The following is a 57,671-nucleotide window of genomic DNA, read 5'->3' on the forward strand; positions in this document are numbered from 1 at the left end:
CCTCCAGATATTCCTTCAATTCACCTGAGTATGGTTCCAGTGCTTCTGCATTCTCTGTGAATTCCGCGCCCGGGAACTTTTTTACCATTTGCTCATAGTCTTCCTCTGGCGATCCGACATAGCATAGACCTTTAGACGTTGCTGCAATATAAATTTTTCCTTGATCATATTCAAGGATTGCCCAATGAATCGTTTGTTCCATAAAGCCTCACTCCTCTTTTTCTTCATTATATCTAAAAATCTTGCAAACTAAATAGATTGAATTTTCTTTACACTAGCAAAATTTCCCTTTACGATGAAGATGGAGTGCTTAGTACACTCCCATCAAATCAAAGGAGGTCATAAACATGGACAATGCAAAAAAGCAGCTTATTTTATCTAAAAAGGAAGATGGCCCGTAGTTAAGAGAGGAGAATGGACGTGACACAATTGAACAAGGTGATTCAAATTGAGAAATACCACGATGGATTGGCGGCAAGGGTCGCTAAGATGTGGAACCTGAGCCGTGATGGCTGGGGCGGTGATACGCGCGTCATGACGGAGGAGCAGGTCAAGAAAAAGGAAGCGAACTCGGACAATATCGAGCTGTACCTCGCGCTGGACGGTGAAGAAGTCGTCGGATACTGCGGTCTGTCGGAGTATAAGGAGGATACAGGTTCACTGTATATTCCCCTGCTCAATGTACGCCCGGATTATCAAGGACACAAAATCGGCAAGAAGCTCGTGCTTCATGCGCTGGTAAAAACCGTGGAACTTGGCTGGCCACGGCTTGATCTTTACACATGGGCCGGGAACACGAAGGCGGTACCACTGTATAAAAAATGCGGCTTTTTCTGGGAAGACCGGGATGATTCAACCCATTTGATGAATTTCATTCCGCAAGTGCTGAACACGCCACTGTTGCAGCCAGTGTTCGAAAAGCTGGATTGGTATGAGGACAGTACGAGAATGATAGAAGTGAAGCCGGACGGAATCAGGGAAAATGGCTTTACCTTCTATGAATATAGCTGGCAGAACGGAAACGTTAATGCCAGGGTTCAATTCGAGAGAACAAGCAGAGGCATGTCGCTCGTTGAAACAGATGACTTCCTTCTCGAAATGAAGATGGCCGACCATGAAGTCATCCAGGAGGAAGAACGAAAATTCGAAATCAGGATTGTCAACAAAAGCAGTGAGCCACTCAGTTTTAAAGCAAGCGGCGCCTCCGAAGGTCGTGTCTCTTACCAATTCGACTCTGATGTAGTAGTACTTGATGAATCTACTATTTCGGAAGTTTTTACCGTTAGAAAAGGTGAGGAACCAAGCAACTGGCGGACCCACCCAAGCGTCAATACTACGGTCTTGGTGAACGGGCTTGCATGTGAGCTGAAACTGGGAATCTTCCCGATCGACCCGGCAAAAATTGAAGCCAGTTACAACGGCAATCTCAGTTTTCTAAACAAAGAAACTACGATTCAAGTAGAAGTGAAAAACAATCTGCGGGATGACGCGGAGTTCCTTTTACAATTCCCTGAAACAAGACAGGTAGTTTTAGAGAATGATACTTACCGTGTAAATGTCCCTGCGAACGGACGAAAAACTATCACAGTTCCTTTAACAGTAAAAGAGTATGGTTTTTACAACCCTGAATTGAAGATTACCGCCACAAAAGAAAACGGTGCTCAGCTAACCTTTGAACAGGAGATTTCTGTTGCGTTCAAAGGGATGGGCGAGAAATTCGGCGGGGAATCGAAGGATTTCTGGCATATCTTCAATGGTCTTGGCCAAATCAATGTCCGCAAGCGGGACCTGTTGACGACTGCTGCTAAAAATCCCAAAAGACAGCAGCCTTTTGCATTCATGACACCGAAGCTCGGGAAGCCTTATTCTCTCGAGTTCACGAAAAAAAGCCCGGAATCAGTCACGTGGGAAGCAAATGATGATTCCATCGATCTGAAAATAAAGCTGGCTTCAGGCGAAATGGAAGGTCTCCTTTTAACTCAGACCTACCGTTTGTTTGGGGACGGCATCATCCATACGTGGGCCGAAATTGAAAATCAGGGAACATTGGCCCACGAGAACGTTGCTTTCAGCCAGCCTGTCTATCAGGAGATCGAGCAGGCCTATTTCCCGCTGGACAATCAGGTTGTCCATTTTTCCGGCAATCGCATCATCGAGTTCGGGGATCTGGATTCCAAGATGATCACAGGAAACTGGTATTTTTCCGAGGGTTCTTCAGGTCCAATCGGGCTGAGCTGGTCTGAAAAAAGTAACGCAGCTCCTGAGGGCTGGCAGTTTGTGATTGAGGACCAATTCGGCAAAATGGAACCCGGTGCGAAGGCTGTTACAGAAAAAATCACGCTGTCACTTGGGGCGTTCCAGAATTTCGAGGAATTCATGGCCTATGCAAACCAGACTTCAATTTTTAAAAAGCCGGAGACGACAGGCGAATTCGGATTCCAGGCGGAGCAGTTGGTCGTCCGTCCTGATGCCGAGCCAACTTTTACGTTAAAAACATACAGGAACAGCTACCTGGATGGCAAGCTTACCATAGAAAATGAAAATCATGCCATCAACTCTGATTTGGAGAGGACGGCTTATTCCGTTACCTCCGATCTGCAATGGAGGCCAATTTCTATCGTTGACGCTTTTTATGAAGGAAACGGGACGGAGGCCGGATTCTCGGAATTGCTGCTGTCTCCTGCTGGCACGGTTTCTTCTGGCATTGAAGGCGGAGGTTTCACTGTTGATAATGGTGTCATTAAGCTGAAGGCAGATCCTGATTTTTATCCAGGGGTTTACTCACTCCAGGTGAACGGCCAGGAATGGCTCGCCCATTCTTATCCTGAACCGACGGCGAAGAGCTGGTGGAATCCATGGGCTGGCGGCATGAAGACAGCGCCGTACGGAATCAACACCTTCTCATTGTTAAAAGAAAACAGCACCGCTTCCGTGGTCGAACGGAAGGACAATGACGGCAACAAGTGGATGGGTCTAGGGATCACCACCGAATTCAAGGAGCATAAAGATTGGAAAGGCGTTCAGTATGTTCAATATTACTTACTGCTTCCAGGCGTGCCGGTATTCGCTTCTTTTGCCGAGGTCGTGAATGATGCCGGCAAAAATATCGCCAAGGAAGAGTGGATGACAGATATCTTTGCCGGAGCTGATAATCTGGCAGACTTCAGGATTTCCGTGGACGATGACAAAACCATGCGCACCTACCACCCTGGCAGTGAGGAGATTCCGCTGCTGCTTGATGGCGACTCCTATATCGGAACGGTTCATTCACAAGAAAAGCTTTATCTTGTTCCTAACAACGATGCGGGAGTTACCGAGGCATATACGAATAAAGAAGTGCTCCAGCTCACTTCCAAACATCAGGGCAATTTTGAAAAAAGCGCTCCGCTGTTCCTGTTGTTTGATGACCGCAAATTGTCAGCAAATCTGTTGAAAAAGCTGAGAAGAGTCCAATTTTAAAAGGAGAAAACATGAAAATCATCGATGCCCATATCCATCTATCAAATATAAAATCCTTTTATGAAACGGCCGAGAAGCTGTCGTTCGTCGACTATTCCGCAGCCGGCATCCTGCAAGAGTTCAAGGATGCCAATGTGGTTCTCGGAATTGGCATGGGTTTGACCGAAACCGACAAGATGGGGTTCCCGGATTATGAAGCCCGGACGCCGATGGGATTGGATTTGGAAGCTGAGATTCCAGCTAATATCTTCTGGTGTGCCGGGGTGAATCCGTACGACCTTGATGAGGCAGCGCTCACCCGACTTGAGACAGAACTGCAAAATCCGAAGACAGTCGGAATTAAGATTTATCTCGGATACTATCCGTTTTATGCTTATGACGCTGTGTATGAACCCGTCTATCAGCTAGCGGCAAAATACCAGCTTCCGGTCGTGTTCCATACTGGCGATACGTATTCGGAACGCGGATATCTGAAATATTCCCATCCGATGGCCATTGACGAGGTCGCGGTCAATCATCGAGATGTCAATTTCATGATGGCCCATTTTGGGGATCCATGGACACTGACCGGTGCGGAAATCATTTATAAGAACCCGAATGTTTTTGCTGATCTGTCAGGATTGATCGTCGGGACGAAAGCGGAATTGGATAAGCGCAGTCAAGGGCGTTTCCTCGACCACCTGCGCCATGCATTGGAATTTGCCGATTCATACGATAAGCTGCTGTTCGGCACAGACTGGCCGCTGATCCCGATCGGACCTTACATCGATTTTATCAAGGACCTGATCCCTCCGGAGCACCATGAGGATGTATTTTATAATACGGCACTTAAAGTGTTTCCAAAAATAAGGCTGTTTGTTGGGTAGTGTATTTCCTATAAAAAAAAAGAGAAGTCCCGTTACCACTATGGTAATGGGACTTCTATCGTTAAAGAATATCTCTGCAGCCAGGAAGGCAGATGACAGCCTCTGGAAGATCGGTTTTTCGACTTCAAATAATCTTTCTTCTAGGTTGATGGAGTCATGGGTGTAAGCAGTTCCGAACCCATGGTCCATGTTTTCGACAATATGGATTTCATGTTCACCCCGGTTCTTATAAAAAGAAAATCAAAACCTGTGAGGCAATCGCGACTGAGATCAGCGCGAATGGATAGGCGGCGGCATAGGCGATGGCTGGGTCTTCTGAGTCCATCAGCTGGTTGGTCGCACCGAGTCCAGGGGTGCTTGTCATTCCGCCGCATAAGGCGCCTAATGAGTGAATGATGCTGAGCCGGAAGAGCTTTCTGGCGATGAAAAAGCCGGCGACCACGGGCAGAATCGTGATGATCGCTCCGCCGATGACGAGATTGAAGCCTTCCTGCTGGATGACCTGGACGATGCCTTTTCCGGCGGTCGTACCGGCACCGGCAAGGAACAGGACTAGTCCGATATCACGGATGACCTGGTTCGACGGCTGGTAATAGCGCGCGCGGATCGGTCCAAGTCTTCCAAAGTGGCCGATAATCAGCGCAATGAACAACGGTCCGCCGGCGACACCGAATGTGATTGTCCCCAGTTTTGGAAAATGAATTGGCACCATCCCAGCTAGGACGCCAAGAAGCATTACAAGGCTCAGCGATAAAATGTGGATATTGGTCACTGTCAGTTTTTTTCTGCTGAACAGCTTTTCGACATCATCCAAGCGGTCTTTGCTGCTGACCAGCGCCAGGACATCGCCGCGCTCCAAACGCCATTTTGGATTCTGATTGAATTCGAAGCCGCCACGTTCGATCCTGGTAACTGTTACACCATATGTGCGTCTTAGTTCAAGTTCCTTGATGGTCTTCCCAATCAATTCTAGTGCGTCCACCGTAACTTTGCGGAGTTCTACGTTGTCATGGTTTACGGTGTTCGTCTCCACTTCACGGCCGATCTCCCCGCAAAGCTTTTTCAAATCGTTTGGCAATCCGACAGCGACTAGCCTGTCCCCTACCAGAATAACGGTATCATTGAGGGCGATGATATTCCGGTCGCCGCGGATGACCCGGCTGATGACGACCGAGTTGTTTCGATTGAATTTGAGCTCTTTTAGCGTTCTTTTATTAATAGAAGGACTGGTCACCTCAATCGTGATGACTTCAGGCGACTCATCGTTGCGGACAGGGCCTGATTTCTTTTTCAAATCCTCCGCAAGATCGACCTTCAGTACGCGCGGCAATAGCTGCACGAACAGCACCACTGCGAGGACGCCGAATGGGTAGGCAATCCCGTAGCCGACTGAGGCAAGCGGATCGCCAGTGGCCTGAAGGGCGGCGGCAAGACCTGGTGTACTAGTCAGCGCGCCCGTCATGATGCCGATGCTCAATGCCGGCGACAGATGGAACAGCTTGGACACGATAATCGTTGTTATGGAAGCAACCAGAACGATCAGCAAGCTAATGATGCCAAACACAATCCCGCTCGTTTTCATCATGCGGAAAAAGCGCGGTCCTGCTGACAAGCCCACGGCCACGATGAATAAGCCGAGTCCCAGCTGCTGGATAACCGGTGACACCTGGTAGCCGAAATGCCCGAACACCATGGCCGCCAGCAATACACCGGACGTTCCGAGACTTAGTCCGCGTATTTTGATTTCACCCAGCGCAGAGCCTAAAAATAAGATCACAAATAATAAAATTAACGGTTCCTCAAGCAAACCCTTTATGCCGTCCACAGATGATTCCTCCAAATAAATCCGTTTGTGAAAATCTACACAACATAGAATAGCACGACAAATAGCCATTTCCTAACCAAGAATTGACGAATTTATTACAAAAACAACATCCCTCTGGTGAAAACGTTTTTTTATGGATTTTCCTCAAAGAAAGGTTCAGTAAACGATAATTATGGCGTTTCGTGTTAAAAATCGTCCGGTTACCTATTGATCGTCTTCTTTTTACAAGCCAGCTAGTCGTAAAATCAGGCGCCCGATAGCGGAATGTTCATTTATATAGCGACTTTTTCATTTATATAGCGAGTTTTCTTTTTATATAGCGACTTTTCGTTTTTTATAGCGACATTCTCTTTTATATAGCGATTTTTTCATTTATATAGCGAATTGGAAAAAAACGCGGATCTTTTCCAATTAAAAAAGAGACTCTGAATCGAGTCTCCTACATTACATCATAAACATCCTGGGAGGATTCGATGATATAGTCTAGCTTTGGCTGGCCGATTTTGGCTTTGTGTCCGGCGATATGGTCGGGGTGCTTCTCCCAATTCTTCCAATCCTGTTCTGTTTGCCACCTGATCATCACCAGGACTTCTTCCTCGCCTCGACGGCTCTTTTTTACGAGAACCTGTTTATCAAGGAAGCCGGGCTGACTTTCAATCAGCATGCCTTTTTTCGAGAAGCGTTCAACCACTTGGCTTGAATGTCCCTCTTTCACAAGCAATCTCTTCATTTGATAGAACATTACAATGCCAACCTCACTTCTTCAATCATCGATTTCAGTGACTGCAAGCCGCCGCCGCTTAAGTACCAGTTGGTTCCGTCCAGGTAAATGACTTTTCCATTTTTGAAGGCGTCTGTCTTTTTCACGAGTTCGTTTTCGATTGTTTCCTTCGCACCGACTTCGCCTCCTACAGCGGCAGTACGGTCAATGACGAACAGGATTCCTGGATTTTTCTCAAGAATGTATTCGAAAGTAATGCTCTGGCCATGGGTGGATGCTTCAATATTTTCATCTGCTGCCTTGAAGCCGAATTCATCGTGGATGAATCCATAACGTGACCCGGAGCCATATGCGCTGACTTTGCCTTCATTCGCGAGCACGAGCAATGCTTTTTCATCTGCAGCGGATGCTTCTTTATTGATCTCATCGACGCTTGCATTGATGTCGGCCAGTTTTTCAGCAACAACATCTTCTTTTTCAAAAATTTCACCAATCAGCTTCATGTTCTTTTCAAATGATGCCATGTAATCGGTGTAGTCCATGCCGACAAATACGGTTGGTGCGATTTCTGCGAACTGATCATACAGTTCTGCCTGTCTTGGGGAAATGAAGATGATGTCAGGCTTCATCGCATGGATGGCTTCAAAGTCTGGCTCCTTCAGGCTGCCGACATTCGTATAGTCTTTTCCGGCATATTTTTTCAGGTACTCAGGAACGATGGCCTGTGGTACTCCGGTCACCTTCACATCCAGCTCATCCAGTGTATCCAGCACACCGAAATCGAAAACGACTACTTTTTCTGGATTCTTTTTGACTGTAGCTTCACCGTACTCATGTTTGATGGTCATTTCCTTTGCTTCATCCTTGCCAGAAGCTGCTGTTTTTTCTGTTGTTTCCTCAGAACCACATGCTGCCAATGCGAATAACATCGATAAAACTAAAGCAACTAAATAAAATTTTTTCATGGTATTTCTCCCCTTTTACTAAGAATTAAAATAAACGCAAATCCGGCAATTGTTCATTTCCTGGATTGGGATGTCCATATCGTAGATTTCTTTTAACGCGGCCGACTGGATGACCTCTCTCGTTAGGCCATCTTTGATGACTTTGCCATCCTTCAGGGCGACAATCCGGTCTGAATACACGGAAGCAAAATTGATATCATGCAGGACGATGACGACCGTTTTACCGAGGTCATCGACCAGCTGGCGAAGGATTTTCATGATCTGGACGGAATGCTTCATGTCCAGATTGTTCAGCGGTTCATCAAGCAGGATATACTCGGTATCCTGGGCGATGACCATCGCGATGAACGCCCGCTGCCTTTGCCCGCCTGAAAGCTCGTCGAGGTAACGGTCCTCCATATCTCTAAGGTGCAAATAGTCGATTGCCTGGTCAACAAACCGCTCATCTTCCTTAGTCAGCCTTCCCTTTGAGTAAGGGAACCTTCCGAAGGAAACAAGCTCACGGATCGTCAGTCGGACATTCATGTAATTGGACTGTTTCAGGATCGAGACAACCTTCGAGAATTCATTCGACTTCATTTTTCGTACATCGGTCTGGTCGATCAGCACCTCTCCGGAATCGGCATCGAGCAGCCGGCTGACCATCGAGAGCAGCGTCGATTTCCCGGCGCCATTTGGACCGATGAACGAAGTGATCTGGCCTCTTTGGATAGTGACTGTTACATCCTCCACGACACTTTTCCTTCCGTAAAACTTGGACAGTGAACGAATTGAAATCATTTTGATCGACTCTCCTTCAGCAGTATGTAAATGAAATACACGCCACCGATAAAATTGATGATGACACTCAGCGTCGTGGAGAAAGTGAACACTCTTTCCACAATCCATTGGCCGCCAACCAGGGCAATCACGCTGATTAAAATCGCTCCGCTAATGAGGACACTATGTTTGTAAGTTTTGAAAGCTTGATAGGAAAGATTTGCAACAATCAAGCCCAAAAAGGTCAGCGGTCCGACAAGAGCGGTGGATACTGAAATGAATACGGCAACGAGCACCAGCATTTTTTTTACGATAGAGTCATAGGGAACTCCAAGGTTAATCGCGTTCTCCCTGCCGAGTGACAGCACATCGAGATAGGGCGTGAATCTCCATGCATAAAGAATCAGCAGGATGATTAGGGCAACCGCCAGCCACACGAGATCCGTGTTGATATTATTGAAACTAGCAAACATTCGGTCTTGCACAATCTGAAACTCATTCGGGTCGATCAGCACCTGCAGGAAGGTCGTAATACTTGAGAAAAACGTTCCGACAATGATTCCGACCAGCAGCAAAAAGTAGATAGGCTGATTCCCTTTTTTAAAAAGAACCCGGTAAAGCAGCAGGGCAAACACAACCATGATGGCTACTGTTAACATGAAGTTCACCTGTTTATTGACGACTGTGACATGCCCGGAACCAAGGAAGAAAATCAGCACGGTCTGCAGCAGCATATAAAGCGAATCGAGGCCTATGATGCTTGGTGTCAGGATGCGGTTGTGGCTGATCGTCTGGAATACGACTGTCGAGTAGGCAATCGCAACTCCGGTGATCACCATCGCAGCGACTTTGTATGCCCTCCTTGGCAATGCATAATCAAAGCTGCCATTAAGGTCATGGAATAAGTACAAGGCACTCGCACCAATTGCGATTAAAGCAAGGAGGATTAATTTGACTGAGTTACGCATATGCCTTCCTCCTAAACAACAGGTACAAGAAAATTCCGCTTCCGATGACGCCGACCATCAAGGAGATGGAAATCTCATAAGGATAAATCAGCACACGGCCGAGGATATCAGTAACAAGGAGAAAATTCGCTCCCAGCAGTGCTGTGTGCGGCAATGTTTTTTGCAAATGGTCGCCTTTGAAAATCGAGATGATATTGGGGATGATTAGGCCGAGGAATGGAATCATTCCGACCGTCAGCACGACGGTGGCTGTAATCAATGCGACCAGGATTAATCCAGTATTGACGACCCGTTTGTAGGCGAGCCCGAGATTCTTGGAAAAATCCTCGCCCATGCCCGCCACTGTGAATCGATTGGCGAACAAGTAGGCAATCACCAGAATCGGAATGCTTATGTACAACAGCTCGTAACGGCCCTTCATGATCATCGAGAAATCTCCCTGCAGCCATGCGGACATGTTCTGGATGACATCAGCTTTGTAAGCAAAAAACGTTGAGATCGATGAAAGGATATTCCCGAGCATCATCCCGACGAGCGGAATGAAAATCGCATCCTTGAACTTGATCCGGTCAAGGATTTGCATGAACAAAAACGTTCCGGCAAGCGCGAACACAAACGCAACCAGCATTTTTTCAAAAGTGGATGCATTCGCAAAAAACAGCATCGAAACGAGGATTCCCAGTCTCGTCGCATCGAGCGTGCCTGCAGTTGTTGGGGACACAAACTTATTCCGGCTTAGCTGCTGCATAATCAATCCGGCGATGCTCATCCCTGCACCGGCAAGCAGAATTGCAATCAGCCGCGGAACCCTGCTGATCAGGAAGATTTCTGTCTCCTCTGATTTGAAATCAATCAGTTCGAGCGGTGTGATCCTGCTGACTCCAACAAAGAGAGAAAGCAATGAAAGAACTATCAAAGATGCTATCAAATAACGCTTTTTCATGGCCATGCTCCTAATCTATCGATAGATAATGATAATCATTATCAGTTAACCTCTTTAAATATTAAATGGTCTGGATAATAAAAGTCAATAACTAAATGAGAATTTTTTTCAATTAGATTGGATAATGTTGGTTTAACGTATAGATGACAAAAAAAAGCTCCTCTCAATCCAAGAGGAGCTTCAAAACTATTCAAGTGTACCGACGTATTCAGCAATCTTAACGATTTCACCTTTAGTTAAATCAGTTACTTCTTTTGTACTATGACGAGAAATCGCCTCTTCTAAAGTTTTTGCACTTCCATCATGGAAATAAGGCGCAGTAGCCCATACTCCTCTTAATGTCGGTGTATCGAAACGCTTGTGATCACGAGCATTTTTCATTGCCGCTCTTGCATCTCCGGCAGATTCCTTATCGAGAGTGCTAGCTGAGCCGATGTCATAAAGGAAATCTTGATTGTCTGTTGTCAGGTCTCCATTCCCATCCACAGCTTTTACACTATCCGTAAAATTCTCACCGCCATGGCAGGAAATGCAGCCGGCTTTGCCTTCGAACAGCTCCTTCCCTTCAAGGGCCGCTTTAGAAAGCTCTCCGTTTTTTGAGCGATATGGACTCTTTGGAGGCGGGAATGACTCCGGATTGTCCAAAAAGGCAAACATCGCATCGTACATATGAGCAACATCCTTAGGAAGCGGCTGGCCAGGATCATACTTCATCATGCCGCCCATTTCGCCCTGGACTGTCAAAAGATAATCCTCAAAGTCATCGCGGGTGCCATCCCACATGAAAAGTCCCGTTTTTGTTGTCAGCACATTGCTCGGAACATTCCGCGGCCCTTTAGGCGTCGTCAGCGTCAGTCCATTCATGTCGCCGTCGGCATGACAGGAAGCGCAGCTCATCCAGTTGTTCCCGGTAATATCCGCTGCGTATTCATCACTGTTCGCACTGTAAAAAATCGTCTTTCCTTCCCGTTCAAGCGGGTCCATTGGATCGTTCGAAACTAAAGCGATACTTTCCCCAGCTGCCTTAACGCGGGAATAGGATCCTCCGCCAGCTTTTAAAACGGACAAGTCATGGCTCATCGCATTATGGACGAATAGGCTTTCCCCATCCGGCGAAACCACGGCACCTCTTGGATTGTTCCCATTGATCCGTCTCACGATTTGTGTAGCATTCCCACCGCGCTTTAGATCAAACACTACTAAATCCTCACTGCCTGACATGACCGCATATGCTTTGCTGCCATCAGGCTTAAAGGCGATGTCATACGGATTCGAGACAATGATGGTCTGATTCTGGCTGTCAGACACATTGATTTCATCAAAGAGCTCTTTCCGTTCATCAAGGATCTCCACATCCCGTTCAAGATCAATGACGGATATGGCCGGAAAAATGGTTTCCTCAAAGTGGATCGGTGTATCGACATTTGTCAGCATGTGAGGAACCCAAGCTGTTTTACCATCGGGGCTGATCACAAATTGTTCAAGGGAATTGGGAATCCCCTGGCTCTTTTTTTGATCGCTTTTATTAGGGGATTCAGCCAGCTCGATTTCCTTGATTACTTTATTTTGGGCTGTGTCGATTACCGTGATGCTTCCGTTTAAATACTGTGGTACATAAATTTTGCCGCCATCTGCAGTGATAGCCAGTGAACGGGGGCGGTCTCCCACTTCAATCTCCTTGATTTGCTTCTTTTTCTGCAAATCAAAAACAGAAACGGTACCAGAACGGTAATTTGCCACATACAGGGTTTTTCCGTCCTGGCTTGTTAGGACGCCAAACGGTTCAATCCCTGTTTCAAGCGACTCGATTACTTTCTTGTCCTTAATCGACACTATATCGATCTTGTTGTCATACATATTGGCTACATACAGATATTTTTCATCCGGGCTGAGTGTCATCTGCCTCGGTTCTTTCCCTACCTTGACCTCAGCCACTACCTTCTGCTTTTTTGCGTCAATGAAGGAGACGGTATTAATATCGATGTTAGCCGTATAAATCATCGATCCTTCTTTATTCATCACGATATTATTGCTATTCACCGCATATTCACGAGTCGTGTCAAACCGCATCGTACCGCTCGCTTTATTCGTACAGCCGGCGATGGCAGCAGCAATCAGGCCAGCTAACAGGAAAAGAATCAGCTTTTTCATAGGAAACGCCTCTTTTTTTAGTAATCTACTTCTTGATCTCAACTGGCAGCAGAACAGGAGAAATACCGTATTTGCCGTGGCCTGCTTGAATTTGCGGGACATTGTCCTTATCTGTGTTTCCTAACTTTCCTTTTTTCAGATAAAAATCGCCAGTATCCCAGAACTCGCTTGCCTGCATGCCTTCTTCAAGACTTGGGCCGTCAATGACAGAATCAAAAAATTCAGTGTATCTGGAAGTAATCGTATCGATCTCCAGAGCTTCAGGCTGCTCCTTGTCGCTTTCATTATTGCTTAAATTGTTGATGGCAACCCTGAATACCGCAGCTACTCCGCCGGCAGTATACGCATCATACTTCATTTCTTCCTTGCCAGTTTTATAAGCTTTCACATCTTGATCCCAAAGTTTTTCATCCATTGCAGCATAAATATTACGTGCCGCTTCACGGTATTTTTCGTCTTTCGTAGCAAGATAGGCTCCAGTCAGACCGCGGAGTGCACCAAGCTGTGCCTGCAACGACTCCTCGTTGTCGGCACCCTGCCCAATTGTATAGCCTTTTGCGGCCAAGCCATTTTCCATGATCAGTTCATTCATGATAAAATCAGCCTGGGATTTGATCAGCTCGATTGCGCGCTTGCCTTCCTCAGTGCCTAGTCCTTCTGCACTCTCCCCGCTGGCGTAGCCAACCGGCAATCCGTCAATTGCTCTTTGGAAAATCCTCAAAGATTCAATTGTGTATCCCGCCTGGAATGTATCAACATAGTTCCCCTGCTTGCTGCCGTCATGTTCAGTGACAAAGGTTCCCTCATCATTATTGAAATGCATCGCGTCCATGTTTTTAAATACGTGAAGCAGGACATCCTTATTGACAGAATAAGGGTCAGTAGATTCTACATCATTCTGATTCTCTTTATCTAAGTTATCTTTTGGAGCTGAAGGATATGGGTTTCCGTCCAATAGAGCCCTGAAGGAAGGGGCGACATTCGGGTTCTCTGCCCGCTGGTCCGTCATTCCATAGAATTCAGCTGCCGGCCATAGCATCAGCCACTGATCATTCAACAGGCTTCGGCTGTCTGTAAGTTTCATAGACTTTGCGTTCGGCATCATATCATTGCCATCTTCCTCAACCTCAATTTTGTGAGGCAGGTAAACAAACCCCTGCGAAGGATCGTACTGGCTGCCGATACCTGCTGAAGTCAGCTCTTTTCCATTGTAAAAAAGACCTTGTTTAATATAATTGAGCTTATTCCAAATGCCTTCTACAAGGAACATTCCCTGCATGCCGTCAGGTGAACTTACACCCAGGGCCACATTTTCATCTTTGTCGTCATTTGGTGTTTCGCCTTCAAGCTCCTCATCCTTATCGATTGTATGGAAGCCGCCCAGGAAATCGCCTGCCCAGAGAGCCTGCTTTAAAAAGGTTCCGCCATAGGCTGCCGGGTTCAGCACCTTATCCATTTTCTCACGATCCCAGCGAAGAGATTTGAAGTTTACTTGATAGTTAGGTACATATGTATCTCCATCACCTGAAGCATACTCTTCCGTATCCACTTTCCCAACATAGTGGGGGTCTCCTTTCGAATACTCGATTAGAGTTGGGAACATATTCGAAAAGATCTCTTCACGAGGATATCCGACTGCATCCGCAAGTTCATAATATCTCTCCGCAAGTGCTTCATGATTTTCTTGGTTTTTTGTTTTTGCCAAAAGACTGACGATCGGACCATTAATCAAATGCAGCCCAAGCCCTGATTTTTCCGTTACTTCATACATTGCTTCCTCAGAATATTCATAGGCTTCGATGCCTGCTGTGTAATCAAATTTGGCAGGCTGATCGACTTCCTTGGGGTCGAGAATATCCAAGTCCACTCCAAGTCCTTCCAGCAATGGTTCACCTGATAATTCAAATTCTGCATAGGCAAACATGTTTGCTGCTGTATCAAAATTATAGTCGGTTACTTTTACGGAATAATCTTTTTTATTTTCAGCGGCTTTCGGAGAAATGCTTTCTTCCTTTACGCTTTCCTTTGTACAGCCAGCAGCAAAAAGTAAACTTCCTGCCATTGAAACAGATACAATCTTCTTCCATGTATTCTTATCCATTGAAATAATACCTCACAGTTATTGATAATGATTTTCATTTACATTGATAACAATTCTCATTTTACAGGAGGTTTCCACGCTAAACAACATTAAATTGATATTATCCATAAAATTGTAACAAAATGTTAGCTGCATTATTGCTATACTTTACTGACCCTCTGCAGTCAGTTACGTAAAACAAAGAAAAAAGCCCCTCATATTATCAATAAAAGGAGCTTCAGCTTATATCCAATGATTTTTCCAACAGCTTTTGATGCCTGATTTCGAATTTGTGGATGTGGTTCAATTCTTCGAGCAGGTCATGGATCGATACCAGTTCATAGTAGATGATCGTTTCTTCCGAGAACCGGTGGGCGTCCGCCTCACGCTCATCTACTTCATGTCTCAATAAGCCAAGCAATTCATTGACGACAGCATCATGCTCCTCGTCCAACAAAAAGTCAGGATGATGGAGTGCGGTCTTGATCGATTTAACCATCGCTTCTACTACACTCGCTTTTGTCTCAGATAAATGAATCGAAGGCAGCGAAAAAAGGTTTCCAACGTGATAATGGATTTGTCTCAAAATCGTCAGCTTTTTGAATTCGTAATGGATATTCCGCATATTCTTCCGGTCGAATTGATGCAGTTTCCATTCTTTCTTTTGGTATTTGCACAGTGTTTCAATGCTTTCCATGTCTTTGAGAATCCTCTGGAAGTCTGATCTCGTTTCCCGGTGCAGAGGCTGATGCTTGGTGATCTCTGTCCCTCTGCTGGCGATCAGATTGCCTGTCTCGTGGATCAATTGCTGAATTTTGGTCTTGATGGATTTGGAGTAATCCGGCCGGATCACCAGAAGGTTCACAAGCGTAGAGACGGTCAGCCCTGTCAATGTCGTCCCCAGACGGATGAAAAAGCTCGACAAATAGTGGTCATTAACGGTTGAAACCATTGCCACTCCTGTCAGTACCGCCACCAAAGCCCCATCATGAAGCTTCAGCCGGTGACAGGCAATGATTGTCGCAACGGCAACGAGCATATAGGTTAGCGGGCTGTGTCCGAAGGCAAAATTGAACACGACGGAAAACGCTGCGCCGATCGCCGATGCAGGGAATCTTACGTATGCTTTTCTGATGGAATCAGCTGCTGTCGGTTCGATTGTCACGATCGCCGTGATGACCGCGAACATTGGCGGCCAGCCGAGCAGCTCACAAATCAGTGCAGTAATGAAGACAGCAATCCCCGTTTTAAGGACCCTGCCTCCAACAAAGTTGAATTTTTTCAAAAATGCCATTTTCTCATTCCTCATTCTAAAGACCGTTTACCGTACTATTATAACGTAAGGGTCCAGTGATATGAAAACAACATAAAAAAAGAAACCCCTCAAGGAGGAGTTTCTATTCATTGATCACATAGCCTTCACCAGACACCTCTATATCCGCAGGAACCTTGATATAGATGAAATTTAAGCCTTGCATCATTCCGTAACCGCCGTTGAACTGCTCTCCATACTCAGAGAACTGGTTAAAAGGAAAAGCATTCGTGAATTTTACAAGTTCGACGTTTACAGGCACTGAAGGAGAAATTTCTAAAGTAGTTTCGGTTAATTTTATGTCTGGGGATGTGATTCGATCCGTTATATTGATATTGTCTATATACGAATAGGTGGAAAAATGGGTCACTTCTATCTCACTCCCGTGAGATTCCGCCTTTTCTATGAACACCATGGCATCGCTGGTCATTGCCTTAACGCTTAAATTCTTTCCGTCCAGTGGGAAGGCCCATGACGCCTTTTTCGTTAGCCCCTCTGCTTCTTCTATATTACCAGATTCGATAATGGAATAAATATCGTTGTTCAAACGTTCATTCACCTGTATTTCTTCGTCGGTCAGATATTCTGCTGGAAAGATTTCACCCTTGGGGACCATGAAAGAAAATATACTGGCGCAAAGCAGGGCGGTCACATAACCTGTGAACACCTTTGTGACGCCCCTCCCATTTATGAACCTGGAACCTAAGAACTTATTGGAGAAACTCCCAAAACTAATCATTAAGAGCAAGATAATAAATAGTAAGATAACCAGACTCATTTCCTCACCTCCAGGCTGTTCGAGATCCATATTGCAAATCCAAAGGCAATGATTGATGAAGATACGGCCTTAAAAAGGAACAATAGGAAGGAGGCTTCTCTCACGAATATCTGTCCTACATCAATCAGTAAGGTAGGTTCACTGGCAAAGAACGCATTAACAAATAGACTGCCGAAAAACAATGCTGGAAGGATGATGATGAAAATCCTGCTTCTTTGCACGAGAATCCCGACCAGGTAGCCCAGTGCCGTAAAAAGGAACAGATACAGGATCGTTCCGGCAAGGCCCTCAGCCATCTGCAGCGTTGATAATCGCTGGCTTTCAATGAACTCCCGCTCCTGCAGGAACAAGACGGACAGCTTCAGCGACTGGCTCGCAAGCAAGAAGGTCACTCCGCCAATGACACTTGCCCAGCCAAGGAACAGGATATTCGCCAAATGGCTACTCAGCCTGTTGGCCACAAATGCATAATCATCAAACCGGTACGCCTGGGTCGTAACGACAATCGCTGAAATGAACGCCCAGATCATCATGAAGGCAAGGATGATATTGCCCGAATAATTTCTCATATCATAAGAGAATGTATCAGATCCTCCGCCCCCGCCTCCTTCTCCTCCGAGCGAAAACAGAATTCCGATGATTTGCAATATCATAAGTGAAGTGAACATTCCCCGGTAGGATTTCAACTTGAATCGGAATTGCTTTTTCACAATATCCCAGAGGTTAATTTTTGTTAAAGACATCATCAATCCCGCCTTTCTCCTGGCTCGTCAAGTACAGACAGAGATCTTCGTTTGAAATCCCCGAAAACTCCAGGCTATTTTTCATTGCTGCCGAAATCTGGTCCTCTGACAAATCGTTGCGCACCACCGCGTAACTCCTGCCAAAACCAGCACTGCTCCGATGGAACACCTCATGTCCACTGAGCCAGCCATTCAGCACTTCTTCTTTCCCGCTGACAACGACTGCATATTCCCTCAGGTCTTCAACCGTCATATGCAAAAATTGCTTACCGTCCTTAAGGAGAAGAATGTCTTCGAGGATGTCCTCGACCTCGTTCAGGTGATGGCTTGAAATGATGATGGTCCTTGGGTTGGCAATGTAGTCTTTTAGCAGCGCCCGGTAAAAGTCTTTCCTGACACCAGCATCCATCCCGTTTGTCGGCTCATCAAAGATCGTCAGCGGACAGCGGGAAGCCAGGCCCAGAATCGCATTGAAGGTATTCTTCATCCCCTTCGACAGCCCGGTATGGTGCTGCTTCAGGTCGAGACGGAAATATTCCATAAGGTTCCTGGCCAATTTCATGTCCCAGTTAGGGTAAAAACTCGCTGCCGTATCCAATAGTTCGCCAATATTCAGGGAGGCTGGCAAATTCAAATCATTATCGACCATGATCATGTTTGCTGAGACAGCCAGGTTATTGAACGGATTTTCTCCAAATACCCTTACCTCACCTGAACTCTCACGCATGAAACCAGCGGCGATTTTCAGCATCGTCGTCTTGCCGGCTCCGTTCCTGCCTATCAACCCTGTAATCCTGTTTTCCCCGATTGAAAATGTCAGCTCATCCAATGCTTTCTTCTTACCATATGTCTTTGTTACATTTTCGAATTCCAGCACACTCATCATGAATCCCCCTTCAAGTCCCGTTTGGCTTCCTTGATCATCGCGACCAATTCCTCCTCAGTCACCTGGAGATGCTCCGCCTCCCGCACCAACTCTAGCACCAATGACTTCAATGTCTGGTTCCTCCGTTTCGCACTGATAATCTTTTTCGCATCCTCCGATACAAACATTCCGAGACCGCGCTTTTTATAAAGAATGTTTTCATCTGCTAAAATATTCAGCCCTTTTGCCGCTGTAGCCGGATTGATATTGAGCATTTCCGCAAGCTGATATTGCGAATGAACCTTCTCATCCTTCTTGATACTTCCGCTGAGGATCTCCGTTTCCAGCCACTCAGCAATCTGGACGTAAATTGGTTTCATGCTATCTGAATTAAGGATCAACCCCGCACCTCCTCTAACAGGTCACATAGTGCATTACTGTTGTAATGTACTATATAACATATTATGCAATTACTCAAGGGATATTTAACCAATTTAAAAAAATTTATTAAATTGCACACTCAGAGGCTATAATTGCACCGTTTAGCAAAATAATTGCACCTTCACCCTAATACTGGAAAAAACTTCGAATTCATTGATTACTCTCCATATAAAAAAAACCTCTCGCATTACACGAGAGGGCAGCTGCTATAATACATTCGTCTTATCAAGAGGGCTGTCCAGCTTCATAAGTTCAAGCTTCATTTTTTCTGTTTCAAGCAGGTAATTTTCATGCTTGAGCCGTTCAAGCTCGATTTCGTCTTTAATCATGTTGTGTTTGATTTTGGCTACTTTTTGATAATGGCTTGTAACAATGGCGACAAGCGGAATCGAAAACACCATAATGATACCTAAAGCCCCTGTCAAAGCTCCGGTCATGGAACTTCACTCCAAATCTATTATGATTTTATTTCTATCATAGCAAAATAGGTAAAATAAACCAACCTTAAATAGAAGTTTCGAATTGGACCTTGTGGAGGTTGGCAAAAATGCCGCCTTGCTCGAGCAATTCATCATGAGTGCCTTGTTCGGCAATTCCATCCTCAGTGACAACGACAATTCGATCGGCACTTCTGATCGTTGCCAGTCTGTGGGCAATAACCAGCGTCGTTCGGTTCTTTGATAGTTCCGCTAGTGCCTTTTGGATAATCCTTTCCGTCTCGGTATCAAGCGCTGATGTCGCTTCATCGAGAATCAGAATGGGCGGATTTTTCAGGAACATGCGGGCGATGGCGATTCGCTGCTTTTGCCCGCCTGATAATTTCAAGCCTCTTTCACCTATTTGCGTTTCATAGCCATTAGGCAATGCTGCGATAAAGTCCTCGAGATGTGCCTGCTTTGCGGCTCTGACAATATCCTCATGGGTGGCACCCAATGAACCATAAGCAATATTCTCTCGCAGCGTTCCTGTAAAAAGAAATACATCCTGCTGGACAATCCCGATTTGCGAGCGCAGCGATTTTTTCGTCATTTCCCGGAGATCGATGCCATCAATCGTGATGCTGCCGCTGTTCACATCGTAAAAACGGGGGATTAACGAACAAATCGTCGTCTTCCCTGCCCCCGACGGACCAACGAACGCAACTGTCTCGCCATGGTTGATTTCCAGATCGATCCCGTCCAAAACGGGTAAATTCCGGACGAACTGAACGACATCACCTTATATGCCGTCAACTTGGCACGGCGGAATTTGCGGTTATTTTTTGTGAATCTCTCAATCTCATACTCTTCATTTGTAAAAGACTGGACCACCCGAATCCCTGATACGCTGTCTTCTACCCTGGCATTCACGTCGGCAATATCTGTGTACATGTTTTTCCAGGCAGCGTTCATTTTCAGGTTGGAATACGTAATCAGCCAGATCAGGAATGGCACGATGATCATCGTAATCAGCGCCAGTTTCACATTGATCGTCAGCATGATCCAGAACGCCCCGACGAAGGTCATCACGGCAATGAATAAGTCCTCCGGTCCGTGGTGTGCAAGTTCTCCCAGATCAAACAGGTCATTGGTGATCCGGCTCATGATATGCCCGGTTTTCGTATTATCGAAAAAGCGGAAGGACTGCTTCTGGACGTGCTGGAACAGCTGCTGCCTCATGTCTGTCTCAATATTGATGCCAAGCTTGTGCCCCCAGTAATTAACGATGAACTGAAGGAAGGTGCTGATAATGTACAACAGCAGCAACCCGATGCTTACGCTGACGATCATGTTCCAGTTTCCGCCTGGGAGCAGGGTATCTATGAACCACTGGACCGCGAGCGGGAATGCGAGCTCCAGCAAAGCGACAATGACGGCACTGCTGAAATCAATGATGAAAAGCCTTCGATGCGGCCGGTAATAGGTAAAAAATCTTCGTATCATAACATGTTCTCCTTTAATATCTTCAAGTGATTATATGTCAAGGAGTGCCACTTTTTCAATAATTATGAAAAATAAACCCAATGAATTTCTGATTTTTATACTTGATTAAAGTTTCTAATTTATGGCTAGTTTATAGAAGGAATGAAATGGATTTGAGGTGAAGACATCTGAAGATTGCGAAGAGGCATTTCGTTTTTAATCTTGTATTGATTATTGTTCCCTGGTTATCGTTGCTGTTCATTGGCAAGAGAAGCTTCAAGCGATACTCTATTGCGGGTGTTTTTATCATTGTTTTTGAAATCATCAACCATATGTATGGCCACAAACGGAACTGGTGGAAGTTTTACAACAAACGAAAGTCATTTGTACGTGATGAGCTTCCATTCAGCATTGGACCTTATATGCCATTGTCGATGTGGCTTTTGAAAATCTCATATGGGAATTTCAAAAAATTCATCACACTTAATGCAATTGCCGACGGCCTTTTCGCGTTCTTTTTGATTGATGTATTAAAGAGGATCAAAATCATAAGACTGAACAAATTGAGCCACATCCAGTTCTTCTTCTATCTCCATTACAAAACATACTTATTGTATGGATTTCAGTTCCTCTTCGAAAAATGGCGCGGTTATCGAGTGTATATGTAGAAAGAAAGCTCCCGGCTGTAACTGCCGGGAGCTTTCACTTTCTTAAGACGGAACAAGCACGCCTTCAAGTTCTTTATTGATTTCTTTCGACCTGTTCGCCGCGTGGTTGACGGCCTGGGAAATTGCCGTACCGCCATTGTATTTTCTCAAAGCGTTCAATCCGGAGGCTGTCGTTCCATTCGGAGAGGTTACATTTTTGCGGAGGACTTCTGGTGTTTCATCCTTTTCAATGATCATTTTCGCAGCACCGAGGATGGTCTGGGCAATGATTTCACGGGCCATTTTTTCGTCCATGCCGTTTTCTTTGCCAACACGCTCCATATGCTCCATCAAATAGTAAAAGTATGCAGGGCCGCTGGCGGCCAATCCAGTAAAGATATCCATCTGTTCCTCTTCGATCAGGAATACCTTACCCATGCTGCTTAACAGTTCTTTTGTATCCTCTATGTTTTCGTTCGATGTATGTCTACCTGGAGACATCGCAGTGGCTGATTCCTGGATCATGCTTGATGTGTTCGGCATGACGCGGACCACCTGTTGTCCGCCCTTCAGGTTTTCCTCCATAAAGCCGGTCGAAATGCCGGCAAGGACCGAAACAACCACCTGGCCAGGAACTACTTTATCCTTCAAATCCGCAAGGGCGCCTGATGCTCCCTTTGGCTTCATCGCTAAAATGAACATATCTATTTCTTCATATGGCAGTTCAGACTGAGGCATCGCATTGATTCCATATCTGGATTCCAGACGTTCCAGTCTCGCTGCATTGCTTCTGTTCGTAACATAAACATTCTCCGCACGCATTTTACCTGACTTGACCACACCTGAAATCATCGCTTCCGCCATAGACCCAGCACCTAAAAATGCTACTTTTTTATGTTTTAACAACCGCATTCACCTCATCGTTTTGATTTCCGTTCGCTTTTTATCAACGTTACCTATCGTAACATCCTGAGGATGAGTTTCAAGGGATACAGAGTGATTCGCGAGCATATGGCCGAGATAGTGAATGAAAGCGGAAACATTTTAAAGAATCACACCTTTATTTGCTTATAAAGAGCCTTAATCACCTATTATGCTAAAATATGAAGATATATAAGGATTCAAAAATAAGAGATAATTGAGGGAGCGGACATGAACTTAAAAGAAAAGGTCAAAAACCTTCCTTTGACTCCTGGTGTTTACCTTATGAAAGATCAAATGGGTACAGTTATTTATGTCGGGAAAGCAAAAAGCCTCAAGAAACGGGTCCAAACCTATTTTCAAAACTCTGCGGCACATCCGCAAAAAATCAAAAAAATGGTTGCTAACATCAATGATTTTCATGTTTTGCATACTGATACGGAATTCGAGGCATTCTTGCTTGAATGCAAGCTCATCAAAGAATTACAGCCTCTTTTCAACAAGAAAATGAAGAGCCACCTTCCTTACTCTTATATTGCAATTAAAATGGACGGGCCGTTCCGGAAAATCTCAATTGCACCTGAAAAATCCAAGGGTGGCGGCACGATTTATTTTGGACCCTATACCAGCTCTATTTATGTAAAAAAAGCAATCGAGAACTTCAAGGAGTATTTTAAAATAAACTGCCTTCAGCCACTAAAGGGTTCCCCTTGCCTGAACTATACCCTCGGGAAGTGCAACGGTTTGTGTTTAAAAGGATCAGGTGTTGAGCAATACAATAGGATCGTGGAAAGGTTCATTTCTTTCCTTCAGGGATCTAATGAAGAGATCTTGGAAGAATTAGAGCAGAAGATGAATCTGGCATCCGAAGAATATCAATTTGAAGAAGCAGCAAAATTCAGGAATTACATGAAATCATTCTCCATCCTTTTGTATAAGGAAAATTTGATTCAATTCACGGAAGGAAATAAAAACATTGTTGTCGTTGACTGGATCAATGACCGCATCTTGAAGGTTTTCCTGATCAAAGGGCATAACGTCATTTTTAGTAAACAATACCACCCCGAGAAGTTCAGGCAGCTATCAGAGGAGATAAGGGACACCATCATTTACTTCTTCAAGCAGAATGAGATAGGTAAATCTGTCGTCATCGGCAAGGAGGAACTTGATGAAGCCCAGATCATTTATAGTTATTTAAATGGGGGCGATGCCAGATTCATCATCATTCCGGAAGAATGGCTGGAGGGCAGTGAGCCTGAAAAACTGCATTCATCCATTGAACAATTACTAAACGCTTAAGAGGGCTGCAAAGATCGATGCAGCCCTTTTCTTATGTTTCTTTTGACCACAGTAATGAAAAAGTCGTGCCGCTTGAATGGCTCTCCTTTAAAATCAAGTCTGCCCCGAGCGACCGGGCAAGCATTTTGCTGAAAGGAAGCCCAAGGCCGAGTCCCCTGACTTTAAGTTTTTTCTTCTCGCCACGGAAGAAGCGTTCAAATACTAGTGTCTGCTCTTCATCTGGAATGCCTGAACCTGTATCTTTCACATCAATTCTTTCCTCTGTAAGGATAATGGAGATTGAGCCTGAATCGCCAATAGCCTGATAAGAGTTATTCAACAGGTTGATGAGGATTTGCTGCAACCGCAGCGGGTCGGTCATTCTGGATACCGTTGATTCCGGTGTGATCACCTTGAGGTCAACGGGTTCAGTTTGTGTCAGCTGCCATTGCCGCCCGATATCCTCGACCAGCTTGTTCAGATCGCAATTTTCCGGCCGGATGGTAATGGCACCGGCAGCCAGGGAATTGAAGTCGAGCAAATCGGAAATCATCCTCTGCAATCTCTGGATTTCTTTCAGCGTGATATCCAGGAATTCCTGGCGCTCCCCCCCTGTCACGACTCCATCCCGTACTGCCTGGACAAGGCCGCTGATCGACGTAACAGGCGTTTTCAGATCATGCGTCACACCAGCCAGCAGTTCGGCCCGCATTTGCTCCAGCTGTGTCAGGCGATTGGTCATATCTATAAAGGAATTGACGAGTTGGTGTATTTCAAGTTCTTTTGGATTGGAATCCAGTTTGATATCATAATTGCCTTCCCGCACCTGTGCCGCAGCCTGTGCGACATCCTGGATGGGCTTGAGGATTTTTTTGGTAAGAAGATAAATGACAATCCATCCAAGCAAACCGAGCCCCAGCAATAAAACAATCAACAGCCGGTATTCCTGATTGACATCGGCCAACTCGTCACCACTTTGCATTACAACAACCCAGCCGGTTTGAAGGTCATTCATTAAGATAGGCGATTTAACACTGTAGACTTGCTGACCATTTATATTCAGCTTGATGATAGTATCTTCATTTCCAAAAACGGAGGCAGGCACTTCTCCAGATGCGTGGTGAGGACCACCTCCACCCTTCATTGGCCCCGAATTGAGGATATTCCCTTCCAAATCGGTAATGAATAGCTGAGGCTGATTTTCCATTTGAAGAATCCTGGCCCTGTCCTGAAGCCTGCGGTCAAGGCGGCCATAATCGTTATTTGCAGTGGACTGCCCGAATCGGTCCGCTGTTTCCACCGCCAGATACTCCATTAAATTCAACCGGTTCTCCACCGTGGTCTGCCTGATCCACCACATCGAACCGACGCCGAGCAACAGCAGTCCAATAACCAGGGTAAAAAGATATCTCATTGTCCAATATCTCAGAAGAGTTGTTTGTTTGTTATTTGTCGTAAACACTGAACTGATACCCCAATCCTCTTAATGTCCTGATCTCTCCCTGTGCTGCAGGCCAAGCCGCCAGTGATTGGCGAATCCGTTTGACGGACAGGTCCACCGCCCGGTCGCTTCCATCATAATCCATTCCCCACACGTTTTCGATCAAATCTTCCCTCGTGAAGGTGCGGTTAGGCCACTTAGCCAGGAAAATCAGCAAACTGAGATCCTTTGGCGTCAGCACCACTTTTTCGCCATTTACTGTGACGACATGTGACTCCATATTAATTTTAAGGCTGCCAAATTGTTTTTCATTTTCCGTATCGAGGACATTGGAGGAGCGGCGCAGAACCGCATTGACTCTGGCCACCACTTCTTCACCGACGAACGGCTTTGAGATATAGTCGTCTGCGCCTTGATTCAAGCCTTTCAGACGATAGTCAATATCTCCGAGGGCTGTCAGCATGATGACCGGGCAGGCACTGGTTTTGCGGATTTCCTGTAAAATAACCCAGCCGTCCATCCCAGGCAGCATGACATCCAGCAGCACAAGATCCGGCTTGCGCTGACCAAACAATGCCAGCCCTACGCCTCCATCATAGGCCTGTACCACCTCATAACCTTCATGCTTCAAGTAAACCGCCAGCACTCTCGAAATCGTATGTTCGTCTTCTATTATTAAGATCGTCTTCATTGCCGCTCCTCCTGTTACCATAAAAGCTTCAGGGCCTGAACAGCCCCACCAATCGCTAAAGCTGGAACTTCTCGAAGTGAAATATCTTTATATTCATCTTACAAGAAAATCCCCTGCTTGGGAGCGGGGGACTTTGACAATTTTAATCTTTCAAGAAGCTTTCCAAAGGCAGCCGGTTATAAAAATACCTGGCCGAATCCATTGTGATGCATGCCGCCACGGCCGCCTTTTCCGCCGAACCCGTCACTTTGACCCATTCCACCCTGGCCGCCGAATCCGCCTTTTTGTCCCATTCCATCATGACTGCCGAATCCACCTTTTCGTCCCATTCCACCTTGGCCACCGCCGAAGCCTTCACCATGTCCGAAACAGCCACCCATGCCTTTCATTCCAAAGCGGCCCATTCCGTCTTCAAACAGCTCATCAAGCTTGTCTGCATCCTTGTCCCTGATTTCCTGGATTAGTTCTTGTGAATCCTTATCCTTAGTGGAAATACCAAGTTCCTTAGCGAGGTTCACGACTTTCTTTTCCTGGACTTCTTGGGCAATCTCCCCGATTGTCTTGCCATCGATCTTGATATTCAGTTCTTTTGCATCTGCTTTTACTTTGGCTGTTTGGACTTCCTGCGCAAGTTCGCGGATATCCTTGCCGTCTACGGTAATTCCATACTTTTTAGCCTGTTGATTGATATAGGCTGTATGGACTTCCTGCTGAAGTGTCTGCAGGTCTTTGCCTTCAGTGGAAACGCCCAGCTCTTTCGCTTTTTTATTCAAGTTCGCTGTACGGATGTCTTCCATTAAAGTCTGGGCGTCTTTATTGTCGGTAGAGACACCCAGGTCCTTGGCTTCATTTTTTAGATTAGCCAAACGGATGGCATCTCGAAGCGCCTCTGCATCCTTTCCATCTGTGGAAATGCCCAGACTCTTAGCTTTTCCCTTAAGATTGACCAAGCGAACTTCCTCGGCAAGCACAGCAATATCCTTGCCGTCTGTCTTGATTCCCAGTTCTTTTGCTTCTTTTGTGATTGTTGCTTCATGGATTTCACCCATCAATGTTTGGGCGTCTTTTCCGGAAGTGCTGATGCCAAGGTCCTTTGCCCTTTGGAGCATGGCTTCTGAATTGCCTCCCATATACCCTCTATGCCCAAATCCTTGTCCAAAGAAGTTTTTAACCGTACTTGCGGCAGTGATTGGCGTGCTGTCATCATTCGCCAAAGATGTTGTAGCATAGCCTCCCAGCAATAATGCACCCGCAATGGTGAATCCAACGACTGATTTCTTTTTCATTTCTGACATCCTCCTATAAACAATCTCTTTTTTAGGTCCAGGATGGACATGGACCTTATACTTTTAATTTACAGGTTGAATATGTCAGTAAAATGTCAGGTGAAAAAAAGATTTAAAAATATCAGGTGAACTGAAAGTGGAAGGACGGATTGATTTCAGCATGCACGTTTTGCTGTTTTCGAGATTCCTTCATGTCCGGAAGATGTCAGAAACAAAAACCCGGAAATTCTCCGGGTTCTGACTTTACTTCAGCTGCACTTTCTCGCCGCCTACCTCGATGAACCATTTACCTGCTGCAAAGCTTTCCTTCGATACTTCGAAAACCTTCGTATCCGTAACGGTGATTCCTGGATTCAGGTCACTCGCAATCTTGGCATTGTCCACATTTGTCTCGATTGCATAGTTGGAGGATGCATCGATGTCCGCGTCGTACGCTGTCCCTTCTTCATCCACCAGGGTGACAGCAGGGTAGTCGAACATTCCGACTGGCTTTTTTGAAGTGTTCTTGATTTTATATTGGATGGCTACGAATGTGCCCCCTTCGGATACATCTTTGTTGAGGTATTCATTGCCAACCTGGGCTTTTTCCTCAAATTTCGTTACGGTGATTTCTACTTTGTCGTTCTGAACAGCTTCTCCCAACTTATATACTTTTTCTTCTTTTGCCGGGGCTGCTGCTGTTGTTGCTGAAGTACCGTCTGCCTTACTCACTTCCTCTTCCCCGCCCCCGAGCGCTGAACCGACGATTCCAAACAAAATCAATATGCCTATGAAACTCAATATCTTATGCCTTCCGAAAAAGCTGCGCTGGTCTTTGCCGCAATGAGGGCATTTCTTCACCCCTTTGGCGATTTCTTTTCCGCATGTCTTGCAGTTCCCCAATTTATTGTTCGTCATGATCCTACCTCCTGATTTTATTTCATCCTTTTTTCAATGATTGATTCTGACACCTTCTCATACATCATTTCGATGCCTTTTTCAGAGGCTTCGAAGTTAAAAGAGTTCTCAAGATTGATTCCTAAACTTTCAGCTTCATTGGCGACATCGATATTAGCGCCCATGAAGATGAACTCCCAGTTATACTTTTCCTGCTGATGCTGGATTAGTTCCTTCACTTTTCCATATGTGAACTCCCGGCTCGCATTTTCCATTCCGTCCGTGGTGATGACGAAGATGACTTTGCCGGGCCTGCGGTCTTCCGATGTCTTTGCCAGCCGGTAACCGACGTCCAGGATCGTTTTTCCCACGGCATCCAGCAGCGCAGTTGTTCCGCGGACAAAGTACTCATCCTCTGTCAGCTTTGCATGCCTGGCGTCAATTCCATTCCAAAGGACCTCATATTCATCATCGAAGAGCACGGTTGTCAGGAGCGTTTCGCCTGCAAGCTCCGACTGTTTTTTCACGAAAGCATTGAAGCCGCCTACCGTGTCGCTTTCAAGCCCTGCCATCGAACCGCTGCGGTCGAGCAAAAAAATGATTTCTGTTAAATTCTTGTTCATGTCTATCATCCTCCTAAGCTGAATCTGATATAATCATATCTAGATTCATCCATATATTGGTCGCCTGTTAAGCGACATTTTTAAGGAGGCTGGCCACATGCTGGATCACCGGATTTTGGAAGAACTGCAGCAGTATATTGATCGGAACATGATGTATGTTGTTTGTGAAAAGTCAATGGGCCCCATCGAGGATTATGTCCTCGAAAGCATTTCCCCGCTAGAAATTGAAAGCTTCATCGAGCAGAAACGAAAGCCGACATTGCAAAAGGTGCTGTTTGGCTTCATTGATAAAAAAGGGTCCACCGACGCAGAGGTTTATAAAAAGGCGGGAATTGACCGGAGACTTTTTTCGAAAATCCGCTCGAACCCTGATTACAGGCCGGGCAAGAATACAGTGATCGCCCTTGCGCTGGGACTGGAATTGAGCAAAAAAGAAACCGACAAGCTGTTAAGCTCTGCCGGCTATTCTTTGTCGGACAGCGAAACCTCCGACCTTGTGATTCAATTTTGCATTGAAAGAAATATATATGACATCCATCAGGTTAATTACGCACTGGATTACTTCAGCCAAAAGCCTTTGGGCGGAGTACTATGAGAAAGCGTCAGCCACGAGAAGCACTGAACTAGACTGGATCGATGTGGAAATTATCCTTTCTTACCTTATAAAAATAGCCTGGAGGAAATCCACCTCCAGGCTTACTTTTTTAATGAAGGCTCTTTTCTCAAACTTTGTTGCTTTTGGCTGCAAAATTAGATTGAAAGACAAATATTTCTTCACAATATTACAGCTAAATAAGAGAAAAGAGCCTGCACACTTAATTCCGAACTACAAATTGGCTTATGATCACGTTAAAATCGGCATAAATTTTTACGAAAACAGCCTTAATGAATGGCCGTTCCGCGCTCAAAATGGTTCATGCAGGTCAGTTCGATAATATAATCGTAGTTTGCAATTGCTCTTTTCAGCTCGGCTTTTTCATCTATAGACAGGTTTGGATTCTGCATCTTATTCGCCAGCTGCATCTGCATTGCTTCTAAATGGGATTTGATTTCTTGATAGTTCATGTCCAACACCCTTTCACAAAAATGAAATCGTTTTCTTTCTTATTTTTATTATATCCCGGTAACCCCTTTGGGTATCGGTGGGTTTATTGATAATTTGTGAAACTTTTTATTTTACACGTAACTTCAGATTTAGGAGCACAATTTGTTCGAAGGCTTCCCTTTCTCAAATTTAAGTCGATTAGTCTCGCGTTTGAAGTATAATGAATACTATTCAGTTTATGCATATGATGATTCTTTGCGAGAATCCTAAATATAAATAAGTGGAATAATAAAATAAAAAGAGGTTTTTACATGAGGAACAGAAGTTTTGACGATTACAACTTAAGCGACGAAATTAAACGCGCCCTTTCAGTATTGAAATATGAATCGCCAACAGAGGTTCAGGAAGAAGTCATTCCGTTAGCATTGGAAAAGCAAGACCTTGTCGTAAAATCCCAGACAGGAAGCGGCAAAACAGCCTCCTTCGGCATTCCTATTTGTAATTTGATTGATTGGGAGGAAAAAAATCCGCAAGCGTTGATTCTCACGCCAACCAGGGAGTTGGCCGTTCAGGTTCGTGAAGACATCACGAATATTGGCAGGTTTAAAAGAATTAAAGCAATGGCCGTTTATGGGAAGGAACCTTTTGCAAAACAAAAAGAGGAATTGAAGCAAAAAACACATGTTGTTGTTGGTACACCAGGACGCGTCATCGATCATATCGAAAGAGGAACACTTGTATTGGATGAAATCAAGTACCTGATCATAGATGAAGCAGATGAAATGCTGAATATGGGTTTTATCAATGATGTGGAATCGATTATTGAAGACCTTCCATTAGACAGAGTAACGATGGTGTTTTCTGCGACATTGCCTAAGGATGTTGAAAATCTTTGTCACAAATATATGAAAGATCCGGTCAATATCGAAATTGCTTCCACTGGAGTTACAACGAATACGATAGACCATATGCTGATGGAAGTGAAAGAAGAAGATAAGATCTCACTTCTTAAAGACATTACCGTTGTTGAAAACCCAGATAGCTGCATTATTTTTTGCCGGACGAAGGAAAATGTTGATACAGTGTTTGCACAGCTTGAGGATGCCAATTATTCCTGCGAAAGACTTCATGGCGGATTAGAACAGGAAGACCGTTTCGCTGTAATGAATGGCTTCAAGATGGGGAATTTTCGTTATCTAGTGGCGACCGATGTTGCTGCGCGCGGGATTGACGTGGATAACGTTTCGCTTGTCATCAATTACGACGTTCCGATGGAAAAGGAAGGCTATGTCCACCGTACAGGCCGAACTGGACGCGCTGGCAACAAAGGAACAGCGATTACCTTTGCTACACCTTATGAGGAAAAATTCATCAAGGCTATCGAACGATACATTGGCTTTGAGATTCCTGTGGCAGAAGCTCCGAGCAAGCAGGAAGTTACAAGAAACCAGGCTGCATTCGATGAAAAAATCAGCGGGCGCCGTGTCGTGAAAAATAACAAGACAGCCCGCATCAACCAGGGAATCATGAAGCTTCATTTTAGCGGCGGAAAAAAGAAGAAGCTCCGCGCCGTCGACTTCGTTGGAACGATCGCGAAAATCCCTGGGGTATCAGCAGACGATATCGGCATCATCACCATCCACGATACCATGTCCTATGTAGATATCCTGAACGGAAAGGGTTCGCTTGTCATTCAGGCAATGGAGAATGCAACGATCAAGGGAAAGAAGCTCAGAGTCAGCAAGGCTATTAAATAGAGCAAAAAGCGCAAGCGTCTCATTCAGCCCCGAAAAGCGCAGGAGCTGGATTAAGAACAGCAGAAAAAAGGACGATTATGCCAGTCATAATCGTCCTTAAATTTATCTTATTTTTTACATACAATAATCTCGCGTTCGAAGTTCCCTTTTCTCACGACACAGCGATCAACAATTTCAAATCCGGCATTTCCGATGATCGAGTCGATTGGTTCAATCGTGACGATGACTACTTTATCAGCAAATCCGTATGTGCTTTTCAGCATTTCAAGCTGCTCTTCGGATGTGATGACCGAGCACAGATTGTACGGCATATCAATAATTGCGACGTCATAGTTCCCAGTGACCTTTCGGATGTCCTTAAACGCCACTTCCGTTGCATAGCCAAAATGCGCGATGTTCTCCCTTGTTCCAGGCAGTATGAGCGGATTGATATCACTGGCCACGATGTCGATTCCCATCGACAATGCTTCCACCACTACCGTTCCAATTCCGCAGCATGGGTCGATCGCTTTAACTCCAGCTGGATCAGGAACTGCGATATTGGCGACGGCTCTTGCGACACGAGTGCCTAATGAAGTCGAGTAGCTATGCGGCTTCTGTTGATGGTTCAGCCAGACCGGTTCACTGCTGTGGTATTCACCAAATGCCCAACGCCCGTTTACATGCACGATTCCAAACAGCACATCTGGATTCACGAGCTCCGGCTCTCCGGGAATTTGCAGACCTACTTCCCGTTCAATCCGGCGCCTCTCTTCAAAATCCACCTTATCAGGACCTGTCACTTTTACATACATCACTTTAAAAGTAGAGCCAGTCAAATCTATCTTCTTCATTTGCTCAATCAGGTCCTCTAATTGCTCACCTTCAAGGATGACATCCATACGTCCCCTCATAAACGGACTTCGGCTTGGATTGATTTTCAATGTGCTCTCCAGGACGCTGGATTCTGTATCCTCCCCAAAAAACGAGCGCATTTCCAGTGCGCACAACTCTTTTTCTTCACCTGGAAAAGCGTAATTATATATAAAAGACTTAGGCTTAAAGTTAGTTAATCCCAATAATTTACAAACCCTTCCGTTCCTTGTCATATAACTTGCCTTGTTAAAATTGAAATAAAAATGACTTACCCCTTGGGCAAGTCAAGTGCTTGGTATGCGAGCTGATACTTCCCGCCCTCAGCTACTTCAGAATGATACAAAGCCTTTAGAGCAAAGCTTTTCTCCAGATCATGTTCTTTTATCAAGCTGGATAAGCGCGTTTGTAGTTCTGGATTATCCTTAATCAATTGTTTCATCTGTGATTTTACAAACTTCATCTGTTTTTACCTGTACCCTTCAAAATCTAATAGTCTGTCTAAGTATAGCATTAACAAGTCCATAGTCGTTCATAACTTTTTCTTTATCAATCCGGCTCCACATGTACATGGACGTCATAAATATCGAAGTCTTCCATCAGCTTCTCTTCGACCTTTGTGGAAATATCGTGTGCGGTGCTGATATCAAGCGTCGGATTCACGGTGATGACACAATCGACGACGATATTATTTCCGTAGCTTCGTGCCTTTAGATCATTAATTCCTTTCACACCAGGAATATTGCAGATGGTTTGTTTATATTCTTTAATTAGGTCTACATCAAAGCCATCAGTGAGCTGGTGGGATGCTTCGCGGAAAATGTCCCAGCCAGTCTTCAGGATCAAACCGCCAACGATGACGGCAGTGACTGGGTCAAGCCAGGGCAAGCCGAACTGGGATCCGATGATGCCGACAGCTGTACCGATACTCACCCATGAATCGGAGAGATTGTCTTTAGCCGCGGCCATGACCGAGTGGCTTTTTATTTTGCGTGCGAGGTTTTGATTATAGCGATAGACGGTATACATCACTAGAGCTGAAAACAAGCCTGTCCAGGCGGCAATCAAATCGGGCGCTTCCCTGGTTCCTTCGAAGACCGAGGTGAAGGCACTGATTAAAACCTCGACGCCGACAAGGATCATGATAAAGGACGCGACCATCGACGCGACCATTTCCGACTTCCAGTGTCCGTAAAGATGATCCTCATCCGCCGGCTTTTGCGACAGCCTGAGTCCGATCAGGACAGATACCGAGGCTAGAATATCAGTCGTATTATTCAAACCATCCGCCTTCAATGCTTCGGAACCGCTGATATAGCCAACGAATAATTTCAAAGCGGACAGGACTATATAGGCAGCAATGCTGATGATCGCACCGCGTTCGCCTTGTTTTAAATTGGTATAACGTTGTTCATTCAATGGACCAGCCTCCAATCAACTGCTAGAACATTTTAACAATCAGAAAGCGAGTGAGTCTATAGAAACCTTTTTACCTTTATGCACGTATATAATATGCAGGCAAAAAAGTTTGCTTAAGTAAACTAGAACATTTTACCAAGAACGGTAGCGCCAATCCCGCAGTACAATAACTATCGGAAAGGAATGAGACTTTGGTACAGCTACAAATCTACTTTCGTTTGTGGTAAAATGTAAGCTTCAATAGATTCCTAGGAGGGATTGCATGGGGACAAATAGGAACAAACTGTCCATTAGTTTCGTCTTGATCGCCATTGTTTTATTATGGCTTAAAACCTACACTGTTTATAAATTCAATTTTGATATAGATATTGAAAATAAAATGCAGGAATTCATTCTGTTCATTAATCCATTGAGCTTCCTGATGTTCGTGCTGGGGCTCGGAATTTTCATGGCAGGCACGAAGCAGAAGATCTTTGTCGTCGCGACAAGCTTCATCACTTCCTTCGTCCTGTATGCCAATGTCGTATATTATCGCGAATTCAGCGATTTCATCACGATCCCGCTGCTGACACAGACAAGCAATATGGGTGATTTAAAAAGCAGTGTCGGCGAGTTGATTGGATGGGGTGACATCATTTATTTTGCGGATGCCCTGCTGATTCTGGCACTGGCCTTTGTAAAAACGCCGAAGATTACCTTTAAAAAGTACAAAAGCGTTTATGCTGCTGCTTTTTACTTCAGTGCGATCGGCCTGGCATTTTTCAACCTTGGCCTTTCTGAATCTGAGCGTCCTGAATTACTGACTCGTACTTTTGACAGGGAAATCCTTGTAAAAAACATCGGGACCTACAATCACCATATCTACGATGCCTATTTACAAACAAAGACCACGGCACAAAGAGCTCTGGCAGATGGCAACCAGCTGACTGAAATCGAGAACTATACGAGAGCTCAATACACTGAACCTTCAAAGGAATTGTTCGGCGCAGCAAAGGGCAAGAACATCATTGTAATCTCAATGGAGTCTACCCAGAACTTCGTCATCGGCCAGAAGGTGAATGGCCAGGAAATCACGCCATTCCTGAATGATTTCATCAAAGACAGCTATTACTTTGATAATTTTTACCATCAGACTGCACAGGGTAAAACATCCGATTCTGAATTCCTGCTGGAGAACTCGTTGTACCCGCTTGGTCGCGGTGCTGTATTCTTCACCCACTCAGGTAACGAGTACAAGTCACTCGCTAAAAAGCTAAAAGAGAATTCATATTACACGGCTAAGCTTCACGCGAACAACAAGAGCTTCTGGAACCGTGATGTCATGTACAATAATTTCGGCTATGACCGCTTCTACTCATTGCCCGATTATGACGTGAACCAGGAAAATTCAGTAGGCTGGGGCATGAAGGACATGGACTTCTTTGACCAGTCGGTTGAACATTTGAAAGAAATGCCGAAACCGTTCTTTGCGAAGTTCATCACGCTGACGAACCACTTCCCATTCGAATTGGATGAAGAGGATAAATTCATCGATGAGTATGATTCAAACAGCGGTACCTTGAACCGTTACTTCCCGACCGTCCGCTATACGGATGAAGCACTGAAGCAATTCATCGAGAAATTGAAGGCTGAAGGACTTTACGACGATTCAATCATCGTGATTTACGGTGACCACTACGGCATTTCCGAGAACCATAACAAGGCAATGTCACAGTATCTTGGAAAAGAAATCACGCCATTTGTTTCAACGCAATTGCAGCGTGTACCATTGATCATCCACATTCCGGGCCAAGAAGGAAAAACGATTTCGACCGTTTCCGGCCAAATCGACCTTCGCCCGACACTGTTGAGCCTTGCCGGCATTGATACGAAGCAGGATATCGAGTTCGGCGGAGACTTGTTTTCCAAAGACCAGGATAACTTCGTAGTCCTGAGAGACGGAAGCTTCATCACGGAAGATCTCGTCTACACGAAAGGCACATGCTACGATAAAACGACAGAAGAGCCAACAGACATGGCAAGCTGTGAACCATATATCGAGACCGCCAAAGATGAACTGAGCTACTCAGACCAAATCATTTACGGCGATTTGCTTCGCTTTTATGGAAAACAGAAACAAGAATAATACTGACAGCCCCGCTGATTTTTCAGCGGGGCTTTTTGTGGTTTTTGCTTTGGGTATGAGGCAATGGACATGTTCGTGAGTGGGTACCCGCGTTTTTTCCGAACTTGGGGTGGCTTCGGACACTTTCTCGATTTGGTGCACTCGTTTTGTCTGAACCTGGGGTAACTTCGGACATTTCTTCGAGTTCCTCGCCGCATTTTGTCCGAACCTGGAGTGACTTCGGACATTTCTTCGAGTTCGCAGCCGCNTTTTNTCNGAACTTGGGGTGACTTCGGACACTTTCTCGNGTTGGTNNACNCGTTTTGTCNGAACCTGGNGTNACTTCGGACATTTCTTCGAGTTCNTNGCCGCATTTTGTCCGAACTTTGGATGACTTCAAACAATTATTCAAAGTCGTCGCCGTGTTTTGTCCGTACCTTCCATTGCTGCAACACACACAAAAAAAAACGACCCATAAAGGATCGTTTTTTCGTATTATACTTCCATGATGATTGGCAGGATCATTGGTCTTCTGCCTGTCTTGCTGTATAGGAATGGGTTGACGACGTCGATGACTGCCTTTTTGATGCTGGACCAGTCTCTTGTGCCGCCTGCCAGTTCGGTAACGATTTTATCGGTGATCAGTTCTTCGACATTTTTCATTAAATCGCCTGATTCCCTGACGTAGACGAATCCCCGTGTGACAACGGTCGGTTTGTTGACTAGCTGTTTCTTCTCACGGTCAATCATCATCGTGACGATGACTAGTCCGTCCTGTGACAGCACCCTTCTGTCCTTCAACACGATGTGTCCGATATCGCCAATTCCGCTGCCATCGACATATACTGGCTGTGCCGGTACTTTTCCTGCAACCTGTCCGCCATCAGCAGACAGCTCAAGGACATCGCCATTGTCTAAAATAAAGCTATTTTCCCGCGGAATGCCGCATTGCTCTGCCAATCTGACGTGCTGATCCAGCATGCGGTATTCACCGTGGATCGGGATGAAGAACTTCGGATTCAGCAGTTTGATCATCAGCTTCTGTTCTTCCTGCTTACCATGTCCAGAAGTATGGACCTCACTGATTTTATGGTGGATGACATCCGCGCCGATTCGGTGCAGCTTGTCAATCACCCGGTTAACGCTGATCGTGTTCCCTGGGATCGGCGATGATGAAAAGACAATCGTGTCTCCAGGGATGACGGAAATCTGTCTGTGTGTGCCGTTTGCGATTCTCGCAAGTGCAGCCATTGGTTCACCCTGGCTTCCCGTACAGATGATAGTCAGCTGGTTGCTTGGGATCTGGTTGATTTCATTGACACTGACGAACGCTTCATCCGGTGCAGTAATATACCCTAATCTTCGGCCAATCTCGAATGTTTTTTCCATGCTGCGCCCGACAATCGCCATTTTGCGGTTGTATCTCAGGGAAGATCTCACTACCTGCTGTACACGATCAATATTTGATGCGAACGTTGCGAAAATCACGCGGCCGTCCACAGTCTGGAAAATATCCTCGATTGCTTCTCCGACACGTTGCTCAGAGACAGAAAAGCCTGGCTGCTCACTATTGGTACTGTCAGATAGCAGGCACAGCACTCCTTCACCGCTAATTTCAGCGATTTTTTGAAAATCAGTGCCTCTTCCAACCGGGGTTAAATCAAATTTGAAATCACCCGTGTGGACGATATTCCCCTCAGGAGTCGTCACCACGACACCGAATGAATCTGCGATACTGTGCGTTGTCCGGAAAAAGCGGACCTTGATATCCTGGAACTCGACGACTGTATCGTTGTCAATCTGGTGGAACTTAACACCCTTGATTTTGTGTTCCTGAAGCTTCGATTTAATCAGCTCGACCGCAAAATCGCCGCCATAAATCGGCGCTTTCACATCCTTCAGCAAAAATGGCAATCCGCCGATATGGTCTTCATGGCCATGAGTGACGAAAATCCCGACAAGCTTGTCCTGGTTTTGCTTCAGATAGGTGTAATCCGCAAGTACATAGTCAATTCCGAACAACTCGTTATCCGGGAACTTGATTCCGCAATCCACCAATACCATTTCATTTTTATATTGAATTACATATGTGTTTTTACCGATCTCACCAAGACCGCCCAAAGCGAAAATCTTGAGATCCTTTTTCAATTTCTTTTCCATAGTTCAGCTCCTGTTTCTTTGTACAAATGTATTAATCAATTCCCATGGGAATCATCTTATCAAAAGAATAGTGAAGAAATTGGTTGGAGAAAATAGGGGGTTGAATTCTTAAAATATATCATAAATTAAGCGTTTCAACAAATAAAGCTCATCCCTTTTCCTATTGAGACGAGTATTATAGGAAAAAAGTTGCTGAGCGGACGGTTATTTCGCAAACTCCGGGGCACTGTCTCTGCTTACTTTCCTCCAACAAAAAACACCGCAACCGTATCGGTTGGGGTGCCCATTAGCATTACAAAATGTCTTTAAAAGTTTTAGCCTGCTGATCCAGTTCGCGGGCGGCACTGCCGATTTCCTTGAAGGAAGACACTGCTTGTTCATTCAGAGTCCGGTTATTGGTGATGCCATTTTGGGAGCGCTGGGTGGCTTCGTTGATTTTGGTGATCTCGCCCGTTATCCCGTCAATATGGTTATTGACCTCCTGGATCGAATCCTGGACTCTCGTGGCGAGCTTCCTGACTTCTCCGGCTACGACATTAAAGCCTCTTCCATGTTCACCCGCTCTTGCCGCTTCAATGGCTGCATTGAGTGCAAGCAGATTGGTTTGTGCGGCAATTTCGCGAATCGTCTGGACAATACTGCCGATCGATTTTGCCTGGGATTTCAGGGACTCGAGAATCTCGAGGTTTTCTTTGGACTCCTCCACCAGCCTGCTCGCGGCCGTTGCTGCTTCTTCACTTCTCGTGATGCCCATTTCGGCCCGTCCGCTCAGCTCTTCAGACATCTTTTGCAGCTGCTCTGCGAGTTTCGTCGTATTTAATTCACGCTGGGTAATGTCTGTGGCCACCTTCACCACACCAGCAACCTTGCCTGCAGAATCGTAAACTGGCGTATAAGTTGCCTCCAGCCAGAGAAGCTTCCCGCTTTTCGTTACTCGCTGGATCTTTTCCTGGAAGCTTTTGCCGCTGCGGAGATTTCTCCATAATTCTGCATATGCCCTGCTGCCCGCAAATTCAGGTGTGCAAAACTGTCTATGCAATAGTCAAGGCATATCGGCCACTCGATAGCCCATCGTCTTCGCAAAATTTTCATTCGCCCAGAGAACTTTACCATCCGGATCGAATTGGATCATCGCCAAAGACCTTTCAATCGCAGCCAGGACGGCATCTTCCTCAAAAACCTGTGTACTCTTTTTTTGCATACTAATTTGCATGGGGTCTCCTCTTCGTCTTCTAATTTGGATTTGTTACTATCGTACTAGTGGGGTTGCTTTTGTACAAATCTGAGTATGCTATTATGCTTAGTCAATTTCTCTTTGCGCATAGAAACTCCACAATGTCTCATGTTAAGATAGTGGATAATCTATGTTAAGGAAGGGATTCTTTTGAATCAAAAAATCTTGCCCGCATCCTCCAATATGAAAGAATTCGAACAGTTTCTTGAAAGTCCCTTTGAAATTGGCGTCATGCTGGAAGTACATATCGCCCAGTTGAAAAATATCAATGCAATGGCTAAACGCTATGGCAAAAAAATGATTTATCATGTGGATATGATCCAGGGACTGAAAAGTGATGATTATTCGACCGAATATCTTTGCCAGGAGTACAAACCGTATGGCCTGATTTCCACCAAATCAAGTGTCATTTTAAAAGCAAAGCAAAAAGGAGTGCTCGCGGTGCAAAGGGTATTCCTGATTGATTCCCATGCCCTTGAAAAAAGCTATAAACTGATTGAAAAAACAAGACCAGACTATATTGAAGTCCTGCCAGGAGCAATGCCATGGATGATTAAAGAGGTCAAAGAGCGCGTCAATATTCCTATTTTTGCAGGAGGGTTGATCAGGACGGCAAATGAAGTCAAAAACGCCCTCGATGCCGGTGCTGCTGCGATTACAACATCGAAACGGGGGTTATGGGAAATTACTCAATTTCAAGATTCCGACACATGAAAATCCCACGTGTCTGTGATATAATGATTACAAGTTAATAAATCGGGTAGGAGAACTGGAGAGACCACGATAACATTACGGCTTTTGGGCGATAATGTTGTTTGTGGTCTCTCTTTTTTTCATATTCAAGGAGGCGTATCGTATGGGATTCTCAAATCTCGATCGTAAAAATATAGTTTCGAAACTGAAAAGTGAAACATTCGATGTTCTTGTGATTGGCGGCGGAATTACTGGTGCCGGAATCGCGCTGGATGCAGCAACACGAGGCATGAATATTGGGCTGCTGGAAATGCAGGATTTTGCGGCAGGCACTTCAAGCCGTTCTACAAAGCTGGTTCACGGAGGCTTGCGTTATCTCAAACAATTCGAAGTGAAAATGGTTGCTGAGGTCGGCAAGGAACGGGCAATAGTCTATGAAAATGGTCCACATGTCACGACACCAGAATGGATGCTGCTCCCCTTCCATAAGGGCGGAACATTCGGCAGCTTCAGCACTTCCATCGGCCTGAGAGTGTATGACTTTTTGGCCGGAGTCAAAAGATCTGAGCGCAGAAAAATGTTCAGCGCGGCTGAAACATTATCAAGGGAACCGCTCGTGAAAAAAGACGGTTTGAAAGGCGGCGGCTATTATGTTGAATACCGTACCGATGATGCCCGCCTGACAATCGAGGTCATGAAGCAGGCTGTTTCGAAAGGCGCTGCTGCATTGAACTATTCCAAAGTTAAAAATCTTATTTACAAAAATGGATTTGTTGCGGGAGTCCTTGTCGAGGATCTTTTAACAGGCGAGGAATACGAAGTGCATGCCAAAAAAGTGGTCAACGCTACCGGCCCATGGGTGGACGGCATCCGCGAAATGGATGATTCGAAAAAAGGCAAAACGCTGAAGCTGTCAAAAGGCGTCCATATCGTCATCGATCAATCACGCTTCCCGCTGAAGCAGGCGATTTATTTTGACACGCCGGATGGCCGGATGGTGTTCGCGATTCCGCGCGATGGCAAAACCTATGTCGGCACGACCGATACTTTTTACAATGACAATCCAATCAACCCGGGCATGACCGAAGATGACAGGAGCTATCTGCTCAAAGCGATCCACTACATGTTCCCCGAAGTGAATGTGACGGAAAAAGATGTTGAATCCAGCTGGGCAGGCGTTAGGCCATTGATTCATGAGGAAGGCAAGGCACCTTCTGAAATCTCCAGGAAAGATGAAATCTGGGAATCAGACTCAAAATTGATCACCATCGCCGGCGGAAAATTGACTGGCTACCGCAAAATGGCGGAAACGATTGTCGACCTGCTTGCTGAAAAATTCGCGAAAGAAGACGGACGCAGCTTCCCTGGCTGCCAGACGAAGAATCTGCCGATATCCGGCGGAGATGTCGGCGGTTCTGCTAACCTTGACTCTTTTGTGGATAAACAGCATGAAGCAGGCATGAAGGCTGGATTCACGAAAGAAGAAGCTCGCCGTCTAGCATACCAGTATGGATCGAACGCACCGGCTGTGTTCAAGCTTGCGTCTGAACACAAGAAAGCAGCAGACCAATATGGCCTGCCGCTGGAATTGTTCGCAAAACTGATCTATGCCATCCAGTATGAAGCAGCAGCAACGCCAATCGACTTCTTCAACAGGCGAACAGGCGCCATTTTGTTCGATATCCACACTGTGCATAACTTCAAGGAAAATGTGATTAACTTTATGCGCGACCAGTTTGGCTGGACCGAGCAGCAAACAGAAGTCTACGCGTTGCAATTGGATGCAGCCCTTGCCGAGGCAGTCACTCCTGTAAAATAAACTGATGAACCCTGATCCATGCTTTGGACCAGGGTTCTTTTTTTCTGGAAAAAACACGCGGTTTTTTCCAGTTCGCCAATAAATTTTGATTATCGCCAAATAGCTCCGTCTGCAGGCAAAACGATGTGCAAAATACAGCGGGATTGTATGCCGGAAGCAGCAATCAGTCGTTCAACACGTAAAAATCACGCAATTTGTTTCTTCTCGATTAAAATTTTCGCCAAAATCATCGACAGCACCAGCACAACTCCTGCAATGGCGACGCCAATATATGGCGCAAGCAGCACATTGCCAAACACACTGACTGATTTGAATTGCATGAACAGTCCTTCCACCTTCATGACATTAGTCAGGCTGTATCTCAATGTGTTCTCGACCCATGCATCATTCATGTCCATGATGCTTTCGGCAAGGATCGGCAATCCAAAAATAAATCCCGAAACGAAAAACGATACGACGGTGGATTTTGCCACTGTAGAGATGATGACAATCACTCCGGCGAAGGCGATCGCTGCCAGCAGGTGGATGCCTAATTGAATCAGATGGTACTCCATGAATGTAAAGCTGTATGGCGATGAAAAATACTTGAATGAATACTGGATTGGCAGGTCCCACCCGCTTGTTCCATACATCATCGCCCTTGCTCCCAGGTTGAACAGCTCCCAGGCCATTACGACCACGACTGCAAAAATAGAAGCGGCGGCCAGCTTGGCTCTCATCGTTGCGGTCCTTCCCTTTTTGGCACTGAGGATGTAATTTTCCACACCTGAGCTATGTTCATTAGAATAGATCCCCGCCAACCCGATCAGCAGCAAGGCACCTGTCAACATCAAGCCAAATACATTCACGAAATCGACAGCCTCCAGCGGTCCTCTGTAATAGGCGATTCTATTCATGTCGAGTTCCTTGAGCATTTGTTTTTCCAGTGTGAGTTGATCCACGAGTCCGTTATTCCCCTTCGCTTCGGCAACAGCAATCTGGTTATTGAGCTCTTCAACCTTCTCATCGCGCCTCAATTCGATATGCTGGCTTTGCGCAATGTTTTCGACGACGGACATTTCAGCGAGGAAACGTTCTTCCGGATTGAATTCTTCCTGCTCAAAAGAGCCACTCTTTTCTTCATTGACTTTTTCCGCTTCAGCAATCTTTTCTGCTGTGATCGGCCCTTCCCATTCTTTATACACTTGGCGTGTAAGGTCGGTATTGCTCGCGGTTGAAAACAACACATAAGCAAACCAGGCGAACAGGAATATTCCAATAAAGTACAGGCTCTTTTGTTTAAAAATTTTCACCAGTTCCCATTTGATCAAACTCATGCCCCTACCTCCTCATCAAAATAATAGAGATACAGATCTTCGAGATTTACCGGGACATTGACAGCATTCGCCGCAGGTTTTTCCTCCGAAATGATTCGCAGCTGGATTCCGTCCATCTGCCTCGAGATATTGCCAACCTTGTAGCTTGCCTGGTAGCCTGGGACCTCAGCTTCCTCCGCGTTGACGCTCCACACCTTCCTTTCGATGTGGTGGACGAGGTTTTGCGGGGTATCCTTTTCAATCAGCCGGCCGTCCCTCATGATCAGAATTTCCTTCGCGATGTATTCGATATCGGACACGATATGGGTCGACAGCAGGACAATCCGGTCTTTGGCAATCGCGGCCAATAGATTGCGGAATCGGATTCTTTCCTTCGGGTCGAGTCCGGCCGTCGGCTCATCGACAATCAGGATTTTCGGATCGTTCAGCAACGCCTGGGCGATGCCTACCCGTTGCTTCATGCCGCCAGAAAGCTTGCCCATTTTCGTTTTCCGTTTTTCCGTGAGGTTCACCATTTCAATCAGCTCGGTTATTTTTCCAGCTGCCGCTTTCTTCTCCATCCCTTTGAGGCTCGCAATATAATAAAGGAATTTTTCGACGGTAAAATGCTTGTAATAACCGATGTGCTGCGGAAGATAGCCAAGCAGGTCGCGGTACCGGTCGCCCATTTTGCCGATTTCTTCCCCATTCAATGTAATCGTTCCTGACGTAGGTCTCGAGACCGCTGCAAGCATCCTCATCAAAGTCGTTTTTCCTGAACCATTCGCTCCCAGGAATCCATAGACGCCATTGGTCAATTCCGTCGTTACGCCGTCTACAGCATGTTTGTCTTTGAATGTTTTCACCACATGATCGAGTTTAAGCTTCATATTTTTCCTCACCCATTCCCATCTTTCTGATACTTGTAATATTTATGACCCACACCAGGACCCCTGTGAGAATCAGGCCTGCCGCCGGCAAGACGCCGATCTTGCTGAACATTTCGGCTATGCCAGGCATTCTGAAGCCGGCAGACGAGACGGCGATCCAAAGGGTAATAAATGTGGCACTGGCTGAAACCGCCTTCGTTTTCAATGCGAGCAGAAAAGCAATTCCCGTGATCAGTACATACGGCACTGTCCATGACAGAAACAGCCTGGCGATCTGTATTTCGGGGTTAATGGTTAAAAGAACTGCCGTAAGACCAGCGTTCACAACCAGATTGTAAAGACCGACCACAAACAGTCGGGAAGTCAGGATCTGCTGGGCATTATATTTAAGCGTCAGCTCCAGCTCCATCATTCCTTTGTCCCTGCTTTTCAGGATTTCAAAGATCCCCACGATAAAAGGCAGCGGGGCCAGCATGAAAATCGTTGTATACGGATTGTCACTCCACTCAATAAGGCTTACCATGCCAAGCAACAGGAACAGGCCATTCAAAGTCCAGAATCCCCAGCCGAAATTCATCAGTTCCCGCGCACTGTTCAGCAGGAGGGAATTGGCCTTGCGCTTAATGGCTTCGCTTCTGGTTTCTCTTACCGGCACCTTGGCCATGATGAACTCAATCGAAGTTTCCAGCTCATCTTCATCCGGAAAATCCACTTTATAGGAATCGAGATATTCTTTTAGGTCATGATCCATTTTTGTTCCGCTCATCCATCTCACTCCTGTTCAAATATAGTTTCAGCTTGCCAAGGCCCTGCTTCAGCCGCGATTTCACTGTCGACTCAGTCGCGTTCGTCACTCTGGCAATCTCGGATATTTTCATATCGTTATAGTATTTAAGTAATATGGCTTCACGCTGGAAATCCGGCAGCACATTAAGCGCTTCTTTGATCTCTTTTCGTTTCTCATTTTTTTCGAAAATGGAGGATACACTTTTATCCGTTTTCGCTTCGTATTCGTGAAGTTCATATGTATGGGTGTTATTTTGATGTGCCTTGCTTTTGAAATAATCCTTCGCATGGTTGCTCGCAATCGTCAGGCACCAGCTCCTGAATTCCCCGGATCCCTTGTATTTCCCCAGATTGTTCAGGATTTTGATGAATGCCTCCTGGGTCAGATCAAGCGCCAGCTCCTTATCCCCGGCCATCCGATATAAAAAACTGTACACAAGTTTATAATGCCGCCTCACCAGAACCTCCTGGCTCGACCGGCTCCCCCGCAATATATCAGCAATCAGTTCCTGATCCTTCATATCCTCACCTCCACTTAGCTAACGAAATTTTTTGATAAAAGATTTAAAGATACGAAAAATATTATTCTTTTTCATTATACGGTCTCTGGCAGGCAATAAAAAAACCTAATCACAGAGATTAGGTTTTTCATCCATATTTCTTCTGGTGTTCTTTTTTCATCTTAAGATACTCTTGATCCGTTCTGGCCTGTTTCCATTTTTCCATGAAGATTGCTGCTGATTCAGCCTTCACTGGATCGTTTTGCCGCTCCTTCACCTTGCCGTCATCATCATATTTCCTGCCACCCTTATAATTGGTATACCGGCGGGCACGGGTGTAGCCCATCTGCAGGAATTTCCTTGCCATATCCATGCCCACGAAATCGTTATTCGTTTTGTAATCCAGGAACATCTGGTAAATTTTTTCTGATGATCCTGTAGCGATGTCCGGTGTCTTGAACCGCCAATGCGGCAGGATTTCACTTTTATAGGGTTCTACGAGCAAAACGCCCTGTTCCCCCCTGCCTACGCGGTACAATTCTGGCTGCTCACGAAAATCAATGCTGTCAAAATCGAGATCATAATTGAAGGGCATGTTACCATTCCTTTTTAATGGCTGTTTACCCTTTTATACCGCACAGTAACAATCACCGTTATGGGCTGAGCGAATAGACTATAGGCATGAGCACGATGAGTGGGGTGAGATGATTGGTTAAGTACCAGCCTTTCCGAGGAACAGTCAGTATGATCAATGATTTTTCAATTACGCCATCAGGCGAAAACGCAGGCTGCTATCGTTTGATGTCTGTCATCGATGGAACAGGAGCGCAAGTGAATTTTGTGATTGAACCGCGGACTTACTTTGTCGATCAGGCGATGGTGGGCGTCGGTGATCAGGTGACAGGCTATTATGACGCCGATGCGCCGGTGCCATTGATTTACCCGCCACAATACCGGGCACTTGTCATGGTAAAAGAAACACCTGGGCAGAATGTGAAAGTCGATTTTTTCAACAGGCAGCTGATCAGCAGCGATGGCATGCTCAAGCTTAATCTGGCCCCCGGGACACCAATTTTATTGGAAAATGGCCAGAGGTTCACAAAAAGCCCCGCAAACAGGAATTTGATCGTGGTTTATGGCCCAACCACCTTCAGCATCCCGGCGCAAACGACACCATACAGGATTATTGTTTTATGTTGAAAGAGGCAGCTTCGTTTCTGCCTCTTTTTTCAGTAATGCCCATGGTTTCAGCTTATTTAATCAAACGTTTGATTAACAGTCCCATAATGGATTTTTACCGACATCCTGCCAAATATCTGAATGCTCCAGTTCCCCTGCCAGCTGGAAAAGCAAATCCTCTCTTCCCCTCCCTGCCATCACCTGCACTCCGACTGGCAGTCCGTCCTTTGTCTGGTGCAATGGCAGTGACATCGCTGGCTGGCCTGTAAGATTGGCGAGCTGGGTGAATGGCGTTCGAGCGAGATTCTTTTGGGCAATTTGATCGACGATTCCCGCCTTTTTCAAAACACTGCCGAGTCCTAGCTTGCCGACCGTACTAATCAAGAACTTTTCAGATGATGACGGCTCGAGCTCTCCGATTTTTGCTGGCGGATGAGCGGTGGTTGGTGTGATGTAAAAATCATAGGTTTCATGGAAGGTTTCCATCTGGAGGGCCGCCCTGTCCCATTCTCTTAAACTTAAAACGAATTCCTCTGCAGAAGTTGCCTTGCCAAGCAGGCCGAGCAGCCAGGTGGTAGGCTCCACATCCGCTGAAGTTGCTTTCCGACCAAGTACTTCCTCTAATGAGGCTAAAAGAGCTGCCGTCTCTCCGAAGTACATCGTCAAATAGCTTGTCGCGATTTCATGGCCATCAACTGGTGCTTCCACCTCTTCAATCTGGTGACCCATCGTTTCGAGCAGCCGGACCGTTTTCAGGACAGCCTCCCTGCAATCAGCGTCAACCTCAGTGCCGATCGGCGATTTTACGGAAAAAGCAATCCGCAGCTTTTTTCCAAGAGGAGTGCTTGCCGCTGAAAGATAGCTGCCTTCAAATGGCTGGGCAGAAAATGCACCGGCTTTTTCATGTCCATGAAGTGCATCCAGCATAGCCGCACTGTCCCTGACTGAACGCGTAAGCACATGTTCCGCCGAAGCGCCCTGCCATGCCCGTCCATAATTCGGTCCAACCGGGGTGCGGCCGCGGGTCGGTTTCAGTCCGAACAAACCGCAATAGGCAGCAGGAATCCGAATCGATCCTCCGCCATCGTTGGCGCCAGCAATCGGAACGATCCCCGAGGCAACAGCCGCAGCCGATCCCCCGCTCGATCCGCCAGGTGTGTGGTCAAGATTCCACGGATTGCGTGTCGGTCCGTAATGAGCGGGTTCGGTCACAGCGACCAGTGCGAATTCAGGTACATTCGTCTGGCCCGTGAACACCACGCCAGCCTGGCGCAGGCGTCTGGCATACTCTGAATCTGCTTTTGCCCGGTAATTTAAAAATGCCCTGGAACCCGCAGTGATCGGTTCCCCTTCGATTTCCTGCGAGATATCCTTCAGGAATATCGGTACTCCCGCAAAAGCGCCTGTCAGTTGCTGCCCAGCGGACTTCCGCGCCTGCTCGTACATCTTATTAATCACCGCATTCATTTTCGGATTCAGTGAATCCGTTAACCGGATCGCTTCCTGCACCAGTTCAAGAGGCAGAACTTCTTTCTTTTTTACCAAATCCGCTAGACCAAGCCCGTCATAGTCTTTGTAATTGAAACCCTCCATCGCCCACACCACCGTTTATTTTTATATCTACCATTCTATAAAAATATTGAAATCCCTCTTTCGTTATACCTGGTTTATCGGTGACCTGTTTTTTCTGATTCTGGGTTTTTAGGGTGCCAATGCGGTCTATTGGTTACCTGTTTTCACGGTTTCTGGTTTTTTCGGACACCAATATGCTCTATTGGTGACCTGTTTCCCCTTTTTTTGGATTTTTCGGGCTCCAATATGCTCTATTGGTGACCTGTTTTCCCTGTTTTTGGTTTTTCCGGGCACCAATACGGTCTATTGGGGACACGTTTCTCCAGTTTCTGGATTTCCGTGACACCAATACGCTCTATTGGAGACACGTTTCTCCAGTTTCTGGATTTCCGTGACATCTATACGCTCTATTGGGGACACGTTTCTCCAGTTTCTGGGTTTACACAGCTCCAATACGCTTTATTGGAACCTCAATTCTCCAGTTTCTGGATTTCTATGACTCCAATATGGTCTATTGGGAAACCCATTATCCAGTTTCTGGATTTTCACGTATCCAATACGTTCTTTTGAGGACACAATTCTCCAGTTTCTGGATTTCCACAGTTCCAATATGGTCGCCAAAAAGCCTGATCCAATAAATCAGATCAGGCTCCTGTAAGATTTGTTCATCCCTAGTATTTCTTTCAAGTTATCTCGATGCTTCTCTAGGTCGAATTCGGAATTATTCAGGATGTGCGCAGGCATGTGCAGGTTTTTAAGAATCCTGTTCTCGAGTTCCTGTCTTGCTTTAAGGACATCTATGGTGCCTTCCAGCTCGATCAAACCATTTACGAGCCCGTATCCTTGAGATGTATAATAATGAACGAATCCATTAAACCAGTCATCAGACCGTTCGGTTACTGCTTTGCGGAAAGACTTCTCTATATCTTCCTGATTTACGTAGACAAGTAATGGATTCAGAGACTCAACTGTCTCGGCAAGTTTTTTGACATAATTAATGGTTACTTCTTCGGGTGCTCCATACTTGATCATGCCCACGGTCACAGGGTTCTGGATAAAACAACATTCAAAAATATAGACTTTTTCTTCGGCTGCTGCTTGTTTTGCAAACTCTTCCCAGCTTTCCGAGATGACTGCGATATTTTCTTCCAGTGAAAGTTCATATACATCTTTCCTCGAAATAGCAGCAAACAATTCGTCCGGAAAACCACTGCCTAATTCATTTTTGATTTTCATATATGGCAGCAGATGCCGTCCCCTCTTGATGGATACCCATTCTTGAAAAACCTTACTGAGACCGCCGCTCTCTTTAAGAAGTTCTTCAAATTCTTCCTCGGTAAAATAAGCAACCCCCTCATAATCCGCCGGATGATCAAGGTTCCCTTCCCGGTAAAGCTCGGCAGATACTTGATTCTCGCTGAGGAGTTCATGTATCAATCCCGCGGTTGTCGATTTTCCCGATCCCGGAAGTCCCTCTACTAAAATTAATTTAGCCTTCATTCCATACACTCCTAAATATCAGTTCTCACGATAATTCTCCATCGCAGGCATGTTTTCCTTTTTACATAAGAAAAAGAGACTAATCCGATTTGGATTAGCCTCACTTAAAATTACCTGTTAGTCATCCTTCTCTTCAAGATCCTTAATCAGTGCCTTCATTTCGCTGATTTCTTTCCTCTGTGTTTCGATGATGCCATCCGCCAGTTTTCGCACTCGGGGATCTTCGATATTGGCGCGTTCACTTGTAAGAATCGCGATGGAATGATGCGGAATCATTGCTTTCATCCATGACACGTCATCGACGGTGGTCTGGCTGCGGACGAGGAACAGCGAAACCGCAATTACCAGTGCACTACCTGCGTATATGCCAAGGTTCACTTTCTTATTTGTGTACATTTTGCTCATGAATGCCAGCATGACAATCGCCATGACCCCACCCATGATCAACGCCATATAGAATCTTGTTTCACTGAAGAATACATGATCAATACTGTACGTATTGAAGTACATCAGGATCAGCATGATGATCGTGGACGTCAGGACCATCAGGCCAAACCTGCCGTAATTATTTTTCATTCTTTCTCCTCCTAATATCATTCTTTATTTTTCGAATACCCTTATGGCTAATAATTATTCATCGAATACCTATTGGTTTGCATTTTGTGGAAAAGGGGTAAATACGGTTTGGCTATAGCGCAGCATTTTCATCAGTTAACTGATTATTCTTTTTTCAATAATTATCGAATAATTTTCAATAAACTTTCTTTTTGAAGAAAAACCGCAAAGAATCCTTATATACCAACGTTTTATAAGGTTCTTTCCTGAAATTGTTTTTGACAATTCACACTACGAAAAGTATTCTAGAATAGATAAACAGGGAGGGGTAACCATGTCAAACCATAATAGGCAGAAAATTGTGGACAGTGTCCCGCAGACTGGATTCTTCGGACATCCTAAAGGACTTTTCACACTTTTCTTCACTGAGTTTTGGGAACGCTTTTCTTACTATGGAATGAGAGCGATCCTTGTATTCTACATGTACTATGAAGTATCAAGAGGCGGCCTGGGCCTTGATGAAACATTAGCGCTTTCCATCATGTCCATTTACGGCTCACTCGTCTATATGTCAGGTGTCATCGGCGGATGGCTTGCTGACCGCATTTTCGGTACATCCAGAGCCGTGTTCTACGGCGGAATCCTGATCATGCTGGGACATATCGCGCTAGCCATTCCAGGAAGCGTATCGATGTTCTTCGTGTCGATGATCCTGATCGTCATCGGTACAGGTCTTTTGAAGCCAAACGTATCAACTGTCGTTGGTGAAATGTACAGCGAAACAGATGCTCGTCGTGACGCTGGTTTCACGATTTTCTACATGGGTATCAACGCTGGTGCATTCCTTGCGCCGCTGATCGTTGGAGCAGTCTCTGACGCTTATAACTTCCATTTCGGCTTTGCAATTGCCGCAATCGGTATGTTCGTTGGACTAGTTGTTTTCGTTCTGACAAAGAAAAAGAATCTGGGTCTTGCTGGTACAGCTGTGCCAAACCCGCTTTCACCCTCTGAAAAGAAGAAAACATTTACAATTCTTGGTATAGCAATCGTTGCAATAGGTATTTTAAGTGTTGTTTTAATTAATGCAGGTCTTTTAACATTTGAAAGCTTTATAAATCTTGTGACAATCCTTGGTATCTTAATTCCGACTGCTTACTTTATCGTTATGTATCGCAGCCCTAAAACAACAGAAGTTGAACGTTCACGTGTTCTTGCTTACATTCCGTTGTTCCTGGCTGCTGTTATGTTCTGGGCAATCCAGGAGCAAGGTTCAACCATCCTTGCGAACTATGCGGACAAGCGTACACAGCTAGAATTCGCCGGAATCTCAATCTCTCCGGCATGGTTCCAGTCATTGAACCCATTATTCATCATTATCTTTGCACCAATTTTCGCTGGATTCTGGGTGAAGCTTGGTGATCGCCAGCCATCAATTCCAAAGAAATTCTCTTTCTCATTGATTTTTGCTGGTCTTTCATTCCTGGTCATCCTGATTCCTGGATACTTCTCAGGAACAGATGCACTTGTCAGCCCATTATGGCTAGTTCTAAGCTATCTGATCGTTGTATTCGGTGAATTGCTGATTTCCCCAGTTGGTCTGTCAGCAACAACCAAACTAGCACCGGCTGCTTTCTCTGCACAAACAATGAGCCTTTGGTTCCTTGCAAGTGCCGCCGCACAAGCGATCAATGCACAAATCGTTAAATTCTACTCTGCAGATACAGAAATGACTTACTTCGGAACAATCGGTGGAGCATCCATCGTTCTTGGTATCATCCTGTTCATCATGTCTCCTAAGATTCAGGCATATATGAAGGGAATTAAATAATAACAAAAGACGGCTTTCTCCAGATAAGGAGAGCCGTCTTTTTTTGTGCCATATTTAAATACTTAAGATCTTATTCAGGTTCGACTCTTTCCGATATCTGATGATGCTCATATCTTCGTTGATTTCCTTGGATTCACCGGTTCGCCTATACCCCATCTTTTCATATAAATAGCAGTTCCGCTCTTCAGTGAGGATGGTATCCAGCTCCCAGGCATCTGCTTCAGGATGCATGAGTTCAAGCCGTTTCATCACTTGCTGAGCGATTCCCCTGTTCTGGCAGCTTTCGAGGATATTGATTATATGCAGCCTCATCAATCCGGGGGACTTTTCATAGACATGGACGCTTCCAGCCAAATTGCCATCAAAGAGGATTTTATAATAATCCCCTCGTTCAAATTTTGCTGAAAATCTCTCCATCGTTTGCGTGACAGGACTTGTTTCATGGTCATTGTATTTTTTATAGAGAGGCATGAAAACTTCCTTTTGCAATGTTAAAAGCTCCTTGGCATCGTCTAGTGTAGCTTTTTTCAGGGAGATGCTTGAATTGACCATTTCAAATAACAGGTCGAAATAGTTAAAAGGGATAAATTCACCGTTTTCAACCATTTCCTTTATCTCTTCTTCACTTGCCCACTTAGCCTCCGCCACTTCCTCTTCCTGAAGATTTAAATCCTCAAGGGCGACATTTTGCCTGACCAGCCAGACATCATCGAAGCCTTCCAAAAACTTCACGGTAAATAAGCGTTCCGCTCTTTCCATGTCCAGGTCGATTCCGATTTCTTCCTTCGCCTCGCGAATAGCAGCCTGCTCACTATCATCGCCCATGATGGCAGAACCCGCAGCCGAACAGTCCCACATATTCGGAAAGCCGATTTTCCACGGCTGCCTCTTCTGGATCAAAAACTGGCCATCATCATTCACGATCCAGACATGGACAACCAGATGATGATCCCCAGGCTTCATCTCCTGCCCGCGTTCGTGGATTCGATCCGTCATATGCCGGTATTGGTTGTAAATATTCCATAGTTCCACCCTGCAATACTCCCCCTGTCCTATTAGTTGTTCTTAAATTATACAGGTTTTTTCTAGAAAAACAGTTCCTGAAATATAAAACTGTATTCGTAAAGATTGTTGTTAAGATCCTAAAGCCGATTTTAACGTGATAATAAGCCATTTTGTAGTTCGGAATTAAGTGTGCAGGCTCTTTTCTCATCATTAGCTTAAATATTGTGGAAAAGCAGAGGTCAACCAATCCAATTTAGTAGCCAAAAGCAACAAAAGTTGAGAAAAGAGCCCTATAAAAAAAGAAGCATGCTCACCATGCTCCTCCATTCTCTATCTCACGCTCTTCCGTCTCATCCACTGCGTCGCTGCCCATTTGTCGCCGATGATGACTGGGGCTCCGCCGTGAAGGGTTAGGTCGTTCAAGTCTTGATTGTCATAGAAATATTCGAAATACACAGCCATGCCTTTTTGCGGGGAGACGGCGAAGTTGAGTTTTGGGAAGTAGGTTTCTCCGCCCTCTTCGACATCATTCAGGTACATGACGAGTGTGCTGATTCTAGGGTTACTTACGTTTGACGCGAAAAAGTCAAAATGGGCTTTGTACTCCTGGCCGATTTTATAGTTCAGGATTTGCAGGCCTTCTCCGTGTTCATTGGGAATGCCCATAATTTGCGAAATTCTTTTTTCTACACGCGCCACCACGTCATTTTCTGTTTCATCAATAAATGTGCTGCTGCTCGTCCTGAGTTCATCGACTTCACGGGTGTTGCCGATTTTGGAGCGCTGCAGCTTGTCCTTTGACAGCTGGATCAGTTCATCGCATTCTTCGTCACTTAGCACATTCCCCAAGATGACGATTAACGGTTCTTCCATTCTGGCAATTATGTTGATTTCACGATCCTCGGTTTTGATTCTATTTCCGATATGATTAAAAATCGTTGGTTCTTTTACAGTTAAATCAACAGCATCCATTCTCAACTTTCATCAACCTCTTAATTATGAATTTTCCGAAAACTAGATTGATATATATACGAAAGCATTATTCATTCTCTATGTTCCCTTGTTTCCTCCTGTAATTCAAAATGGATGACAAAACCGAATCTATAACTCTATTCAATTTTTCAATTTATTTTACAACGCGGGAAGCTGATTTACTATCTTTTTTTTCAGGAAATAAGGGCCTAATTCGAACCAAAAAAACGCCACAAGTTTGCGGTGGCCCGTTTTACACAATGGTCACCCATACGCCTGTGACGCGATTGTGAATAGTGTATGGTTTCTGTCAGGCATTTCCTTCGTATGGATTGCCATTACTGGAGGGTTGCTGACTTTTACAAATCCGCTTTGTTCCAGGAAAGCCATCAGCTTCTCCTGTCCTGAAGGTACGTCTACCCTTAATTTCCCTTGATGATTGGAGGCAAGCCGGTCAATGATTAATTCTGCCATTCTTTGATCCGGTGCAACGACCGGGCCCAAAGTCAGATTAACAGAACCTAATACAGAAAGGCCAAATCCAATGATTCTTGAATTCTCATCTTTCACGACGATACATTGATTTGACTGTTGGATTCTATTGCGAAGGAAGACACTTCTTTTCTCGCCGAAAGCTGCTCCATCCAGCTCAAGAATATCTTCCAATTCTTCGTCCTTAAAAGCTTCTATTGAAATCTCGCTTATATCTTCCAGATTGGTTGGATTAAATTTGTCACAAAGATATTTATGGACATAGTCAACAACTGTAAAACCCAATTTCTCGTATAAGGGTTGGCCATCAGGCGTAGCAATTAACAGGATAGAGCGATCACGACCGCTGTCTATACATTTTTGCATAATCTCTTTTCCAAGACCGAGCCCTCGATAATCGCTATGAACAATCACCATGCCAATTGAAGCGAGCATACGGTCATAGTGAATGATTGCTGCACTGGAGACAACCTGGCCTTCGCTATTCTTGTGGCCATATATTTTATAGGATGAGGATAATAGAGTTGCAACTTCCTCCTCATCATAATCCCAGCCGACTGATGCAGACAGCTCAATCAAGCCTCTCGCATCCCTTACGTTCAATTCGACTAATTCAATTAATTTTTTTGATGGCTTCATAAAGGCTTCTCCTCTATTTTTCAAATTCAACTTCCAATGGTCATTTGAAGAAAACTAGCATCTGAGAACGCCTTCCGATGGAGTTTCCTTGCTTGAGCATGATCCCAGAACATCGCGCTCTCCATGCAGCTGATATTATGTTTTTCCCAACCATATAGCTCTCCTGTCTTTCCAGGTTAAAAACAAAGAGAATCCCAGTACTCATCAGGATTCTCCCTTAACCTATACCGTTTCATTTCTATCATATAACCTGCCAGCTGTATCAACAATCAATTCTTTTAGCTCGACGTGATTCACCCAATCTTCGGGGATTGCGTTAAGACCATGGCAGGCACCAAGGATATTCCCGCAAATCGAGCCGGTCGAGTCACTATCGCCATCATGATTCACTGACATGATAACTGCCTTCCGGAAGTCTGTTTCTTTCAAAGCACAGTACAATGCAATCGCAAGTGCTTCCTCGGCTACCCAGCCTTCACCCAGCCTAGAAATCGCCTCTTCATGATTCAGTTCACTCTCCGCAAGTTCAATCGCAGCTTCCATCGCCTTCAACGTCTCTTCATGCTGAGGATGGCTTCTCAAAATCGCAATTGCACGCTCGGCACTTTCGGCTATATTTTTACCATTAAGCAGTTCTGCAATGATGACTGCGAGTGTACCAGCTGCCAGGTATCCTGAAGGATGTCCATGGGTGATGGCCGCTATTTCTGCAGCCACAATAAAGGCTTGCTCCGGATCATTATGTAAAAATAAACCGACTGGTGCGACCCGCATGACTCCGCCACAGCCTTTGCTGTCATTGATCGGCCTTTCGATCGTTCCCATTTTGTTGCTTTCAAGCGCCGACAGGCATGTATGACCCGGCGCCCTTGCCGAGAACAATTCCTTATAGTTTAAAATTCTATTGCTCTCCTCATGGGGCTGGGGATCAAGCAGCCAGTCATAATGCTCATCCGGCATGCTTCTTGTCTGGGTATAAAGCCAGCGCAAATAAGATTGATAGACTCCGCTTCCCACATAACTCCCAATTCCCCGCTCGCTGATACGGTCTTTCGCCCAGATCAGGCCATCAGCAGTAAACAGCGTCATCTGGGTATCATCGGAAATCATCGCTTTCCCTGTATAACGATTCAACTCAAAATCTGTTATTCCGTCTTCCCCAAATCGCGATTTAATCTCATCAAGCTTCATGAACTCAACTGTATAACCAAGAGCATCTCCAATCGCACCGCCAAGCAATGACGCTATGAACAAATCTTTTTTAGACATAGGGACTCCTTTTGGATTTGTAATGTATTAATAGTATTCTTCACCATATCGTCCAAATCCTTCATTTTTAACCAACGGGGACAGCTATCTTCATACAGTCTTCGTCCAGAGCTTCGTCAAATCCACATATCCAAAATGCTTGATCTCGATGTTCATCAGATTGATAGAGAATGGGATTTGCCGCTTTATGTAATACAGGGGCACACACAGGGATTGGTCTTTCATATATTGTTCAATCTGCAAATGGAGGCTATTCCATTGTTTAAATGGCTTCGTTGTATAGTAAGCGAGTTTCCCCTGCAAATATTCATCTCTTTCAACCAGGTAGTGCAGCGGTGAGAAGCTGTTTTTCAAAAAGAAAAAGTAGGAAAAACTCTGGTTCATTTCGAAAATTTCTCCGTGGATAAATAGGTCCGCTTCCATTTTCACGTCAGGATCATATAGTGCATCCTGAAAAGAGACTTCCTTCATTTCGACATCCAGGCCAGCTGCTTCCAGTTTTTCTTTTAGCCAAAAGGAAGTGTTCGTCGTGTAGTTCACATAGTTCATCTTGAGGGGCTCTGTTAAGGATGGCTTTGGCCTATCCGGCATGTCGTAGGACCTGGACAAGCCGATCAGGCAGCCTTCATTGTTGCCCTTGATCCTTCCATCAACATCCTGAAGCTCATCCCGATGCCGGTCGATGACCATATGGATGTAGTCCCGCACTTCCTGACGCGCCATGTCCGAGCTGCGATATGGATTCATCACCACAATGCCAAATCCTGAGTCACTTTCCACCTTGAAGGTATCGACTTGTTTCGATTCATGGCCGGCATGATAGACGACCTGGAACTCTTTAGGTACCTGGATGAACTCTACACGATCAAGCAGCGGCCGATACCCGTAATATTGCCTGAACGCACTAAGAGCTGTTTTCTCCGCCGATTCCTCGGCCAGATAAAATCCTCCTGTCCCGAGCAGCCTTCCATTCACTTCTTTAAAAATACTTGCCGCCAAGAGACCCAGGAGCTGGAGAACATAGGAGCAGCCACCAGGGAAGTCGAGCTTCACCACCAGTCGAGATGGAGTCGTGATTTCCGTAATGGGTTCCCATAGGTCTGCAAAGTTCTCATCCTGCTTCATTTGCTGCAAACAATCGACGGTATCCTCCGCTTTTAAAATCGAGCCATCGTGGAAGGCAACATCCTTTCTTAAATACAGTAAGAGTTGGGTATCTTTATATTCCCAGCTATGGGCCAATTCCGGTTCAACCGAATCGTCAGCATTCAGGGTGACGAGCCGGTTATAGAGATTGGCGATGATATTTGCACTTTGGGCATCCGCTAATTTTAACGGATGAAAAGTCACAAAAGGATAAAACCTTGGAATGATCAAGCTGTCCTGGCCTTCCTGGTGAAAACCCAGTTTCCCCTGGAAAGCAGCCATCAGCCGCTGTTTCGTTTCTGCCGACCAATCCAGCAGCAATAATTTACTTACAGACTCGATTGGTTCTTTTTCCAGACCTTTGAAAAATAGATCTTCATATTCCTGCTCGACTTGACGATTCCACTCCAGAGAGGAGGT

Annotated in this window: 52 protein-coding genes and 2 pseudogenes (2 of these 54 only partly in view); 11 read left to right on the forward strand and 43 right to left on the reverse strand. The window is 45.4% G+C overall.

What is annotated here, in order from left to right; translation table 11 throughout:
* Positions 1 to 202, reverse strand: the beginning of a protein-coding gene (locus ACNAZ4_RS10860; RefSeq protein ID WP_415814390.1) for a methylated-DNA--[protein]-cysteine S-methyltransferase. 302 nt of this gene lie to the left of the window's left edge; the window shows 202 of its 504 coding nt (coding positions 1–202); the start codon lies at positions 200 to 202; the stop codon falls past the left edge of the window.
* Positions 203 to 420: 218 nt separating this feature from the next.
* On the opposite strand from ACNAZ4_RS10860, the gene ACNAZ4_RS10865 reads away from it, so the two are divergent.
* Both ACNAZ4_RS10865 and ACNAZ4_RS10870 read left to right on the forward strand, forming a co-directional pair.
* The gene (locus tag ACNAZ4_RS10865; protein WP_415814391.1) at positions 421 to 3,459 is read left to right on the forward strand and encodes a GNAT family N-acetyltransferase; all 3,039 of its coding nucleotides are present in this window, start codon (positions 421 to 423) and stop codon (positions 3,457 to 3,459) included.
* A gap of 11 nt (positions 3,460 to 3,470) precedes the next feature.
* Positions 3,471 to 4,325 (forward strand): amidohydrolase family protein, encoded by an 855-nt coding sequence (locus ACNAZ4_RS10870; protein WP_415814392.1) that lies wholly within the window; start codon positions 3,471 to 3,473, stop codon positions 4,323 to 4,325.
* A 226-nt stretch (positions 4,326 to 4,551) separates the two neighbouring features.
* Here the strand turns inward: ACNAZ4_RS10870 and ACNAZ4_RS10875 are convergent, their stop codons facing one another.
* The 15 genes and pseudogenes from ACNAZ4_RS10875 to ACNAZ4_RS10945 all read right to left on the reverse strand — a co-directional run bounded on the left by ACNAZ4_RS10875 (position 4,552) and on the right by ACNAZ4_RS10945 (position 20,798).
* Complete coding sequence (locus ACNAZ4_RS10875) at positions 4,552 to 6,150, reverse strand: aspartate:alanine exchanger family transporter (RefSeq protein WP_415814394.1); 1,599 nt, start codon at positions 6,148 to 6,150, stop codon at positions 4,552 to 4,554.
* Between the two features lie 439 nt (positions 6,151 to 6,589).
* On the reverse strand, positions 6,590 to 6,892 hold the full coding sequence (locus ACNAZ4_RS10880) for an antibiotic biosynthesis monooxygenase family protein (RefSeq protein ID WP_415814395.1): 303 nt from the start codon (positions 6,890 to 6,892) through the stop codon (positions 6,590 to 6,592).
* Positions 6,892 to 7,836, reverse strand: a complete 945-nt coding sequence (locus ACNAZ4_RS10885) for a siderophore ABC transporter substrate-binding protein (RefSeq protein ID WP_415814396.1) — start codon at positions 7,834 to 7,836, stop codon at positions 6,892 to 6,894. Before ACNAZ4_RS10885 ends, ACNAZ4_RS10880 begins: the two co-directional genes overlap by 1 nt.
* A gap of 18 nt (positions 7,837 to 7,854) precedes the next feature.
* The gene (locus ACNAZ4_RS10890) at positions 7,855 to 8,616 is read right to left on the reverse strand and encodes an iron ABC transporter ATP-binding protein (protein ID WP_415814397.1); all 762 of its coding nucleotides are present in this window, start codon (positions 8,614 to 8,616) and stop codon (positions 7,855 to 7,857) included.
* Positions 8,613 to 9,563, reverse strand: coding sequence for an iron chelate uptake ABC transporter family permease subunit (locus ACNAZ4_RS10895; protein ID WP_415814398.1), 951 nt, complete (start codon positions 9,561 to 9,563; stop codon positions 8,613 to 8,615). Before ACNAZ4_RS10895 ends, ACNAZ4_RS10890 begins: the two co-directional genes overlap by 4 nt.
* On the reverse strand, positions 9,556 to 10,506 hold the full coding sequence (locus ACNAZ4_RS10900; RefSeq protein WP_415814400.1) for an ABC transporter permease: 951 nt from the start codon (positions 10,504 to 10,506) through the stop codon (positions 9,556 to 9,558). The genes ACNAZ4_RS10895 and ACNAZ4_RS10900 overlap by 8 nt, the downstream gene beginning before the upstream one ends.
* Positions 10,507 to 10,692: 186 nt before the next feature.
* Complete coding sequence (locus tag ACNAZ4_RS10905; protein WP_415814401.1) at positions 10,693 to 12,657, reverse strand: beta-propeller fold lactonase family protein; 1,965 nt, start codon at positions 12,655 to 12,657, stop codon at positions 10,693 to 10,695.
* A gap of 25 nt (positions 12,658 to 12,682) precedes the next feature.
* The gene (locus ACNAZ4_RS10910) at positions 12,683 to 14,758 is read right to left on the reverse strand and encodes a hypothetical protein (RefSeq protein WP_415814402.1); all 2,076 of its coding nucleotides are present in this window, start codon (positions 14,756 to 14,758) and stop codon (positions 12,683 to 12,685) included.
* A 217-nt stretch (positions 14,759 to 14,975) separates the two neighbouring features.
* Complete coding sequence (locus tag ACNAZ4_RS10915) at positions 14,976 to 16,031, reverse strand: aromatic acid exporter family protein (RefSeq protein WP_415814404.1); 1,056 nt, start codon at positions 16,029 to 16,031, stop codon at positions 14,976 to 14,978.
* A gap of 103 nt (positions 16,032 to 16,134) precedes the next feature.
* Positions 16,135 to 16,827 carry a hypothetical protein gene (locus ACNAZ4_RS10920; RefSeq protein ID WP_415814405.1) on the reverse strand — a complete coding sequence of 231 codons (693 nt, stop codon included), beginning with the start codon at positions 16,825 to 16,827 and terminating at the stop codon, positions 16,135 to 16,137.
* A complete protein-coding gene (locus ACNAZ4_RS10925) occupies positions 16,824 to 17,573 on the reverse strand; it encodes a hypothetical protein (RefSeq protein ID WP_415814406.1) in 750 nt (249 codons plus the stop codon). Before ACNAZ4_RS10925 ends, ACNAZ4_RS10920 begins: the two co-directional genes overlap by 4 nt.
* Positions 17,551 to 18,456, reverse strand: a complete 906-nt coding sequence (locus ACNAZ4_RS10930) for an ABC transporter ATP-binding protein (RefSeq protein ID WP_415814407.1) — start codon at positions 18,454 to 18,456, stop codon at positions 17,551 to 17,553. Before ACNAZ4_RS10930 ends, ACNAZ4_RS10925 begins: the two co-directional genes overlap by 23 nt.
* Entirely contained in the window at positions 18,453 to 18,836 is a 384-nt protein-coding gene (locus tag ACNAZ4_RS10935; protein ID WP_415814409.1) for a GntR family transcriptional regulator, read from the reverse strand. The genes ACNAZ4_RS10930 and ACNAZ4_RS10935 overlap by 4 nt, the downstream gene beginning before the upstream one ends.
* A gap of 246 nt (positions 18,837 to 19,082) precedes the next feature.
* Complete coding sequence (locus tag ACNAZ4_RS10940) at positions 19,083 to 19,313, reverse strand: hypothetical protein (protein WP_415814410.1); 231 nt, start codon at positions 19,311 to 19,313, stop codon at positions 19,083 to 19,085.
* 67 nt (positions 19,314 to 19,380) lie between these two features.
* Positions 19,381 to 20,798, reverse strand: a pseudogene (locus ACNAZ4_RS10945) (ABC transporter ATP-binding protein).
* Positions 20,799 to 21,028: 230 nt separating this feature from the next.
* Here ACNAZ4_RS10945 and ACNAZ4_RS10950 point away from each other — a divergent pair.
* Positions 21,029 to 21,445: a hypothetical protein gene (locus ACNAZ4_RS10950; RefSeq protein WP_415814412.1), complete on the forward strand. Its 417-nt coding sequence runs from the start codon at positions 21,029 to 21,031 to the stop codon at positions 21,443 to 21,445.
* A 42-nt stretch (positions 21,446 to 21,487) separates the two neighbouring features.
* Here ACNAZ4_RS10950 and proC read toward each other — a convergent pair whose 3' ends face one another.
* Positions 21,488 to 22,336 (reverse strand): pyrroline-5-carboxylate reductase, encoded by an 849-nt coding sequence (gene proC, locus ACNAZ4_RS10955; protein WP_415814413.1) that lies wholly within the window; start codon positions 22,334 to 22,336, stop codon positions 21,488 to 21,490.
* Positions 22,337 to 22,576: 240 nt separating this feature from the next.
* Between proC and ACNAZ4_RS10960 the strand changes: the two genes are divergently transcribed.
* Positions 22,577 to 23,644: a GIY-YIG nuclease family protein gene (locus tag ACNAZ4_RS10960; protein WP_415814415.1), complete on the forward strand. Its 1,068-nt coding sequence runs from the start codon at positions 22,577 to 22,579 to the stop codon at positions 23,642 to 23,644.
* Positions 23,645 to 23,675: 31 nt separating this feature from the next.
* Here the strand turns inward: ACNAZ4_RS10960 and ACNAZ4_RS10965 are convergent, their stop codons facing one another.
* The 5 genes from ACNAZ4_RS10965 to ACNAZ4_RS10985 all read right to left on the reverse strand — a co-directional run bounded on the left by ACNAZ4_RS10965 (position 23,676) and on the right by ACNAZ4_RS10985 (position 28,540).
* On the reverse strand, positions 23,676 to 25,085 hold the full coding sequence (locus ACNAZ4_RS10965; protein WP_415814417.1) for a HAMP domain-containing sensor histidine kinase: 1,410 nt from the start codon (positions 25,083 to 25,085) through the stop codon (positions 23,676 to 23,678).
* The gene (locus tag ACNAZ4_RS10970; protein ID WP_415814418.1) at positions 25,069 to 25,755 is read right to left on the reverse strand and encodes a response regulator transcription factor; all 687 of its coding nucleotides are present in this window, start codon (positions 25,753 to 25,755) and stop codon (positions 25,069 to 25,071) included. The genes ACNAZ4_RS10965 and ACNAZ4_RS10970 overlap by 17 nt, the downstream gene beginning before the upstream one ends.
* 176 nt (positions 25,756 to 25,931) lie before the next feature.
* Positions 25,932 to 27,041 carry a hypothetical protein gene (locus ACNAZ4_RS10975; RefSeq protein ID WP_415814420.1) on the reverse strand — a complete coding sequence of 370 codons (1,110 nt, stop codon included), beginning with the start codon at positions 27,039 to 27,041 and terminating at the stop codon, positions 25,932 to 25,934.
* A 243-nt stretch (positions 27,042 to 27,284) separates the two neighbouring features.
* Positions 27,285 to 27,938: a DUF4352 domain-containing protein gene (locus tag ACNAZ4_RS10980; protein WP_415814421.1), complete on the reverse strand. Its 654-nt coding sequence runs from the start codon at positions 27,936 to 27,938 to the stop codon at positions 27,285 to 27,287.
* 17 nt (positions 27,939 to 27,955) lie between these two features.
* Positions 27,956 to 28,540 (reverse strand): vWA domain-containing protein, encoded by a 585-nt coding sequence (locus tag ACNAZ4_RS10985; RefSeq protein WP_415814422.1) that lies wholly within the window; start codon positions 28,538 to 28,540, stop codon positions 27,956 to 27,958.
* A gap of 97 nt (positions 28,541 to 28,637) precedes the next feature.
* Here ACNAZ4_RS10985 and ACNAZ4_RS10990 point away from each other — a divergent pair, with 97 nt between their 5' ends.
* Entirely contained in the window at positions 28,638 to 29,135 is a 498-nt protein-coding gene (locus ACNAZ4_RS10990) for a hypothetical protein (RefSeq protein ID WP_415814423.1), read from the forward strand.
* Between the two features lie 287 nt (positions 29,136 to 29,422).
* Here ACNAZ4_RS10990 and ACNAZ4_RS10995 read toward each other — a convergent pair whose 3' ends face one another.
* Positions 29,423 to 29,605, reverse strand: a complete 183-nt coding sequence (locus tag ACNAZ4_RS10995; protein WP_415814424.1) for a DUF3896 family protein — start codon at positions 29,603 to 29,605, stop codon at positions 29,423 to 29,425.
* Positions 29,606 to 29,896: 291 nt separating this feature from the next.
* On the opposite strand from ACNAZ4_RS10995, the gene ACNAZ4_RS11000 reads away from it, so the two are divergent.
* Positions 29,897 to 31,342: a DEAD/DEAH box helicase gene (locus ACNAZ4_RS11000; protein WP_415814425.1), complete on the forward strand. Its 1,446-nt coding sequence runs from the start codon at positions 29,897 to 29,899 to the stop codon at positions 31,340 to 31,342.
* A gap of 107 nt (positions 31,343 to 31,449) precedes the next feature.
* Here the strand turns inward: ACNAZ4_RS11000 and ACNAZ4_RS11005 are convergent, their stop codons facing one another.
* From ACNAZ4_RS11005 to ACNAZ4_RS11015, 3 genes are all read right to left on the reverse strand, one after another.
* On the reverse strand, positions 31,450 to 32,316 hold the full coding sequence (locus ACNAZ4_RS11005) for a TRM11 family SAM-dependent methyltransferase (RefSeq protein WP_415814494.1): 867 nt from the start codon (positions 32,314 to 32,316) through the stop codon (positions 31,450 to 31,452).
* A 149-nt stretch (positions 32,317 to 32,465) separates the two neighbouring features.
* Complete coding sequence (locus tag ACNAZ4_RS11010; protein WP_215025517.1) at positions 32,466 to 32,657, reverse strand: hypothetical protein; 192 nt, start codon at positions 32,655 to 32,657, stop codon at positions 32,466 to 32,468.
* Positions 32,658 to 32,743: 86 nt separating this feature from the next.
* A complete protein-coding gene (locus ACNAZ4_RS11015; RefSeq protein WP_415814426.1) occupies positions 32,744 to 33,613 on the reverse strand; it encodes a cation diffusion facilitator family transporter in 870 nt (289 codons plus the stop codon).
* A gap of 262 nt (positions 33,614 to 33,875) precedes the next feature.
* On the opposite strand from ACNAZ4_RS11015, the gene ACNAZ4_RS11020 reads away from it, so the two are divergent.
* The gene (locus ACNAZ4_RS11020; protein ID WP_415814427.1) at positions 33,876 to 35,738 is read left to right on the forward strand and encodes an LTA synthase family protein; all 1,863 of its coding nucleotides are present in this window, start codon (positions 33,876 to 33,878) and stop codon (positions 35,736 to 35,738) included.
* 22 nt (positions 35,739 to 35,760) lie between these two features.
* On the opposite strand, the pseudogene ACNAZ4_RS11025 reads toward ACNAZ4_RS11020, so the two are convergent.
* The 4 genes and pseudogenes from ACNAZ4_RS11025 to ACNAZ4_RS11040 all read right to left on the reverse strand — a co-directional run.
* Positions 35,761 to 35,985 (reverse strand): annotated as a pseudogene (locus ACNAZ4_RS11025) (hypothetical protein); the annotation flags it as partial.
* A 227-nt stretch (positions 35,986 to 36,212) separates the two neighbouring features.
* Positions 36,213 to 37,877 carry a ribonuclease J1 gene (gene rnjA, locus ACNAZ4_RS11030; RefSeq protein ID WP_415814428.1) on the reverse strand — a complete coding sequence of 555 codons (1,665 nt, stop codon included), beginning with the start codon at positions 37,875 to 37,877 and terminating at the stop codon, positions 36,213 to 36,215.
* Between the two features lie 292 nt (positions 37,878 to 38,169).
* Positions 38,170 to 38,916: a methyl-accepting chemotaxis protein gene (locus tag ACNAZ4_RS11035; RefSeq protein WP_415814430.1), complete on the reverse strand. Its 747-nt coding sequence runs from the start codon at positions 38,914 to 38,916 to the stop codon at positions 38,170 to 38,172.
* A gap of 3 nt (positions 38,917 to 38,919) precedes the next feature.
* Positions 38,920 to 39,090, reverse strand: coding sequence for a PAS domain-containing protein (locus tag ACNAZ4_RS11040; protein WP_415814431.1), 171 nt, complete (start codon positions 39,088 to 39,090; stop codon positions 38,920 to 38,922).
* 165 nt (positions 39,091 to 39,255) lie between these two features.
* On the opposite strand from ACNAZ4_RS11040, the gene ACNAZ4_RS11045 reads away from it, so the two are divergent.
* Entirely contained in the window at positions 39,256 to 39,825 is a 570-nt protein-coding gene (locus tag ACNAZ4_RS11045) for a glycerol-3-phosphate responsive antiterminator (RefSeq protein WP_415814496.1), read from the forward strand.
* 142 nt (positions 39,826 to 39,967) lie between these two features.
* A complete protein-coding gene (locus ACNAZ4_RS11050) occupies positions 39,968 to 41,623 on the forward strand; it encodes a glycerol-3-phosphate dehydrogenase/oxidase (RefSeq protein ID WP_415814432.1) in 1,656 nt (551 codons plus the stop codon).
* 185 nt (positions 41,624 to 41,808) lie between these two features.
* Here ACNAZ4_RS11050 and ACNAZ4_RS11055 read toward each other — a convergent pair whose 3' ends face one another.
* The 5 genes from ACNAZ4_RS11055 to ACNAZ4_RS11075 form a co-directional block, all read right to left on the reverse strand.
* Complete coding sequence (locus ACNAZ4_RS11055) at positions 41,809 to 42,939, reverse strand: hypothetical protein (RefSeq protein WP_415814433.1); 1,131 nt, start codon at positions 42,937 to 42,939, stop codon at positions 41,809 to 41,811.
* Complete coding sequence (locus ACNAZ4_RS11060) at positions 42,936 to 43,808, reverse strand: ABC transporter ATP-binding protein (protein WP_415814435.1); 873 nt, start codon at positions 43,806 to 43,808, stop codon at positions 42,936 to 42,938. The genes ACNAZ4_RS11055 and ACNAZ4_RS11060 overlap by 4 nt, the downstream gene beginning before the upstream one ends.
* On the reverse strand, positions 43,798 to 44,574 hold the full coding sequence (locus ACNAZ4_RS11065) for a hypothetical protein (RefSeq protein ID WP_415814436.1): 777 nt from the start codon (positions 44,572 to 44,574) through the stop codon (positions 43,798 to 43,800). Before ACNAZ4_RS11065 ends, ACNAZ4_RS11060 begins: the two co-directional genes overlap by 11 nt.
* Complete coding sequence (locus ACNAZ4_RS11070) at positions 44,549 to 45,115, reverse strand: RNA polymerase sigma factor (protein WP_415814438.1); 567 nt, start codon at positions 45,113 to 45,115, stop codon at positions 44,549 to 44,551. Before ACNAZ4_RS11070 ends, ACNAZ4_RS11065 begins: the two co-directional genes overlap by 26 nt.
* Positions 45,116 to 45,242: 127 nt before the next feature.
* Positions 45,243 to 45,689, reverse strand: coding sequence for a DUF4385 domain-containing protein (locus tag ACNAZ4_RS11075; RefSeq protein WP_415814440.1), 447 nt, complete (start codon positions 45,687 to 45,689; stop codon positions 45,243 to 45,245).
* 113 nt (positions 45,690 to 45,802) lie between these two features.
* Here ACNAZ4_RS11075 and ACNAZ4_RS11080 point away from each other — a divergent pair, with 113 nt between their 5' ends.
* Positions 45,803 to 46,294, forward strand: coding sequence for a hypothetical protein (locus ACNAZ4_RS11080; RefSeq protein WP_415814442.1), 492 nt, complete (start codon positions 45,803 to 45,805; stop codon positions 46,292 to 46,294).
* A 72-nt stretch (positions 46,295 to 46,366) separates the two neighbouring features.
* Here the strand turns inward: ACNAZ4_RS11080 and ACNAZ4_RS11085 are convergent, their stop codons facing one another.
* The 3 genes from ACNAZ4_RS11085 to ACNAZ4_RS11095 form a co-directional block, all read right to left on the reverse strand.
* On the reverse strand, positions 46,367 to 47,866 hold the full coding sequence (locus ACNAZ4_RS11085) for an amidase (protein WP_415814444.1): 1,500 nt from the start codon (positions 47,864 to 47,866) through the stop codon (positions 46,367 to 46,369).
* Between the two features lie 618 nt (positions 47,867 to 48,484).
* The gene (locus ACNAZ4_RS11090) at positions 48,485 to 49,345 is read right to left on the reverse strand and encodes a P-loop NTPase family protein (RefSeq protein WP_415814445.1); all 861 of its coding nucleotides are present in this window, start codon (positions 49,343 to 49,345) and stop codon (positions 48,485 to 48,487) included.
* 117 nt (positions 49,346 to 49,462) lie between these two features.
* On the reverse strand, positions 49,463 to 49,921 hold the full coding sequence (locus ACNAZ4_RS11095; RefSeq protein ID WP_415814446.1) for a DUF305 domain-containing protein: 459 nt from the start codon (positions 49,919 to 49,921) through the stop codon (positions 49,463 to 49,465).
* Between the two features lie 313 nt (positions 49,922 to 50,234).
* Here ACNAZ4_RS11095 and ACNAZ4_RS11100 point away from each other — a divergent pair, with 313 nt between their 5' ends.
* The gene (locus ACNAZ4_RS11100; RefSeq protein WP_415814447.1) at positions 50,235 to 51,728 is read left to right on the forward strand and encodes a peptide MFS transporter; all 1,494 of its coding nucleotides are present in this window, start codon (positions 50,235 to 50,237) and stop codon (positions 51,726 to 51,728) included.
* 54 nt (positions 51,729 to 51,782) lie between these two features.
* Here the strand turns inward: ACNAZ4_RS11100 and ACNAZ4_RS11105 are convergent, their stop codons facing one another.
* The 5 genes from ACNAZ4_RS11105 to ACNAZ4_RS11125 all read right to left on the reverse strand — a co-directional run.
* Positions 51,783 to 52,760: a GNAT family N-acetyltransferase gene (locus ACNAZ4_RS11105; protein WP_415814448.1), complete on the reverse strand. Its 978-nt coding sequence runs from the start codon at positions 52,758 to 52,760 to the stop codon at positions 51,783 to 51,785.
* A gap of 303 nt (positions 52,761 to 53,063) precedes the next feature.
* Positions 53,064 to 53,705 (reverse strand): 2OG-Fe(II) oxygenase, encoded by a 642-nt coding sequence (locus tag ACNAZ4_RS11110; RefSeq protein ID WP_415814497.1) that lies wholly within the window; start codon positions 53,703 to 53,705, stop codon positions 53,064 to 53,066.
* A gap of 264 nt (positions 53,706 to 53,969) precedes the next feature.
* A complete protein-coding gene (locus ACNAZ4_RS11115; RefSeq protein WP_415814449.1) occupies positions 53,970 to 54,836 on the reverse strand; it encodes a GNAT family N-acetyltransferase in 867 nt (288 codons plus the stop codon).
* A gap of 222 nt (positions 54,837 to 55,058) precedes the next feature.
* A complete protein-coding gene (locus ACNAZ4_RS11120; RefSeq protein WP_415814451.1) occupies positions 55,059 to 56,105 on the reverse strand; it encodes an ADP-ribosylglycohydrolase family protein in 1,047 nt (348 codons plus the stop codon).
* 90 nt (positions 56,106 to 56,195) lie between these two features.
* Positions 56,196 to 57,671, reverse strand: partial view of an ABC transporter substrate-binding protein gene (locus ACNAZ4_RS11125; protein WP_415814452.1) — the 3' portion only. Its footprint extends 168 nt past the window's final position; the window shows 1,476 of its 1,644 coding nt (coding positions 169–1,644); its start codon lies off the right edge, out of view; the stop codon is at positions 56,196 to 56,198.

The sequence above is a fragment of the Mesobacillus thioparans genome (genome assembly GCF_965138835.1).
In the GTDB taxonomy this organism is placed as follows: domain Bacteria; phylum Bacillota; class Bacilli; order Bacillales; family Cytobacillaceae; genus Mesobacillus; species Mesobacillus thioparans.

Coding starts and splice junctions, on each gene's coding strand:
- ACNAZ4_RS11100 (WP_415814447.1), top strand. CDS start 50,235: ATGTCAAACCATAATAGGCAGAAAATTGTGGACAGTGTCCCGCAGACT.
- ACNAZ4_RS10870 (WP_415814392.1), top strand. CDS start 3,471: ATGAAAATCATCGATGCCCATATCCATCTATCAAATATAAAATCCTTT.
- ACNAZ4_RS10990 (WP_415814423.1), top strand. CDS start 28,638: ATGCTGGATCACCGGATTTTGGAAGAACTGCAGCAGTATATTGATCGG.
- ACNAZ4_RS11000 (WP_415814425.1), top strand. CDS start 29,897: ATGAGGAACAGAAGTTTTGACGATTACAACTTAAGCGACGAAATTAAA.
- ACNAZ4_RS10905 (WP_415814401.1), bottom strand. CDS start 12,657: ATGAAAAAGCTGATTCTTTTCCTGTTAGCTGGCCTGATTGCTGCTGCC.
- ACNAZ4_RS11065 (WP_415814436.1), bottom strand. CDS start 44,574: ATGAGCGGAACAAAAATGGATCATGACCTAAAAGAATATCTCGATTCC.
- ACNAZ4_RS11090 (WP_415814445.1), bottom strand. CDS start 49,345: ATGAAGGCTAAATTAATTTTAGTAGAGGGACTTCCGGGATCGGGAAAA.
- ACNAZ4_RS11085 (WP_415814444.1), bottom strand. CDS start 47,866: ATGGAGGGTTTCAATTACAAAGACTATGACGGGCTTGGTCTAGCGGAT.
- ACNAZ4_RS11115 (WP_415814449.1), bottom strand. CDS start 54,836: ATGAAGCCATCAAAAAAATTAATTGAATTAGTCGAATTGAACGTAAGG.
- ACNAZ4_RS11040 (WP_415814431.1), bottom strand. CDS start 39,090: ATGCAAATTAGTATGCAAAAAAAGAGTACACAGGTTTTTGAGGAAGAT.
- ACNAZ4_RS11120 (WP_415814451.1), bottom strand. CDS start 56,105: ATGTCTAAAAAAGATTTGTTCATAGCGTCATTGCTTGGCGGTGCGATT.
- ACNAZ4_RS10915 (WP_415814404.1), bottom strand. CDS start 16,031: ATGGCATTTTTGAAAAAATTCAACTTTGTTGGAGGCAGGGTCCTTAAA.
- ACNAZ4_RS10975 (WP_415814420.1), bottom strand. CDS start 27,041: ATGAAAAAGAAATCAGTCGTTGGATTCACCATTGCGGGTGCATTATTG.
- proC (WP_415814413.1), bottom strand. CDS start 22,336: ATGCGGTTGTTAAAACATAAAAAAGTAGCATTTTTAGGTGCTGGGTCT.
- rnjA (WP_415814428.1), bottom strand. CDS start 37,877: ATGGAAAAGAAATTGAAAAAGGATCTCAAGATTTTCGCTTTGGGCGGT.
- ACNAZ4_RS10930 (WP_415814407.1), bottom strand. CDS start 18,456: ATGATGAGTGTGCTGGAATTCGAAAATGTAACAAAGACATATGGTAAG.
- ACNAZ4_RS10910 (WP_415814402.1), bottom strand. CDS start 14,758: ATGGATAAGAATACATGGAAGAAGATTGTATCTGTTTCAATGGCAGGA.
- ACNAZ4_RS10885 (WP_415814396.1), bottom strand. CDS start 7,836: ATGAAAAAATTTTATTTAGTTGCTTTAGTTTTATCGATGTTATTCGCA.
- ACNAZ4_RS11060 (WP_415814435.1), bottom strand. CDS start 43,808: ATGAAGCTTAAACTCGATCATGTGGTGAAAACATTCAAAGACAAACAT.
- ACNAZ4_RS11055 (WP_415814433.1), bottom strand. CDS start 42,939: ATGAGTTTGATCAAATGGGAACTGGTGAAAATTTTTAAACAAAAGAGC.
- ACNAZ4_RS10970 (WP_415814418.1), bottom strand. CDS start 25,755: ATGAAGACGATCTTAATAATAGAAGACGAACATACGATTTCGAGAGTG.
- ACNAZ4_RS10960 (WP_415814415.1), top strand. CDS start 22,577: ATGAACTTAAAAGAAAAGGTCAAAAACCTTCCTTTGACTCCTGGTGTT.
- ACNAZ4_RS10985 (WP_415814422.1), bottom strand. CDS start 28,540: ATGAACAAGAATTTAACAGAAATCATTTTTTTGCTCGACCGCAGCGGT.
- ACNAZ4_RS11050 (WP_415814432.1), top strand. CDS start 39,968: ATGGGATTCTCAAATCTCGATCGTAAAAATATAGTTTCGAAACTGAAA.
- ACNAZ4_RS10980 (WP_415814421.1), bottom strand. CDS start 27,938: ATGACGAACAATAAATTGGGGAACTGCAAGACATGCGGAAAAGAAATC.
- ACNAZ4_RS10925 (WP_415814406.1), bottom strand. CDS start 17,573: ATGATGTCTTTAACAAAAATTAACCTCTGGGATATTGTGAAAAAGCAA.
- ACNAZ4_RS10895 (WP_415814398.1), bottom strand. CDS start 9,563: ATGCGTAACTCAGTCAAATTAATCCTCCTTGCTTTAATCGCAATTGGT.
- ACNAZ4_RS10880 (WP_415814395.1), bottom strand. CDS start 6,892: ATGTTCTATCAAATGAAGAGATTGCTTGTGAAAGAGGGACATTCAAGC.
- ACNAZ4_RS10940 (WP_415814410.1), bottom strand. CDS start 19,313: ATGACCGGAGCTTTGACAGGGGCTTTAGGTATCATTATGGTGTTTTCG.
- ACNAZ4_RS11010 (WP_215025517.1), bottom strand. CDS start 32,657: ATGAAGTTTGTAAAATCACAGATGAAACAATTGATTAAGGATAATCCA.
- ACNAZ4_RS11020 (WP_415814427.1), top strand. CDS start 33,876: ATGGGGACAAATAGGAACAAACTGTCCATTAGTTTCGTCTTGATCGCC.
- ACNAZ4_RS11095 (WP_415814446.1), bottom strand. CDS start 49,921: ATGAAAAATAATTACGGCAGGTTTGGCCTGATGGTCCTGACGTCCACG.
- ACNAZ4_RS11110 (WP_415814497.1), bottom strand. CDS start 53,705: ATGGATGCTGTTGATTTAACTGTAAAAGAACCAACGATTTTTAATCAT.
- ACNAZ4_RS10995 (WP_415814424.1), bottom strand. CDS start 29,605: ATGAACTATCAAGAAATCAAATCCCATTTAGAAGCAATGCAGATGCAG.
- ACNAZ4_RS11005 (WP_415814494.1), bottom strand. CDS start 32,316: ATGCGCTCGTTTTTTGGGGAGGATACAGAATCCAGCGTCCTGGAGAGC.
- ACNAZ4_RS11070 (WP_415814438.1), bottom strand. CDS start 45,115: ATGAAGGATCAGGAACTGATTGCTGATATATTGCGGGGGAGCCGGTCG.
- ACNAZ4_RS10920 (WP_415814405.1), bottom strand. CDS start 16,827: ATGAGTCTGGTTATCTTACTATTTATTATCTTGCTCTTAATGATTAGT.
- ACNAZ4_RS10900 (WP_415814400.1), bottom strand. CDS start 10,506: ATGAAAAAGCGTTATTTGATAGCATCTTTGATAGTTCTTTCATTGCTT.
- ACNAZ4_RS11075 (WP_415814440.1), bottom strand. CDS start 45,689: ATGCCCTTCAATTATGATCTCGATTTTGACAGCATTGATTTTCGTGAG.
- ACNAZ4_RS10890 (WP_415814397.1), bottom strand. CDS start 8,616: ATGATTTCAATTCGTTCACTGTCCAAGTTTTACGGAAGGAAAAGTGTC.